General features: G+C 39.2%; 47 protein-coding genes, 1 tRNA gene and 1 riboswitch (1 of these 49 running past the window's edge). Of the genes, 30 read left to right on the top strand and 18 right to left on the bottom strand.

Annotation, left to right across the window (positions count from 1 at the left end; all coding sequences use genetic code 11):
- The 7 genes from FTV32_RS09165 to recJ all read left to right on the top strand — a co-directional run.
- On the top strand, positions 1-1,266 hold the 3' portion of the coding sequence (locus tag FTV32_RS09165; protein ID WP_092766511.1) for a 2-oxo acid dehydrogenase subunit E2. Its footprint begins 717 nt before the window's first position; the window shows 1,266 of its 1,983 coding nt (coding positions 718-1,983); the start codon falls outside the window, past its left edge; it ends in the stop codon at positions 1,264-1,266.
- Between the two features lie 88 nt (positions 1,267-1,354).
- Positions 1,355-1,496, top strand: a riboswitch (yybP-ykoY riboswitch).
- A 76-nt stretch (positions 1,497-1,572) separates the two neighbouring features.
- Positions 1,573-2,148 carry a TMEM165/GDT1 family protein gene (locus tag FTV32_RS09160; protein WP_180028489.1) on the top strand — a complete coding sequence of 192 codons (576 nt, stop codon included), beginning with the start codon at positions 1,573-1,575 and terminating at the stop codon, positions 2,146-2,148.
- A gap of 215 nt (positions 2,149-2,363) precedes the next feature.
- A complete protein-coding gene (locus FTV32_RS09155; RefSeq protein ID WP_179999146.1) occupies positions 2,364-2,729 on the top strand; it encodes a YkgJ family cysteine cluster protein in 366 nt (121 codons plus the stop codon).
- A 177-nt stretch (positions 2,730-2,906) separates the two neighbouring features.
- Positions 2,907-4,373, top strand: a complete 1,467-nt coding sequence (guaB, locus tag FTV32_RS09150) for an IMP dehydrogenase (protein ID WP_035265814.1) — start codon at positions 2,907-2,909, stop codon at positions 4,371-4,373.
- 125 nt (positions 4,374-4,498) lie between these two features.
- Positions 4,499-5,833 (top strand): phosphoglucosamine mutase, encoded by a 1,335-nt coding sequence (gene glmM, locus FTV32_RS09145; RefSeq protein ID WP_035265813.1) that lies wholly within the window; start codon positions 4,499-4,501, stop codon positions 5,831-5,833.
- A 14-nt stretch (positions 5,834-5,847) separates the two neighbouring features.
- Positions 5,848-6,504 (top strand): pyridoxamine 5'-phosphate oxidase, encoded by a 657-nt coding sequence (gene pdxH / locus FTV32_RS09140; protein ID WP_092766509.1) that lies wholly within the window; start codon positions 5,848-5,850, stop codon positions 6,502-6,504.
- A complete protein-coding gene (gene recJ / locus FTV32_RS09135) occupies positions 6,505-8,208 on the top strand; it encodes a single-stranded-DNA-specific exonuclease RecJ (protein WP_180028488.1) in 1,704 nt (567 codons plus the stop codon).
- Between the two features lie 37 nt (positions 8,209-8,245).
- On the opposite strand, the gene FTV32_RS09130 is transcribed toward recJ, so the two are convergent.
- The 3 genes from FTV32_RS09130 to FTV32_RS09120 all read right to left on the bottom strand — a co-directional run bounded on the left by FTV32_RS09130 (position 8,246) and on the right by FTV32_RS09120 (position 11,104).
- Complete coding sequence (locus FTV32_RS09130; RefSeq protein ID WP_180028487.1) at positions 8,246-9,007, bottom strand: putative porin; 762 nt, start codon at positions 9,005-9,007, stop codon at positions 8,246-8,248.
- 173 nt (positions 9,008-9,180) lie between these two features.
- Complete coding sequence (locus FTV32_RS09125) at positions 9,181-9,963, bottom strand: putative porin (RefSeq protein WP_035265806.1); 783 nt, start codon at positions 9,961-9,963, stop codon at positions 9,181-9,183.
- Between the two features lie 289 nt (positions 9,964-10,252).
- Positions 10,253-11,104 carry a putative porin gene (locus FTV32_RS09120; RefSeq protein ID WP_051586529.1) on the bottom strand — a complete coding sequence of 284 codons (852 nt, stop codon included), beginning with the start codon at positions 11,102-11,104 and terminating at the stop codon, positions 10,253-10,255.
- A gap of 177 nt (positions 11,105-11,281) precedes the next feature.
- On the opposite strand from FTV32_RS09120, the gene prfB reads away from it, so the two are divergent.
- The 5 genes from prfB to FTV32_RS09095 all read left to right on the top strand — a co-directional run bounded on the left by prfB (position 11,282) and on the right by FTV32_RS09095 (position 16,090).
- Positions 11,282-12,377 (top strand): peptide chain release factor 2 gene (gene prfB, locus FTV32_RS09115; RefSeq protein ID WP_143047395.1). Its coding sequence is split into 2 segments (ribosomal slippage): positions 11,282-11,353 and positions 11,355-12,377, totalling 1,095 coding nucleotides; the frame shifts between segments, so codons are not numbered across the junction.
- 216 nt (positions 12,378-12,593) lie between these two features.
- On the top strand, positions 12,594-12,896 hold the full coding sequence (locus FTV32_RS09110; protein WP_035265803.1) for a helix-turn-helix transcriptional regulator: 303 nt from the start codon (positions 12,594-12,596) through the stop codon (positions 12,894-12,896).
- Positions 12,897-12,922: 26 nt separating this feature from the next.
- The gene (locus FTV32_RS09105) at positions 12,923-13,987 is read left to right on the top strand and encodes an alkene reductase (RefSeq protein ID WP_035265802.1); all 1,065 of its coding nucleotides are present in this window, start codon (positions 12,923-12,925) and stop codon (positions 13,985-13,987) included.
- Between the two features lie 97 nt (positions 13,988-14,084).
- Positions 14,085-15,365, top strand: coding sequence for a 3-deoxy-D-manno-octulosonic acid transferase (locus tag FTV32_RS09100; protein ID WP_180028486.1), 1,281 nt, complete (start codon positions 14,085-14,087; stop codon positions 15,363-15,365).
- Between the two features lie 11 nt (positions 15,366-15,376).
- The gene (locus tag FTV32_RS09095; protein WP_180028485.1) at positions 15,377-16,090 is read left to right on the top strand and encodes a 16S rRNA (uracil(1498)-N(3))-methyltransferase; all 714 of its coding nucleotides are present in this window, start codon (positions 15,377-15,379) and stop codon (positions 16,088-16,090) included.
- Here the strand turns inward: FTV32_RS09095 and FTV32_RS09090 are convergent.
- On the bottom strand, positions 16,064-17,047 hold the full coding sequence (locus tag FTV32_RS09090; RefSeq protein WP_180028484.1) for a mechanosensitive ion channel family protein: 984 nt from the start codon (positions 17,045-17,047) through the stop codon (positions 16,064-16,066). The genes FTV32_RS09095 and FTV32_RS09090 overlap by 27 nt on opposite strands.
- A 453-nt stretch (positions 17,048-17,500) precedes the next feature.
- Here FTV32_RS09090 and acs point away from each other — a divergent pair, with 453 nt between their 5' ends.
- Positions 17,501-19,444, top strand: a complete 1,944-nt coding sequence (gene acs, locus FTV32_RS09085; protein ID WP_092766504.1) for an acetate--CoA ligase — start codon at positions 17,501-17,503, stop codon at positions 19,442-19,444.
- Positions 19,445-19,593: 149 nt separating this feature from the next.
- Positions 19,594-20,775 (top strand): acyl-CoA dehydrogenase family protein, encoded by a 1,182-nt coding sequence (locus tag FTV32_RS09080; protein ID WP_180028483.1) that lies wholly within the window; start codon positions 19,594-19,596, stop codon positions 20,773-20,775.
- A 44-nt stretch (positions 20,776-20,819) separates the two neighbouring features.
- Here the strand turns inward: FTV32_RS09080 and FTV32_RS09075 are convergent, their stop codons facing one another.
- The 4 genes from FTV32_RS09075 to msuE form a co-directional block, all read right to left on the bottom strand.
- Entirely contained in the window at positions 20,820-21,434 is a 615-nt protein-coding gene (locus tag FTV32_RS09075; protein ID WP_180028482.1) for a riboflavin synthase subunit alpha, read from the bottom strand.
- 78 nt (positions 21,435-21,512) lie between these two features.
- A complete protein-coding gene (locus tag FTV32_RS09070; RefSeq protein ID WP_306669939.1) occupies positions 21,513-22,661 on the bottom strand; it encodes an MFS transporter in 1,149 nt (382 codons plus the stop codon).
- Positions 22,662-22,969: 308 nt separating this feature from the next.
- Positions 22,970-24,079 carry a dimethylsulfone monooxygenase SfnG gene (sfnG, locus tag FTV32_RS09065; protein ID WP_180028480.1) on the bottom strand — a complete coding sequence of 370 codons (1,110 nt, stop codon included), beginning with the start codon at positions 24,077-24,079 and terminating at the stop codon, positions 22,970-22,972.
- A gap of 29 nt (positions 24,080-24,108) precedes the next feature.
- Positions 24,109-24,846 (bottom strand): FMN reductase, encoded by a 738-nt coding sequence (msuE, locus tag FTV32_RS09060; protein WP_035265789.1) that lies wholly within the window; start codon positions 24,844-24,846, stop codon positions 24,109-24,111.
- A 376-nt stretch (positions 24,847-25,222) separates the two neighbouring features.
- Between msuE and FTV32_RS09055 the strand changes: the two genes are divergently transcribed.
- Positions 25,223-25,873: a response regulator transcription factor gene (locus tag FTV32_RS09055; protein WP_035265788.1), complete on the top strand. Its 651-nt coding sequence runs from the start codon at positions 25,223-25,225 to the stop codon at positions 25,871-25,873.
- A 61-nt stretch (positions 25,874-25,934) separates the two neighbouring features.
- Here FTV32_RS09055 and FTV32_RS09050 read toward each other — a convergent pair whose 3' ends face one another.
- Entirely contained in the window at positions 25,935-26,702 is a 768-nt protein-coding gene (locus FTV32_RS09050; RefSeq protein ID WP_035265786.1) for a hypothetical protein, read from the bottom strand.
- Positions 26,703-27,126: 424 nt separating this feature from the next.
- Positions 27,127-30,618, bottom strand: coding sequence for a PAS domain-containing hybrid sensor histidine kinase/response regulator (locus FTV32_RS09045; protein WP_180028479.1), 3,492 nt, complete (start codon positions 30,616-30,618; stop codon positions 27,127-27,129).
- A gap of 183 nt (positions 30,619-30,801) precedes the next feature.
- On the opposite strand from FTV32_RS09045, the gene FTV32_RS09040 reads away from it, so the two are divergent.
- From FTV32_RS09040 to betT, 4 genes are all read left to right on the top strand, one after another.
- Positions 30,802-31,134, top strand: coding sequence for a DUF485 domain-containing protein (locus FTV32_RS09040; protein ID WP_035265779.1), 333 nt, complete (start codon positions 30,802-30,804; stop codon positions 31,132-31,134).
- A 1-nt stretch (position 31,135) separates the two neighbouring features.
- Positions 31,136-32,842, top strand: coding sequence for a cation acetate symporter (locus FTV32_RS09035; RefSeq protein WP_180028478.1), 1,707 nt, complete (start codon positions 31,136-31,138; stop codon positions 32,840-32,842).
- A 137-nt stretch (positions 32,843-32,979) separates the two neighbouring features.
- Entirely contained in the window at positions 32,980-33,669 is a 690-nt protein-coding gene (locus tag FTV32_RS09030) for an ion channel (RefSeq protein WP_180028477.1), read from the top strand.
- 226 nt (positions 33,670-33,895) lie between these two features.
- Entirely contained in the window at positions 33,896-35,866 is a 1,971-nt protein-coding gene (gene betT, locus FTV32_RS09025) for a choline BCCT transporter BetT (RefSeq protein ID WP_180028476.1), read from the top strand.
- Between the two features lie 63 nt (positions 35,867-35,929).
- Here the strand turns inward: betT and omp33-36 are convergent, their stop codons facing one another.
- On the bottom strand, positions 35,930-36,865 hold the full coding sequence (gene omp33-36 / locus FTV32_RS09020; RefSeq protein WP_180028475.1) for a porin Omp33-36: 936 nt from the start codon (positions 36,863-36,865) through the stop codon (positions 35,930-35,932).
- Between the two features lie 820 nt (positions 36,866-37,685).
- On the opposite strand from omp33-36, the gene blaOXA reads away from it, so the two are divergent.
- The 4 genes from blaOXA (at position 37,686) to FTV32_RS09000 (ending at position 42,570) form a co-directional block, all read left to right on the top strand.
- A complete protein-coding gene (gene blaOXA / locus FTV32_RS09015; protein ID WP_092766492.1) occupies positions 37,686-38,579 on the top strand; it encodes a class D beta-lactamase in 894 nt (297 codons plus the stop codon).
- Between the two features lie 488 nt (positions 38,580-39,067).
- Positions 39,068-40,774 carry a GGDEF domain-containing protein gene (locus FTV32_RS09010; protein ID WP_180028474.1) on the top strand — a complete coding sequence of 569 codons (1,707 nt, stop codon included), beginning with the start codon at positions 39,068-39,070 and terminating at the stop codon, positions 40,772-40,774.
- A 58-nt stretch (positions 40,775-40,832) separates the two neighbouring features.
- Positions 40,833-42,029, top strand: a complete 1,197-nt coding sequence (locus FTV32_RS09005; protein ID WP_180028473.1) for a hypothetical protein — start codon at positions 40,833-40,835, stop codon at positions 42,027-42,029.
- Positions 41,974-42,570: a hypothetical protein gene (locus FTV32_RS09000; RefSeq protein WP_180028472.1), complete on the top strand. Its 597-nt coding sequence runs from the start codon at positions 41,974-41,976 to the stop codon at positions 42,568-42,570. Before FTV32_RS09005 ends, FTV32_RS09000 begins: the two co-directional genes overlap by 56 nt.
- Positions 42,571-42,597: 27 nt before the next feature.
- On the opposite strand, the gene uvrA is transcribed toward FTV32_RS09000, so the two are convergent.
- From uvrA to tenA, 3 genes are all read right to left on the bottom strand, one after another.
- The gene (uvrA, locus tag FTV32_RS08995; protein ID WP_180028471.1) at positions 42,598-45,429 is read right to left on the bottom strand and encodes an excinuclease ABC subunit UvrA; all 2,832 of its coding nucleotides are present in this window, start codon (positions 45,427-45,429) and stop codon (positions 42,598-42,600) included.
- A gap of 255 nt (positions 45,430-45,684) precedes the next feature.
- The gene (locus FTV32_RS08990; protein ID WP_180028470.1) at positions 45,685-46,056 is read right to left on the bottom strand and encodes a hypothetical protein; all 372 of its coding nucleotides are present in this window, start codon (positions 46,054-46,056) and stop codon (positions 45,685-45,687) included.
- Between the two features lie 172 nt (positions 46,057-46,228).
- Complete coding sequence (tenA, locus tag FTV32_RS08985; RefSeq protein ID WP_035265765.1) at positions 46,229-46,903, bottom strand: thiaminase II; 675 nt, start codon at positions 46,901-46,903, stop codon at positions 46,229-46,231.
- A gap of 316 nt (positions 46,904-47,219) precedes the next feature.
- Here tenA and FTV32_RS08980 point away from each other — a divergent pair, with 316 nt between their 5' ends.
- The 4 genes from FTV32_RS08980 (at position 47,220) to FTV32_RS08965 (ending at position 51,028) form a co-directional block, all read left to right on the top strand.
- A complete protein-coding gene (locus FTV32_RS08980; RefSeq protein ID WP_179999088.1) occupies positions 47,220-48,305 on the top strand; it encodes a DUF475 domain-containing protein in 1,086 nt (361 codons plus the stop codon).
- A 173-nt stretch (positions 48,306-48,478) separates the two neighbouring features.
- Positions 48,479-49,843, top strand: a complete 1,365-nt coding sequence (locus FTV32_RS08975) for an MFS transporter (RefSeq protein WP_180028469.1) — start codon at positions 48,479-48,481, stop codon at positions 49,841-49,843.
- A 51-nt stretch (positions 49,844-49,894) separates the two neighbouring features.
- A complete protein-coding gene (gene ssb, locus FTV32_RS08970; protein ID WP_092766486.1) occupies positions 49,895-50,470 on the top strand; it encodes a single-stranded DNA-binding protein in 576 nt (191 codons plus the stop codon).
- 153 nt (positions 50,471-50,623) lie between these two features.
- On the top strand, positions 50,624-51,028 hold the full coding sequence (locus tag FTV32_RS08965) for a hypothetical protein (RefSeq protein ID WP_180028468.1): 405 nt from the start codon (positions 50,624-50,626) through the stop codon (positions 51,026-51,028).
- A 122-nt stretch (positions 51,029-51,150) separates the two neighbouring features.
- Here the strand turns inward: FTV32_RS08965 and FTV32_RS08960 are convergent, their stop codons facing one another.
- From FTV32_RS08960 to kynU, 4 genes are all read right to left on the bottom strand, one after another.
- Positions 51,151-52,311, bottom strand: a complete 1,161-nt coding sequence (locus FTV32_RS08960; protein WP_092766484.1) for a porin — start codon at positions 52,309-52,311, stop codon at positions 51,151-51,153.
- Positions 52,312-52,376: 65 nt separating this feature from the next.
- On the bottom strand, positions 52,377-53,129 hold the full coding sequence (locus FTV32_RS08955; RefSeq protein WP_180028498.1) for an alpha/beta hydrolase: 753 nt from the start codon (positions 53,127-53,129) through the stop codon (positions 52,377-52,379).
- A 14-nt stretch (positions 53,130-53,143) separates the two neighbouring features.
- Positions 53,144-54,544 (bottom strand): amino acid permease, encoded by a 1,401-nt coding sequence (locus FTV32_RS08950; RefSeq protein ID WP_180028467.1) that lies wholly within the window; start codon positions 54,542-54,544, stop codon positions 53,144-53,146.
- A gap of 40 nt (positions 54,545-54,584) precedes the next feature.
- The gene (kynU, locus tag FTV32_RS08945; protein ID WP_180028466.1) at positions 54,585-55,838 is read right to left on the bottom strand and encodes a kynureninase; all 1,254 of its coding nucleotides are present in this window, start codon (positions 55,836-55,838) and stop codon (positions 54,585-54,587) included.
- Between the two features lie 141 nt (positions 55,839-55,979).
- Here kynU and gigD point away from each other — a divergent pair, with 141 nt between their 5' ends.
- The 3 genes from gigD to FTV32_RS08930 all read left to right on the top strand — a co-directional run bounded on the left by gigD (position 55,980) and on the right by FTV32_RS08930 (position 57,469).
- Complete coding sequence (gene gigD / locus FTV32_RS08940) at positions 55,980-56,432, top strand: Lrp/AsnC family transcriptional regulator GigD (protein ID WP_092766480.1); 453 nt, start codon at positions 55,980-55,982, stop codon at positions 56,430-56,432.
- A 514-nt stretch (positions 56,433-56,946) separates the two neighbouring features.
- A tRNA-Met gene (locus tag FTV32_RS08935) sits at positions 56,947-57,023 on the top strand.
- Positions 57,024-57,256: 233 nt separating this feature from the next.
- Positions 57,257-57,469: a cold-shock protein gene (locus FTV32_RS08930; protein ID WP_180028465.1), complete on the top strand. Its 213-nt coding sequence runs from the start codon at positions 57,257-57,259 to the stop codon at positions 57,467-57,469.
- Positions 57,470-57,671: the final 202 nt, after the last annotated feature.

Below are 57,671 nucleotides of genomic sequence, written 5' to 3'. Positions count from 1 at the left end.
GGTGTAGACAAAGCTGCCGTAGCTGAAATTTTAGTGGCTGTTGGTGATAAGGTTGAAAAAGACCAAAGCATCATTGTGGTTGAATCAGATAAAGCGACCGTTGAAGTACCAAGTACCACCACAGGTGTGATTACCGCAATTCATATTGAATTGGGTCAAAATGTGTCTGAAGGTGTGGCTTTAGTCACGATTGAAGCTGAAGGTCAAGCAACCCCAGTTACAGAAGCCCCTGTATCAGCACCAGTGAGTACAAAAGCGGAAGCACCAAAAGCTGCCCCTGCGCAAGCAGCGGTTGCTCCTGTACAAACAGCAGCCCCTTCAGCAGATAAACTGACCAAAGAGCAAAATGCAGCAAATGCCAAAGTATATGCTGGTCCTGCGGTACGTAAGTTGGCGCGTGAGCTTGGTGTTGTGTTGGCAGAAGTCAAAGCTTCTGGTCCACATGCACGCTTAATGAAAGAAGACATCTTTGCGTATGTGAAAACACGTTTAACTGCACCAGCACCTGTAACTGCTGCACCGACAGTTGCTGCACCAGCAGGATTGCCTAAATTACCAAGTTTTGATGCCTTTGGTGGTGTAGAAGAAAAAGCGTTAACACGTTTACAGCAAGTGTCTATTCCACAGTTGTCATTGAACAATTATATCCCGCAAGTGACCCAATTCGATGCGGCAGATATTACGGAGCTTGAAGCATGGCGTAATGAGCTTAAAGGCAACTTTAAGAAAGAAGGCATTAGCCTGACCATTATGGCATTCATCATCAAGGCTGTAGCGCATTTGCTAAAAGAAGAACGTGAGTTTGCAGGTCACTTGTCTGATGATGGCAAAACCGTATTACTGCGTAAAGAAATCCATATGGGCATTGCTGTTGCTACACCAGATGGTTTAACAGTGCCTGTGCTACGTAATCCAGATCAAAAATCAATTAAGCAAATCGCAGTTGAACTCGGTGAGTTGGGTCAAAAAGCACGTGATAAGAAATTGTCACCGAAAGATCTGCAAGGTGCCAACTTCACGATTTCAAGCCTAGGCGCAATTGGTGGTACGGCATTCACTCCGCTTGTCAACTGGCCGCAAGTGGCAATCTTGGGTATTTCACCTGCAACGATGCAACCTGTGTGGAATGGACAAGGTTTTGATCCACGTTTAATGCTTCCATTGTCATTGTCTTATGACCATCGTGTCATTAATGGTGCTGATGCTGCTCGCTTTACCAATAAACTGACGAAGCTGCTTAAAGATATTCGTACATTGCTCATCTAAATATTTTTAACGTATTTTGTCTGCAGAATCAAAACCTCACTTCGGTGGGGTTTTTATTTGTAAAAACAAAAAGCCAGGCTTATAATGGATAAACTTCATTGGGGAGTAGCCGCTGTTCTGCAATAGAACAGGTGATGGTCAACATATTTGCTCTAAAACGAGCATGGTCATCATAGCAAAGAACCAAATGAGCTCTATTTGAGCTTTCTTTTGTTGGCAAGACCTTTGATTTACCATTCTGCAGATTTTTGGCTAGCAGGGATGGTGGGTCATTGGTATTTGTTATGCTAGCCAGAGAAAGACATCATGTATGAATTCCTTCTGTCTACAGGTATCGTCGCACTAGCTGAAATGGGTGATAAAACCCAATTGTTAGCTTTACTTCTTGCTGTACGCTTTCGTAAACCCGTTCCAATCTTAATTGCTATTTTGTTAGCGACAATTGTCAATCATGGAGTTTCCGCTGCTCTAGGACAATGGGTTACAACAATTTTAAGTCCCGAGATCCTCATGTGGATTCTAGCAATAGGATTTATTGCTATGGCTGCTTGGATGCTGGTCCCTGATGAACTAGAGGATGAGTCAGGAAGTATTCAAAAATGGCAAAAATTTGGCGTTTTTGGAGCGACATTTATTTTATTCTTCTTGGCTGAAATTGGCGACAAAACGCAGATTGCGACAGTGGCACTTGCTGCACGTTTTGACAGTATCTGGTGGGTGATGGCTGGAACGACATTAGGTATGATGATCGCTAATGCGCCGGCAGTATTTATTGGTGATAAATTGGCGAATCGATTACCTATTTCCTTGATTCACAAAATTGGCGCAATAATTTTCCTTGTCATTGGTGTGGGCACTTTAGTGCAACATTATTGTTTATAAATGGTTGTATACGCATAAAGATCTGAATCTTCAAAAGATTTATTTTATTTATAAATAGTATTGAAATAATGCACCATGAAAGTGATTCATAATGGTGCATTTTTTTAATGGAAGTTATTGATTAGTAAATAAATATAATAAAAATAAATCTTGTTTTTGAAATTAAGTTTTTTTAGGATTTCGTCACTAAAAAATTATTTTTAAGAGATTTAAAAATGCTCTCTCAGATTTCTGCACAGGATGCGTGTTTAAGTTGTGGTGCTTGTTGTGCCTATTTCCGTGTTTCATTTTATGGTGCGGAAGCGATGAACATCCCTACCGAGATGGTTGAGGATATTAACCCTGTATATGCTTGTATGGTGGGGACGAATCAAACTAACCCGCGATGCGTTGCTCTAGAAGGAGAAATAGGGAAGCAGGTCTCTTGCTCGATCTATACGGTTCGCAGTTCATCGTGTAGAGAGGTCCAAGCCGGAGATGCGCAATGTGCCAAAGCTCGACAAGCCCATCATCTGATCCCATTAATTGATATTGAAATTGTTCCATCGTCGAATGATGACGATTACGATCAGGTCAGTTAATTTGAATGATTTAAAATATGCTTCTGTTTTATATGCTCTTATTATGATTTTTTCGGATAGTAAATTGCATAAAAATAGGGGTGGTGGGTAAATTTCATAAAATTGTCGATAATAAGAAATGAAATTTACCTTAAAATTTGTATATAATGGCGCACGGAAATTACCAGTGAGACTGTTATGTTGACCATCGTTCAAGACGCGTTAACTTTTGATGATGTCCTATTACTCCCTGCCTACTCTACTGTTCTCCCAAAAGATGTCTCTCTAAAGACACGTTTAACTCGCGGCATTAATTTGAATATCCCTCTTGTGTCTGCAGCAATGGATACGGTGACTGAATCCCGTATGGCAATTGCAATGGCACAAAATGGCGGTATTGGTATCCTTCATAAAAATATGGATATTGCAGCGCAAGCTGCTGAAGTACGCCGTGTGAAAAAATTTGAAGCAGGCATGGTGAAAGATCCAATTACAGTAACCCCTGAAACGACTGTGCGTGAGTTAATCGCAATTACGCAAGCGAACAATATCAGCGGTGTGCCAGTGGTGAAAGATGGCAAAGTAGTTGGTATTGTGACAGGTCGTGATACACGCTTTGAAACTAATCTTGAACAGCCAGTAAGCAACATCATGACTGGTCAAGATCGTTTGGTCACTGTTCGCGAAGGTGAATCGAAAGAAAACATTCAGGCACTTCTTCAAAAAAATCGCATTGAGAAAGTGATTGTTGTTGGCGAAAACAACGAACTAAAAGGTTTAATCACTGTAACAGATTTTAATAAAGCTGAGCTTTATCCAAATAGCTGTAAAGATGACTTAGGTCGTTTACGTGTGGGTGCTGCAGTTGGTACAGGTGTAGAAACTCCAAGCCGTGTTGAAGCATTGGTTGATGCGGGTGTTGACGTGATTGTAGTCGATACTGCACATGGTCACTCTGCTGGTGTTATCGAGCGCGTACGTTGGGTTAAAGCCAACTACCCACAAGTTCAAGTCATTGGCGGTAACATTGCGACTGGCGATGCTGCATTGGCTTTACTTGATGCAGGCGCAGATGCTGTGAAAGTAGGTATCGGTCCTGGTTCAATCTGTACGACTCGTATTGTTGCAGGTATTGGTATGCCACAAATTTCGGCGATCGATTCTGTTGCTAACGCACTGAAAGATCAAATTCCATTGATCGCAGACGGTGGTATCCGCTTCTCAGGTGATATGGCAAAAGCGATCGGTGCAGGTGCAAGTACGATTATGGTGGGTTCTTTACTTGCTGGTACTGAAGAAGCACCAGGCGAAGTTGAATTCTTCCAAGGTCGTTATTACAAAGCTTACCGAGGAATGGGTTCATTGGGTGCAATGGCGGGTGCAACAGGTTCTGCGGATCGTTATTTCCAAGACTCTAAAGCAGGTGCTGAGAAGTTGGTTCCAGAAGGTATTGAAGGCCGCGTACCTTACAAAGGGCCAATGGGCAACATCGTGCATCAAATGATGGGTGGTTTACGTTCATCTATGGGTTATACAGGCTCTGCAGTGATTGAAGATCTTCGTCAAAATGCGAAATTCGTGAAAATCACGTCTGCGGGTATGTCTGAATCACACGTTCACGATGTGACCATTACTAAAGAAGCACCGAATTACCGTGTTGGTTAATTGCCTGTTATAAAACAATTTTTAAAAAAAACCGTCATGTAAATGACGGTTTTTTTATTTTGGTGTAAAGTGGTGCGCATTGAAAAAGGATGATGTTAATCACCCGCTATGAAGTGAGAGAATGAATGAGTTATTTTGGTACTGATGGTATTCGTGGGAAATTCGGTGTATTTCCAATCACACCTGAGTTTGCACTCAAATTAGGGTTTGCTGCGGGTAAAGTACTTAAGCGTAGAACAAAAAGAAATAAACCGATTGTGGTGATGGGCAAAGATCCTCGTTTATCAGGTTATATTTTAGAAGCGGCTTTACAATCGGGTTTAAACGCAGCTGGTGTTTATGTGCATTTATTGGGTCCATTACCTACGCCTGCCATTGCTCATTTAACTCGTGCTTTGCATGCCAGTTTAGGGATTGTCATCTCAGCTTCACATAACCCTTATCATGATAATGGTATTAAGTTTTTTTCTTCAGAAGGAAAAAAATTACCAGACGAGTTTCAAGATGAGATTAATGCTGAACTCGAGAAAGATATTGTCATTGATGATATTGCGAGTCTAGGAAAAAGTGTGCGTGTTGATGATGCTCCAGGTCGTTATATTGAATTTTGTAAATCAACGTTCCCATACCATTATGATTTAAACAATTTAAAGATTGTCGTCGACTGTGCCAATGGAGCAGCATATAACGTGGGTCCTGCGGTATTCCGTGAGCTCGGTGCCAAAGTGATTGCGATTCATAATGAACCGAATGGTTTGAATATTAACCAAGGCTGTGGCTCAACTCATCCTGAGAGTTTGCAAGCTGCTGTTGTTGAGCATCAAGCAGATTTGGGTATTGCATTTGATGGCGATGCAGATCGTGTCATTCTAGTGGATCAGAATGGAAAGCTGATTGATGGCGATCATATTTTATATATCTTGGCGACACAAAGTGCCAATAAACCAGCCGGTATTGTCGGTACGCTCATGAGCAATATGGCACTTGAATTAGCACTTGAAAAAGCAGAAGTTCCACTGCTACGTGCCAAAGTTGGTGACCGTTATGTACTGCAAGGTTTAGAGGAAAACGGTTGGGTTATTGGTGGTGAACCTTCAGGTCACATTTTAACTCTAGACAAGAGCACCACAGGTGATGCGATTATTGCAGCCCTACAAGTCTTAACTGTCATGGTTGAACAGAAGAAAGCATTGCATGAGTTGGTTGCTGACTTTAAATTACTGCCAAACGTGCTTGTAAATGTCCGTTTAGATGCAATGTTTGATCCCTACTCAGTACCTGCATTGGCTGCAGAATTTGCCAAAGCCGAAGCGCAACTTAAAGGTCGTGGTCGATTACTGATTCGTAAGTCAGGGACTGAACCTGTAATTCGTGTGATGGTTGAAGGTGATAATCTTCAAGAAGTGACTGCACTGGCACATGCTTTGGCAGATGCTGTACGTGCTAATGCAGCAGCTTAATCGGGGATTGACTCATGAGTGATTTGATTAAAGATCTCAGTGAACTGCGCCTAAATTATCAAAAAGGCGAATTACATGAGGATCAAGTGAATGCTGATCCACATGAACAGTTTCTATTGTGGTTTAACCATGCGTTAGAAGCTCAGCTTCACGAACCGTATGCCATGTCATTGGCTACGGCAAATGCCGATGGTCGACCGCACGTACGTACCGTATTACTTCGAGGTGCGGATGAAAATGGTTATGCGTTCTATACCAATTATGACAGCCAAAAAGGACTCGACTTAGTAGCCAATCCTTATGCGCAAATTCTGTTTTATTGGGCAGAACAAGAACGCCAAATTCGCATTTCAGGTCGAGTGGTAAAAATTTCGGAACAAGAATCCGCTGATTATTACCATAAGCGTCCGCGTGATAGTCAAATTGCAGCGCATATTAGTACCCCACAAAGTGGTGTGATTGCGAGCCGTGACGAGCTACAGCAACGCTTTAATGATTTGCATGAGCGTGTGGCAGATCAACAAACTTTAGATAAGCCTGGCTTCTGGGGTGGTTACCGTATAGAGCCAGATTATTATGAGTTCTGGCAAGGTCGCCCAAACCGTTTGCACGACCGTTTGTGTTATGAAAAAATCGACGGTGCGTGGAAATTACAACGATTGATGCCATAAATGCCAAAATTTGAAATCAAGCAACGTCCATTTTTAACACGCCCTGAAAATTTTCAGGGCGTGCCTTCATTTATTGCCGAAATTTTGGCACGTCGTGGCGTTGAATCTGAACAAGAATTAGAACTGAAATTAAAACATTTATTGGCGCCAACCATGAAAGGTTTGGATGCTGCAATTCAGTTGATTGACCAAGCCATCAATCAACACAAAAAAATTGTGATTGTCGGTGACTACGATGCTGACGGTGCAACCAGTACAGCACTGATGATGCTTGCATTGCGTGACATGGGGGCAGATGTTGATTACTTAGTCCCTGATCGCTTTAAGTATGGCTATGGTTTGACACCTGCTATAGCAGATCTTGCGTTTGCCAACTTTACGCCTGATTTGTTGATTACGGTCGACAATGGTATTTCAAGTCATGATGGAGTTAAGCAAGCCCAAGATCATGGCATGCAAGTAATTATTACTGATCATCATCTCACAACCAAGCCAACGCCTATGGCTGAGGCAGTGGTGAATCCGAATCAACTCGGTTGTGAGTTTCCAAGTAAAGCTTTGGCAGGAGTAGGAGTTGCCTTTTATGTGTTGGCGAATTTATCTAGTCATCGTAAAAAAATGGGCAAGTCTTTTTCACAAATGATTAACTATTTGGATTTGGTAGCGCTTGGGACCTATGCCGATGTTGCCAGTTTGGACTATAACAACCGAATCTTAATCGACAGTGGTCTAAAGCGGATTCAACAAGGATTATGTCGCCCCGGGATTTCAGTCTTATTAGATATTGCAAAACGTGATCCTGCAGGACTGAAAGCGCAAGACTTAGGTTTTGTGATTGGACCGCGAATTAATGCGGCAGGGCGTATGGAAACCATGGACATTGGCATCGAATGTCTCTTGGCATCCGACTTGGCTACAGCATATCCTTTGGCTGAACAGCTGAATCAACTCAATGTTGAGCGTCGTCAGGTTGAAGGCAAGATTAAACAAGAAGCATTAAGTGCATTAGATCAAATTCAGCTAGATAAGGATGCAATACCTGCAGCGTTAATTATGTTTGAGCCACATTGGCATCAAGGCGTGATTGGAATTGTGGCAGGACGCTTAAAAGAGCAGTTCCATCGTCCGAGTATCGTTTTTGCCCGTGATGAAGATGGCATTCATATCAAAGGTTCAGCGCGTTCGATTGAGGGAATTCATATTCGGGATGCGATTGAGCGTGTGGCTGAGCAATATCCACATATTGTCAGTCACTTTGGTGGGCATGCTGCAGCTGCAGGTCTAACCATTAAAAAAGAACATTTTGCTGAGTTTAAGCAGGTATTTGAGCAGTTGATCGCCAGTCAAGATGAAAGTCTGTTTACTGCAACTTTATGGACGGATGGGGAGTTGCCAGCATCAGCTTTCCAAATTGAAACGGTGGACGTATTACAAAATTTAAGTCCTTGGGGGCAAAAGTTTCCTGCGCCTGTATTCGAGGGAGTTTTTAAAATTTTGGATTATCGCTGGCTTAAGGATGTGCACTTGAAACTGCGTGTAGCTTTAGAAAATGGTCAAGTGGTGGAGGCAATCGCCTTTAACGCAGCAGATAAATATCAGTTTGATCCGATGCTCAATGAAATTCGCTTGGTCTATGAGCTGGATAAAAATACCTTTAATGGCAATACCAGTTTACAAATGCGCATTTTACATATGCATCAATAAAAAACCGCTCATTAGAGCGGTTTTTAGCACTCAAAGATTAGAAGCGGTATGCACCACGTACAGCAAAGGTATTACCGTCATCTGCAAAACCAATTCGACCTTCGACACTTACTTGCTGATTGAAGAATTTTTTAGCATTTACACCAAATTCATCAAAAGATCCGCCGTTGAAATCTTGATTGAAATAGTCGACACCCACGCTGAGTGTTTTATCAATGTAATAATCGCCTCTTAAAGAGAACTCATCTAAATCACCAAATGCAGCACCAGCCTCTAAATTCACATCGTTTGCGCCAATTTGAGTGACATATTTTGCTCGAAGAGTAGGGTCAATACCATCATCGTTGTCATCATCCCAACCACGTAAACCAGCTGCGACCAATAAAGATGGTGCTAAGAAATAACCAGCTTCAATTTTATAGTTTGTGACATCATTATCAGGGGTGTTAGGTATTTTTTGAGTTTCCTGAGAAAGATTGGCATTTAGATAGAAATCAGTATTTGGAACAAAGTATTCAATTCCAACACCATAATTCCAGTATTCGACTACATCAAAGTCGTCATAAGATACTTTTGCATTCACGTTGCTCGAACGATTTAAAAATGCAGCTTCGTTCAATGGAGAGTTCTTGATTTGAACAGGATTAAAATAATATGTGCCATCAAGCGCAAAACCTGCAGAATTGCTACCATTATCAGGATCGATCAATTTGGCTGTAGCCCCAACTTCAGCTTGATACGCATGTGCAGTTCCTAAGCTTGCAATAAGTGCAGTCGCAAGTGTAATTTTTTTAAACATATATTGACTCTCTTTGTTATAGAAATATGACTGTTTTGTGACAGCTAGTTTCTATTGTAAGAACAAAAGGGGATGAGTCAATGTACATAAAATGACATTCCATCAGGTTTTTGCACAAAAAAAGCCCATCATTAAGATGGGCTTTTAAGAAACATTAAATCTTAATCAAGATATTAGAAGCGATATTTAGCAGCTAAACCGAATTTGTTGTAATCATTATTCGCAAGTTCACCAAAACCTACACGACCTTCTAAGCTGACTTGAGGTGTGAAGAATTTACGTGCGCTTACACCAAACTCGTTTGTATCTGCAGGACCAGTATCTTTACTATAGTAATCTACACCAACACTTAAAGTTTTATCGATGAAGTAATCAGCAGCTAGATTATATTCATCAAGGTCACCAAATGCAGCGCCAGCTTCTAAGTTGATATCTTTACCGTTAGACAATGTAGTTACATATTTAGCACGTAATGTTGGGTCAACACCATCATCATAGTCGTTATCGTAACCCTTAAGACCTGCTGCAATTAATAAGCCAGGTGCAGGCAAATAACCTACTTCAGCACCATAAACTGTCTCATCAAAATCAGGTCCAATATCAAATTTACGATCATCACGACCAACATTACCGCTTACATAAAAATCAGAATTAGGTACGAAGTATTCAACACCTACGCCGTATTGATGTCTTTCATCATCACCAACTTCGCTGTATTGGTATTTCGCATTTACATTACTTGCACGATCAAGGAATGCAGCTTCAGCTAATGGAGCATTACGTGTTTGAACTGGTTGGAAATAATAAGTACCATCAACACCAAATGAACCACTTGTACTACCATTATCAGGATCGATAAGACCTGCAGAAGCACCTACTTCAGCTTGATATGCATTTGCAGTTCCAGTTACAGCTAAAGCAGAAAGAAGCGCAGACGCGATTGCTAATTTTTTCATGGATACTTCCCCTCAATAGAGTTAGTTGTTAATACATTTTTTGTTACAAGTTCAGTGTAGGGGAAAATCATGAAGGATCAATCAAGCAAAAGTAACAGTAATGTATCTTGTGTAATTTTTATGTAAAAATAAAACTTTAAATTATTGATTTTAAAAAATAAAAAATCATGTTAATTCATGTGAAAGATAAGGTGTTTTAGTCATTTTATGTTGCTTTTCAATATGAATTGTATGCAATTTGAACGAAAGTAGCAGTTTTGGCACTGCTACTTCCCCATGTTGAATGGAATTAGAATCGATATGTTCCGTTTATATTAAACTTATCTTCATCATCACTGAATCTTAAAATACTCCCAAGAGAGAGGTTATTATTGATAAAGTATTTGCCACGTAATTGGTATTCGTCTTTATGAATTTTACTAGTGCTATTCGTATCTCGCGTATAAGCACTACCTAGGCTTAAGCGTTGAGTTAAATAATAATCCCCACCAAATGTAATCGAATCAATATCATGTCCAAAGCTACCATCCAATTCTAAATTGAGATATTGACCATTTTGGTCTAATGGGGTGACATATTTGGCTTTTAAAGCAAAAGCATTTTCATCAAAGCCTTCACCTTTATAAGCATTAATACCTGCTGCTATCAGTAAATTTTGAATAGGAGTATAACCAACGAGAGCTCTATAGGTGGTTAGATCGAAACGCTGCTTAGCATGAGATGAACCGTTTAGTGAGCTTGAGCGTGACTCCACTTTATAATGTTGACGACCGACCTCACCTGTGAAGTACAGTTGATCAATATAATATTCTCCCCCTATTGAATAGCCGTGCAGCTCTTGTTTGCTTTGCGCAACTGTTTCATTTATATACAATTTATCGTCTTTAATATGCTGAAAACTATATTTCGCTGAAACGCGATTATGGTGGCCAAGAAATGCAGCCTCATTAAGTGGTTTATTTTCAGTATCAACTGCTTTGAAGTAATAAGTACCTTCTGTTTCAAATACACCGTGATAATCAACCTTGAGACTATCATGGTCAAAATAGGTATATCCAGCATCAATTTGAGCTTGGTAGGCCATGGCTGAAGTTGTCAAAGGGAGGATGGCCAAAGCCAAATAGGTTTTGTTCATTTTCATAAGTCTCTGCTTATTGTTGTAAAAATAAAGTAAGTATTTTTTAATAATTAAATGTATTGTTAATAATAACTAAACAATGGTCAAGAGAATATTGAATAAAAAAGCAAACTCTCAAGTTTTACTTGGCTGTGTTAAAATATTGGCAATTTTGATATAGACATATTTAGGATCTACACCGTGGAAATTAATCCTTATCTTCTCCAGCTAAAAGACTTGAGCGAACGTGGTCAAACACTACGGGGGTATCTTTGACTACGATCTAAAGAAAGAGCGTTTAGAGGAGGTTCTCCGCGAACTTGAAGATCCAGCAATTTGGAATGATCAAAATCGTGCCCAAGCGATGGCGAAAGAAAAAGGTGAGCTCGAAAACGTTTTAAATGTTTTAGATGGTTTAGCAACACAACTTGATGATGCACAAGCGATGCTTGATCTTGCTGTAGAAGCGGATGAAGAAGAAATGCTTGCAGATGTTCAAGCAGAACTTGATTCAGCTGAGGCTGAACTGGCTAAACTTGAATTCAGACGTATGTTTAGTAATCCAATGGATCCAAATCCTTGCTATGTCGAAATTCAAGCGGGGTCAGGTGGTACTGAAGCTCAAGATTGGGCATCTATGCTATTACGTATGTACTTACGTTGGATTGAGCGTCATGGCTTTAAAGCTGAGTTAATGGAAGAATCTGACGGTGATGTGGCTGGGATTAAATCGGCAACAATTCGTGTAGAAGGCGAATATGCTTATGGTTGGTTACGTACTGAATCAGGTGTACATCGCTTAGTTCGTAAATCACCTTTTGACTCAGGCAACCGTCGTCACACTTCATTCTCAGCGGTTTTTGTGTCTCCAGAAATTGATGACAACATTGAAATTGAGATCAATCCAGCAGATGTCCGTACGGATACATACCGCGCTTCAGGTGCAGGTGGTCAGCACATTAACAAAACAGATTCTGCCGTGCGTTTAACCCATGCACCAACTGGAATTGTGGTGGCTTGTCAGAACCAGCGTTCACAACACGCTAACCGTGATCATGCTTGGAAACAGCTTCGTGCTAAATTGTACGAATTGGAAATGAATAAGCGTAATGAAGCAGCTCAAGCACTAGAAGATTCTAAATCGGATATTGGGTGGGGGAGCCAAATTCGATCTTATGTGTTGGATGATTCACGTATTAAGGACTTACGTACTGGCGTTGAAAATTCAAATACGGGTGCCGTGTTAGATGGTGATCTTGATAAATTTATTGAAGCTAGTTTGAAACAAGGGCTTTAATATTTTTTTAAAAAAAGGCAGGGCAAAAGCCCTGCCTTTTTCGTTCTAGCACGAAGCTTGCTAGATTAAATCAGTTCAATGTTAGAATCAGAATTATTCGGCACAGTCATTCATAAACTCGATTTGTTAAATATCGTAATAATTCGATATTAATATCTATATAAATCGATATAATGAGTTCAGCACAGTGCAGATCATTAACTTGAGTGAAATGAGATGGATACTGAAGCAATTTTCAAAGCCTTATCGAACCCGATACGCCGCCAAATTTTACAATGTTTAAAAGATCCAGAGCGCTTTATTCCACAAGATGAGTGCGTGCAAGATTTTAGTCGTGGCGTATGTGCAGGACAGATTGAAAAAATTGCAGATGTATCTCAGTCAACCATGTCTAATCATTTATCTGTTTTACAACAAGCAGGTTTGGTTCATGTTACTAAGCATGGTCAATGGTCTTATTTTTCTCGTAATGAAGCACTGATAAAAAGTTTTGCAGAACACCTTCAACAATCACTCTAACGATAATGAGTGAAGAGGATAGATGAATGACTGATTTTAGTAGCCCAGTAGTCTTTGGTGAATTAAAGCTCAAAAATCGCGTGGTTATGGCACCTTTAACGCGTAGTCGTGCGACAGATGATCGTGTACCAACAGAAATGATGGCTGAGTATTATGCGCAACGTGCAAGTAGTGGATTAATTATCTCAGAAGCGACCGTAATTTCTGAGGAGGCGAATGGCTATTTAAATACGCCAGGATTATTCACTGATGCTCAAGTGGAAGGGTGGAAGAAAGTAACCCAAGCTGTTCATGACAAAGATGGCTTAATTGTCGCTCAGCTTTGGCATGTTGGACGTGTGTCACATCCAGATTTACTGAAGGGTGATATACCCGTTTCGGCGAGTGCTGTTCAACAAGCCGGACATGTCAGTTTGTTGCGTCCGAAACGTCCTTATGTCTTGCCACGTCCATTAGAAATTTCTGAAATTCACGCGATTACAGCGCAATATAAACAAGCAGCAATTCGTGCTAAAGAGGCAGGATTTGATGGTGTGGAATTGCATGCGGCGAATGGTTATTTAATTGATCAATTCTTGCAATCGAAAACCAATCAGCGTGAAGATGAATATGGCGGCTCGGTGGAAAATCGTGCGCGTTTCTTGTTAGAAGTCGTGGATGAGCTAATTGAAGTTTGGGGTGCTGGTCGAGTAGGTGTACATTTAGCTCCTCGTGGTGATGAACACGATATGGGTGATGATGATCCACGTGAAACTTTTGGTTATGTGTTAGAACAACTCGGTCAAAGACACATTGCATTTTTCTTTACACGTGAATATTTGGCAGAAGACAGTATTAGTCAAGAATTAAAAGCGCGTGGACAAGGTATTCCTTTTATTGCCAATATGCGTTTAAGTCGAGAGGATGCTTTACAACTTCTCACTTCAGGTCAAGCTGATGCAGTGTCTTTTGGTAAAGATTATATCGCCAATCCTGATTTATATGAGCGTTTGGTACAGAATGCTCCTTTGAATGAATTAAAGTTAGAAAATATGATCGGGACGAATGTGGCTGAAGGCTATATCGATTATCCTTTTTTACAAGGAAATTGAAATTTAAGATAAGTATTTGAACCGAAAAAATTCGCAGGGTATGATCTCAACTTCGTGGTCATGCCCTATTTTTTAAGAAAGCTCGAGGTCTTACGTTTTGACAACTCCATTTTGGTATAACGCAGCATTGGCTTTATTAAAGCCAATTTATAAATGGCGTATAAAAAAGCGAGCAGACAATATTGAGCAATTTCATCAAGAGTGCTTAGAGCGCTTCGGTCCGTTTCAATCTCCAAAAAATCTTAATGCGATATGGTTTCATGTGGTTTCAGTTGGAGAAACCAATGCTGCACAACCTCTGATAGAACATTATTTAAAGCTTGGGTATGCTGTGTTGGTTACGAATACCACCAAAACAGGTCAGGCACGAGCTAAATCCTTATTTGCAAAAGTACCATATGTAGATCTTTTTCAAGCAGTATATTTACCTGCAGATCAAAAAAAATTAGTCAGTGCTTTTTTAAAAAAATATCAACCTAAAATGTTGGTTTTGGTTGAAACGGAACTATGGCCCAATTTAATTGATCAGGCGAAAATTAGTAAAATACCCACTTTTTTGGTGAACGCACGTTTATCTAAAAAGTCAGCAAAAGGATACGCCAAAGTACCAAGTATTACTCAGCCTATGCTCAGCGGTCTGACTCAACTTTTGGCTCAAGATGAAGCTTCACTGAATCGATTTAGGGCTTTAGGTGCTGCTACAGCGCATAGTCAAACAGTGGGTAGTATTAAGTTTGATATTCATGCGCCCGAAGAAATGCTATTGAAAGCGCAACAAATTCATCAAGATTGGGATTTGCAAGCACGCCAAATTATTACGATTGCAAGCACACATCATCCTGAAGAGAAAAATCTGTTATCTAAGTTTAAAGATTATTTAAATGATCATCCTGCCGTCTTGCTGATTATTGTACCGCGTCATCCAGAACGTTTTTATGAAGTTGCACAAGCCATTCAAAGTCATGAGTTAAAAATGCATCGACGTAGTTTAGGTGAAATCATTGAGGCTGATACACAAGTTTATCTTGCTGATAGTATGGGTGAAATGTGGATTTGGTATGCATTGAGCCAAGCAAGTTTTGTGGGTGGATCATTAAATGAACCTGGCGGTGGGCATAATATCTTAGAGCCAATATCACTCAATGTCCCGACTGTGATTGGACCGAACTACTTTAACTTTCAAACCATTGTCGATGAATTTGTGGAAGAAAAAGGGATTCTAATCGGTCAAACTACGGAAGAGGTGGTGAATCATCTTATTCAGTGCTTATCTCAGGATGAAACGATTTTAGCAGTACAAAATCAGGCTCAAAAGATCATGCAACGGAATACAGGGTCATTGCAAAAACATATTCATGTCCTGAATCAATACCTTTAGTTTTTAAGTATATGAATATTGTATTGCTTGATCCTGCATCAGCACAGGATGACCTCTGGACGATTCAATCTGCACGCCAAATTGAGCATCTGAAGCATCAACTTGATATTAAAATTGGAGATACTTTAAAGGTTGGTATTAGAGGTGCTGGTCGATATACAGCTGAGGTCATAGAAATTTCTGAAAGGAAAATCTTAATTCAGCCACTTTATGAAGAGCCTGTACCGAAGAAATTACCTGTAACGTTAATCGTTGCTATGCCTAGACCGAAAGTATTGAGACGATTGATTCAAGATGCTGTAACTTTAGGCGTAGAAAAAATCATTTTGCTGCACAGCTATCGGGTCGATAAAAGCTATTGGCAAACACCATTTTTACAGCAAATTGATCACTATGTTCAACTGGGCTTAGAACAAGCGGGTGATACATTTCCACCTGAAATCGGAATATATAAACGCTTTAAACCTTTTGTGGAAGATGTTCTTCCTCAAATGATTTCCGTTGAACGACCAGCTTATGTAGCACATCCTTATGCAACCCACAGTATGCCTCATGCGATTGAGCACCCGTGCACGATATTGATTGGGCCTGAAGGTGGTTATATTCCTTATGAGATTGATTTACTCAAAAAAAACGGCTGCCAAGCTGTCAGCTTAGGCAACCGAATTATCCGTACTGAGACGGTGATTCCTTATGTGTTAGGTCGTCTGTTTAGCACGTGGTGATTCATCTTCTTGTGAAGAATCTCCGCGATAGACTTTAACTTCTTGAACTGGATATGGAATCGAAATTTCATGTTCAGCAAAAGCTTGAATTACTTTTTCTTGCACTAAACTGATAGATGTAGATGTCGCAGTTTCACCCGTATTCACCCACCAACGTACAGTGAGGTTGATTGAGAAATCAGCTAAGGCAGAGACATTCACGCTAAATCCGGGTTGACTGAGAATCTGTTGATCGCGGTCTAAAATACTTAAAATAATATCTTTCGCTTTTTGAACATTATCTTCATAACCAATACCAACCACGAATTCACAACGACGACGTGGATATGCCGTATTGACGGTCACTGCATTGGTATAGACCGTTGCGTTTGGAATGACGATACGGCGACCATCAGGTGAACGTAAGTAGGTTGCACGAATTTGAATATCTTCAACGGTCCCTTCTAAACCATTCACAATGATATCGTCGCCAATTTTGAAGGGTTCACCGAGTAGAATTAAAATACCAGAGAGCAGGTTTTGAAAAATATCTTTAAATGCAAAACCAATTGCGACAGAGCCGATCCCCAGTGCACTCATCAGCTGTCCAGGTGTAAACCCTGGAATTGCAATAACCATCGCAATTAAGAAGCCAAAGAAAATAATAAAAGAGCTACCGACGCGGTTGAGGACGAGCACTAAATTTTGTTTGGTATATGAACGCTCTGAAAGTGCTTTTCTGACAAATAATTTGAACAGCTTAGACAACAACCAAAATAAGGTAAATACAATCAAAGCAATACAGATATAAGGGATTCGTTCCCAAAAGCCATCCATGATTTTATCAATGGTGGTATATGCATCATTGTATTTCGCAGTATGTGCAATGACGGTTTGAGCCGTTTTCTCACTTGCATCTTGTAGAAGTTGAGTCGTACCTTGAGCCACCTGACTCAAAGAATTTTGTTGTTCAGCCACGAGTGTTCCAAATGTATTGAATGTTTACATTTTGCCTGAAAATACAGTGAATAAAAATCACGTTCGCAGGTTTTATCGTCATTTTTATTCATTGAATAAACTGAAAATAACAAAAAAATTGCATGTTTTTATAAACATTCAGCACCTTGTCCAACAAAAAAATCGAAATGGTATTTATTGATAAAAAAATGGAGTTTTTTGAAAACGACAGATTTTACTTGCTTAGGAATGATGATCAGCAATGATTCGGATCATTGATTGTTAGATATTTTAGGTTGTTCAATTGGCAAGAAGATACGGATAACTTTTGAAATAAATGAATGCTCAGTCTACGACCAAAGCATGATTGTTTGAAATTTTAAAGTATAGTCATACTCAAGATATAAGACAAAAAATGATCAGTATGATCAAGACAACTCTCGAGATGAGAAACATAAATCAAGGATGCGAATTATGAATGAAATATATCCAGTACCCGAAGTTTTTAAAAAAACTGCACGAACCAATGAAGAGCAATATTTCGAGCGGTATAAAGCATCTATTGAAAACCCCGAAGCATTTTGGACCGAAGCAGCCAAGAAACTAGACTGGATTAAGCCTTTTACACAAGTCAAAAATACCAACTTTGATAAAGAGAATTACAAAGTTGAATGGTTTGCAGATGGCCAATTAAATGTCAGTGAAAACTGTCTCGATCGACATTTAAAAGAACACCCACATAAACCTGCGATTATTTGGGAAGGTGATCATCCATCACGCCATAAAATTATTTCATTTGAAGAATTACACGATGAAGTTTGTCGTTTTGCCAATGTTCTCAAGAAGCATGGCGTGACCAAAGGCGACCGTGTTGTTCTGTATATGCCAATGGTCCCTGAAGCAGCCATTGCGATGTTGGCATGTACGCGTATTGGTGCGGTACATTGCGTGGTGTTTGGAGGTTTTTCACCAGATTCTTTAGCAAGTCGTATTGATGATAGCCAAGCAAAAGTCATCATTACAGCAGACTCGGGCATGCGGGGTGGTAAGCCAATTCCACTGAAAGAAAACGTTGATGCAGCGATGGAGCTTGAAGGGACGAGCTCTGTACAAAATGTCATTGTGGTACATCGTACTGGTAACCCAATCACGATGCATGAAGGTCGTGACCTGTGGTATCACATGGAAATCATGACAGTCACAGATATCTGTCCACCTGAACCGATGAATTCAGAAGATCCGCTGTTTATTTTATATACTTCAGGCTCAACGGGTAAACCTAAAGGTGTGCTACATACTACAGGCGGTTATCTGACTTACGCGAACTTTACCTTTAGGGAAGTATTTGATTTAAAGCAAGACGATATTTTCTGGTGTACCGCTGACGTCGGTTGGATTACTGGTCACTCTTATGTGTTGTATGGTCCACTTTCAAATGGGACGACAACATTGATGTTTGAGGGTGTTCCACAATACCCAACTTGGGCACGCACTGGACATATTGTAGATAAGCACAACGTCACAATTTTATATACGGCACCAACGGCGATCCGAGCGATGATGCGTGAAGGTGATGCATTTATCCGTGAAAGTGACCGTAGTAGTTTACGCTTGTTGGGCTCCGTCGGTGAGCCAATTAATCCTGAAGCTTGGAACTGGTACTACACCGTAGTTGGTGAAAGTCGTTGTCCAATTGTAGATACATGGTGGCAAACTGAAACAGGTGGCTTTATGATTTCGCCTTTACCGGGCGCAACTGCACTTAAACCTGGTTCTGCAACACGTCCATTCTTTGGTGTACAACCTGCTTTGGTTGATGCTGATGGTAAAGAGCTAGAAGGAGAGGCTGAAGGTAATTTGGTGATCAAAGATTCTTGGCCAGGACAAATGCGTACCATTTGGGGTGATCCAGATCGTTTTATCGAGGCATATTTCTCAACTTATCCAGGGAATTATTTCACGGGAGATGGTGCACGCCGTGATAAAGATGGTTATTACTGGATTACGGGGCGAGTGGATGATGTTCTGAACGTTTCGGGACACCGCTTGGGGACTGCAGAAATTGAAAGTGCATTGGTTGCACATGAACATGTTGCAGAAGCAGCCGTTGTGGGTATGCCACATGACGTCAAAGGTCAAGGGATTGCAGCCTATGTAACTTTACAGGCAGATACGCCAGAGTCAGAAGAGCTCAGGAAAGAGCTAGTAGGTTGGGTAAGAAAAGTTTTAGGACCTGTGGCTACACCAGATGCAATTTATTGGGCGCCAGCATTACCCAAAACACGTTCAGGCAAGATTATGCGCCGAATTTTGAGAAAAATTGCCGCTAATGAGCTAGATAGTTTGGGCGATACCTCAACTTTGGCAGATCCACAGGTCGTGGATCAATTAATTGCTGAAGTGAAATCACAGCAGTAATCCCGATTAAACAGACGAAGTCATGTTTTAAATACCGTTAGTTCAACTAGCGGTATTTTTAGTTCAGTGATAAGAAAAGCAGGCATTGTGATAAGTCAAATCATGTTGATCTGCTAAGCTTATCAGCAGATGCGATACGGAATATAACAATGAATTCTCCCCTAAATTTTAACCCTGAAACGCCACTTGAGACTGCGCAAATACTTGCATCTGAGTTTGCGAAGACCGCAGCAGAACGTGACAAACAGGGTGGAAATCCAAAGGCTCAGCGAGATCTAATTCGACAAAGTGGTTTGTTGTCTTTATCTATTCCAAAAGAATTTGGTGGGCAAGGTGCAACTTGGAGCACGATTTTTAAAACCATTCAAACCATTGCTCAAGTCGATAGTTCGCTTGCGCATGTATATGGCTTTCATCATTTGCTTATAGCGACGGTACAACTTTTTGCACAGCCAGCTCAATATGGAGATTGGTTTATACAAACAGCCAAACATAGCTTATTTTGGGGTAATACGTTAAATCCATTAGATCGTAGAACAACCGCGAAACAAGTTTCTGATGAAGAATTTATCTTCCATGGTGATAAAAGTTTTTGTTCTGGATCAATTGATTCAGATATCTTGCTCTGTTCGGGATTTAATGAAGATGGAAAGTTACTGATTGGCGTGATTCCAACAGCACGAGAGGGCGTGAGCTTTCTTGGAGATTGGAATAATATGGGGCAACGTCAAACGGATAGTGGTACCAGTCATTTTGAACAGGTCAAAATTCGCAAGGATGAATTACTCCTCAATCCCGGTCCTTTAAGTACACCTTATTCAAGTTTGAGACCGCTAATTGCTCAACTGATTTTCGTGCATTTATTTTTAGGTGTTGCTGAGGGAGCGTTCAATGTTGCGAAAGAGACAGTTCAAACACAAAAAGCTTGGTCGAAATCACTGGTTGAACAAGCGGTGAATGATCCATTTACCCAAAAGCATTTCGCCGAATTTTATGTGCAACTTGAAGGTGTGCGCTTGCTCGCGGAAAAAGCGATCAATACATTACAAAAGGCGTGGGATGAAGGGGAAACATTAACTGCGGAGCAACGTGGTGAAGCCTCAATTGCAATCGCCACCGCCAAAATCGCAGCGACTCATACTTCACTTTATGTGACACAAAATATTTTTCAAGTGATGGGTGCACGCTCGACTACTGCAAAACTGAATTTAGATCGATTCTGGCGTAATGTACGAACCCAAACCCTGCATGATCCAATTGATTATAAATATCAGGAAGTCGGAGAGTGGGCATTAACTGGAAAAGTTCCAGATCCGAGTTTCTACTCTTAGATGGAATTGATTATGAAAAGAGCCTCTGTCGTAGAGGCTTTTATTTATTTTTGATGAATATTTTCTAAAGTATCGACAAGCGTACGTGTCATCTGATCAATTTCGTAATTGACTTGATCGCCGACTTGAACATATTTCCATGTGGTTAAGCGTAAAGTTTCTGGAATAAGATCGATTGAGATTTGATTGTTTGCACGATCAACCCGATTGATTGTCAAACTGCAGCCATTTAAACCGATAAAGCCCTTTAAGAAGAAATATTTGATATTGCCATTTGGAATTTCAAGGTCGATATGAAACGTTTCACCATTTTTGCTTAAATGCTTTACGGTTGCAGTGCCTTCAATATGACCATATAAATTATGCCCACCATTCTCAGCACCTACTTTAGCGGAACGTTCAATGTTGACCTCATCACCGACGTTGAGTTGACCTAAAGTGGTTAATTCAAGTGTCAGATTTGAAACATCAAAATGCACTTGACCAGCGATCAGATCAATTTGTGTAGCGGTTAAGCAAACACCATTAATCGCAACACTGGCGCCGATAAATACATCATGAAAAAGATTGAGCGCATTAGAAATAACAAAAGTCCGATATCCCTCTTTATGCTGTATATCTAATACTTTTTCTAACCCTTGCACGATACCTGTATACATAATAAACCTTTGCCTAAAAATAAATCTTAATTGCTTTTAATCCTAACTGAGATCGTAGAGATGATCATCTTACGCAGATCAATTGGTTCTAGGTAAAAAGAAGGTCAATACACCCAGTAGTGGTAAGTATGAGCTAAAGTGAAATACCCAACGAATACCTTGATGATCTGCTACATAGCCCAAAGCTGCTGCCGCGATACCGCTGATCCCAAACATCAAACCAAACATCAAACCAGAGACCATGCCGACACGACCTGGCATCGCTTCTTGTGCATATACAACCATTGCTGAAAATGCGGAAGACATAATCAATCCAGCAAGAATCGCAAAGATACACGTCCACATCAAATTCACATGTGGCATGAGTAATGCAAAGGGTGCCATGCCAATAAAGGAAATCCAAATGACAGCTTTACGACCTATTTTGTCACCGATAGGGCCGCCAGCAAAAGTACCGATTGCTACTGCGGCTAAAAAAGCAAATAAATAAAGCTGAGCTTGTTGAATACTGACCTGAAACTTTTCGATCAAATAGAAGGTATAGTAATTTCCAATACTTGCAATGTACGTGAATTTTGCAAACATTAACGCACAGATAATCACAATTCCCTGTACAAGTTTAGAACCTTTCAACGGTGTTGATTGCTTGGCTTTTACTGCTGAAGCAGCTTGAACACCATATTGAATGGTCCATCGACTGATTCTGTAAAGCAGATAAATAGCGAAAATGGCAAATATCATGAGCCAAGCAACTGAGGCTTGGCCGTTCGGTACAATGATTGCTGCGGCCAACAGTGGCCCAACGGCAGAGCCGCTATTACCACCCACTTGAAAAGCGGATTGAGCAGTTCCGAAGCGACCACCTGATGCTGTTCTCGCTACTCGTGAGGCTTCTGGGTGAAAGGCAGATGAGCCCACACCGATGAGTGCTGCTGAAATCAGTAAGATTGGAAAAGTCCATGCAAATGCCAGCAGAACGATACCTAGCAGTGTAACGCACATACCCAAAGGGAGGAGGTAGGGCTTAGGATGCTTATCAGTGTAGAGTCCAACCCAAGGTTGCAGAATAGATGCAGTCATTTGATAGACCAAAGAAATAATCCCGATTTGGGTAAAGCTCAAGTCAAAATTGAGTTTCAGCATGGGATAAATGGCAGGTAAGCAAGACTGGATCAGATCATGTAATCCATGCGCTAATGCAATAGCGAAAATAATATGAACCGCCATTTTATTCGCTGAAGCACCAGAGGAATTGTTTGAATGTTCTATTGATTGAATTGAACCCATAAGGCTGTGCTGTCTTCATTTTTGAGGTGATTATAACCGTGCAACAGCGGAACAATGTACGATTTATTCAATTTTCGATGTACTGTTGCTGATCAGATTATATGAACTATCCAATAAAAAGCCCCCAAGCCGAGCCTTGGGGGTTAAGTTGCTACTGCATGACGCTATTATTATAGTTATCAGGGTCAAAACAAGACTGAACAAAGCGCTGATTTCATTCAGATCGTTGTTAATTAATCGAAGACCAATTAAGCTGATTTAGCGGTGATGTGTTGTTGCTGTTCAGCTTCGAGTTTTCGAACTAAAGGCAGTACTTTTTCACCAAAATATTCAACTTCCTCTATAAAATGTAAGAAGCCAGATAAGATCAGATCCACACCAACTGATTTTAATTCAACGATACGTTCAGCAATTTGTTGCGGTGTACCGATGAGATTTGTTCTGAACCCGTCGTTGTATTGGACAAGATCTTCAAATGTTGATTTTGCCCAGTTACCTTCACCTTCTTGAGTTGCGGCACCAGCTTCACGAGTTGCATCACCAAAGGCATTGACTGCTTCTACATTTGCATTTTCAATGATTTCTTGAAGTACAGCTTTTGCTTCCTCTTCAGTATCACGAGCAATGATAAAGGCATTCACCCCAATTTTGACTTGATGTTGATTCAGCTTGGCTTTTTCACGGATGTCATCAATCTGCTTTTTAATTTCAGCAGGCGTGTTTCCATTGGTGAAATACCAATCAGAAACACGAGATGCCATATCACGTGCGGCACGCGAGCTACCCCCTTGGAAAATTTCAATATGTGGGCTTTGAACAGGTTTTGGCTTCAAGGTGTAGTCTTTAAATTGATAATATTTTCCATCAAAACTAAAGTTATCCTGCGTCCAAATGCCTTTTAAGCTACGAATAAACTCCTCTGAACGTGCATATCGTTGATCGTGTTCAGGCCATTCTTCACCGATGGCATCAAATTCACCACGGAACCATCCGCTCACAACATTAATAGCGATACGACCATTGGTTAAATGATCAATTGTCGCGAGCTGTTTAGCCGCCAGCGCGGGTTTCCAAGGGCCTGGTAAAATTGCTGCGATTACACGTAACTTTTCAGTTTTTGCCAATAAGCCATGACTAAAGCTTACAGATTCATGCTGATTCTCAGCACCGTATCCTGCCGTGAATCGAATCTGTGTCAAAGCATATTCAAATCCACTTTTTTCAGCAGCTTGCGCGAGTCGAACATTGTAGTCGTAGCTCCAGTCTGTTCGTTGTTCAACATTACTGACGACAAGACCACCACTGACATTTGGAACCCAATAGGCAAATTTAATCGCTTGTTTTTCTGCATTAGACATGGCTTATACCCTCATTGATTCAATTATATTTATGCCACTTCAATTTTTGGGGCAGCATTATTCTTGTGATGCAAGCGTGACTCTGCTGCATCTAAACTTGGTACTGCTGCTGAAGGCAATACTTCTTCTTGTTCGATTTGTTTGTTAATGCCCAAGTTTTGATTGGCTTGTTGGGTTTTATCTTTCACAACCTCAGCACGTTTACCTTTGGCTGGTGCCCACTCTAAAATTGGTAAAGCACGAGCAATGGCTAAGGTAATGCGCGCACGTAATAGTTCACTGTGAATGGTGTATTCAGGCGTAAAATCACGATCAGTTGCATAAACGCCAATTGGCAAAGTCTGTGCTTGGAAGAAGCTAAATAAAGGACGCAATTGATGCTCAAGTACTAAGGCATGGCGATCACTGCCCCCTGATGCAGCTAGTAATACAGGCACATCAACCAGCGCAGTTTGTTCTACAAAGTCAAAGAAATGTTTAAATAAACCTGTGAAAGATGCGCGATATACGGGCGTTCCCACAATCAACGCATCCGCGGCTTCAACAGCAGCAAGATCATCTTGAACACGTTGCGGCAGCTGATTGCGATAAATGGCACCACCTAATAAATGACCGATTTCGCTAAATTTAATAAAATGCACATTAATAGGTGTTGCTTCACCTAACTCATCCAAAATCGCTTGAACAAGCGCTTCAGTTTTTGAAGGATTATTTAGACCGCCAGAGACAGCAACGATATTTAATGGTTTTTGTTGAGCAGTAGACATAGTACAAACCTAAAAATTTAAAATTAATCTCGGATGCACTATTTATGTGGATTTATGCTTATTCTGTAAAATAAGCAAAATAAGAATAAATATCATTTTTGCGTATATGGCGATAATTTAATCTTTTTGAGATACAAATAAGTGATAAATAACTGAATAAACTTATATTTATGATTATGAATAAGCTATTTCAGTATTTGAATAAATTTTATATTTAAAAGTGATGTGCTTATCGAATTTTCAAAATTACATAAAAAAATCGCGTTTGTAAGATTTAGCCCGACATTTTCTGCAAAAATTCGTTAATATTTATATATCCTTAACAGCTATAGCACAGTTAGTATATTGATTGTGTTTGAGATCTCTCGCCTCGCTTATGAATATTTTAATCGTTGATGATCATCCACTGTTTCGTCATGCTTTAATTCAAGCAGTTCGTTACAGCTTACCGCAAGCCCAAATCCATGAAACAGCTGCTGTTAATGAATTTTATGAACGTTTAGAAAAAGGTCCTGAACCAGATTTAGTACTTTTAGATTTGAATCTTCCAGGTGCATCAGGCTTCTCAGCGTTGGTGCATGTGCGTGCACAGTATCCATCGTTACCAATTATTGTCGTATCGGCGCATGAAGAAGTTTCAATTATTCAACGCTCGATTGCACATGGTGCAATGGGCTATATTCCAAAATCAGCGCATCCAAGTCACATTGGTGAAGCGATTCGTCAGGTATTAGAAGGGGATATGTGGTTACCGCCAAATCTGCCTGCGAATTTAAACTTTGATCCACGTGCTGCAGATGAAACAGCTTTAGCAGAACGTATTCAATCTCTAACACCACAACAATTCCGAGTGTTAATGATGGTTGCGGAAGGTTTGTTGAATAAACAGATCGCATACGAACTTGATGTTTCTGAAGCAACGATTAAAGCGCATGTGACCGCGATTTTCCGTAAATTAGGCGTTCAAAATCGTACTCAGGCTGTATTAGCGATTAATGCATTAAACATCGAAGAAAAACGTGTTTAATTGATTCTTAGATTTGAAAAAAAGACCTAATCAAAGGTCTTTTTTTCGATGTGTATCTACTTTAGGCTAAACAGTCCTGTTTAGGTGTCAACTCATTACAATATAGAGGATTGAGTGCACATTGAAGTTCATCAATTTGATCTTGTGTTACATAGCCCTTGCGTTTTAAATATTCTGCAACGCGATCATCTCTAAGACTTAAAAAAGCGGCATCATAAACTTTCAGATCAACAAAGAGTGCAGCCGTTTCAAGTCCATTAAAACGATCTAAAAACACCTCATTGCCATACATGAGAAAAATATGATCGAAATCTGCATATGCATCGATGCCTAATTGTTCTGCGAGTGCAAGCGGCGGTGTTTTGATAAAGAGTAAATCTGAAATTTCATCAAACTGCGTGGTATCAAGCGTATTTTCACCAGTTTTCACTTTACCAAGCCAAGCTTTAAAGACCAAAACGGCACCACCACGCAACAACATACTCCACACTTGATGACGCGTATGTTCATCTAAATCTCGGCATTCTGATGCTAAACGTTGAATAAGTTGATTTTCTTGTTGTGCCAATTTATCAAATAAACCTAAGCCTTGAGGGTGATAAGCTGCTGGTGTAAATACATCAAATTTTAATTGTTCAAAAACCTGTAAAGCCAAAGGTACTGCAGTTTGGTAAATCTGTTCCAAGGCACGTACATGTACATTTTTTAAGGATGTAGATGGAAAAATTTCTTGCCACTTGATTTCAGGCAAAATTGCATTGGCACCATATTGGCGATGAAATTCGTGATTACGATCTAAACCATGTGGCATAGCTTCTGAAATGTTCATTGCAAGACTCCATTTGATACTTTTATTCTCGAGAAAATTTGAGGCACTTTGATTTCTTTAATCGAAAGAAGATGTGCTGATGGCTAGATTTAGAATTATGTTGATTGCAATAAGAATAAGACTAAAGTATTAATTTTTAATTGATGAGTAAATTTGTCATCTAAAAACATGATGTTAGTAAACTTGTAACTATTTGTTTTAAATGATCTTTCAACTTTTGATGTGTTTTGCCATAGAAAATCGGACTTTGATTTTTTTGGTCAATTGCCAACGCTCTCTTTAGCTTTATTTTGTTCTCTTTTGCCACCTCTAAAGCTAAGGTCTGCCAATCATTGTAAAGTATGGTGTGAATATGTATAAAAATCACCCAGCTCTTCTTGGAAAAACTGGGTGATGAATGTATCAAAATATAACTATTCAAATCTTATTTTGAAATTTTTAAACCTGATAACCATGAACGTAGTGAGGCAGGTTTGAGAGGTTTTTTCAGTAGGACAATATTCAGCTCTTTGAGTCGTTGAGGAAGCTCAGGATCTGAATCAGCTGTAATCAATGCCACAGGTACATTTTCTTGACGATGGTCTACAATAAAATCTAATCCTATTTTATTTGAATTCAGGTGTTGATCGACCAACCAAACTTGAATGTTCTCTTGTTGAATAATCTCAAGCGCTTGTTCAGGTTCTGTGGCTTTAAACACTTGATAACCCCATTTAGTAAGCAAAGTTGCCATGCCTTCTAAAATAGTTTCATCATTGTCTAAACATAAAATTTTATACGCTGCAGATTTTAATGGTGTGGCTTGAACTGGTGCGGTCACAACCTTTGGTGCATCGATGAGTGGGACTTCAATCATAAAACATGAACCCTTACCCAACTCGGAATACACATGCACAGGATAACCCAACATGCTGGTCATTCTCTGAACGATGGCGAGTCCAAGACCTAAACCTTGTTCACCCCATGGCGAGGTATGTCCACAACGTTCAAACTCTTGGAAGAGTTTAATACGTTGTTGTTCAGCAATCCCTGGACCAGTATCCCAAACACCAATACGAATATGGTTTGCTCTTTCTGCTGAACGTAACACCCCAACAATTACACGACCTTTTGCTGTGTATCTTAGGGCATTACTGACAAAGTTTTGAATAATACGGCGAATCCATTGAGGATCTGTATCAATCCAGAACTTCACGTCATGCACTCGGAAGGAGATCGCTCGTTGTGCTGCAATTGATTTAAATTGTAGTTCTAAGTCACTCAATAGGTCATGTAATGGATAGGCTTGTCGTTTAGGTTGTATTGTTCCACCTTCTAAACGTGCAATGTCTAATAATGCAGAAAGCATACTCTCTGCACCATGTAAGGCACGATCGAGTTGCTGTAGCGTTTTAGCATCTTCTTCATTTTGAATGCTTTGTTCTAATGCCGTACTGAATAACCGTGCAGCGTGCATAGGTTGAAGTAAATCATGACTTGCTGCAGCAATGAATCGACTTTTTGACATATTGGCTTTGTCAGCTTGTTCACGTGCCAATTGTTGTTCTGCCAAGGCATTGGCAAGTTGTTGAGTACGATCTTGAACGCGTCCTTCAAGTAATGCTTCAGTTTCTCGGAATGCCGTAATATCAGCAAATGTCGTCACGAAGCCACCGCCTTCGATTGGATTTCCTCGCATTTGGATAACACGACCATCTTTACGAATACGTTCAAACTCATGAGCGCTACCTACTTTCATCCAATGAATACGTTTACGTACGTGCTCTTCAACGGAACCAGGTCCACATTCACCGCGCTCTGCGTTGTATCGGATCAAGTCTGCAATCGGGCAGCCCACATATACCAAATCTTTTGGATAATCGAATAAAACGAGATATTGATTATTCCATGCGACTAAACACATGTTTTCATCGACAACACTTACCCCTTGGGTCATGTGGTCGATCATGGTCATAATTAGATTTTGGTTAAAGCGTTGCCATTGTGATGCTTGGTCTAGAATATTAGCGACCTGTCCAAGTGCTAATCCATTGTTAACCATGGCTGTAGTGAGTAGGGTACGTGCCGATGCAGCTCCAATTGTGCCAGCAAGATATTGTTCAGTGAAACGCCACCACATCCCATTGGCACTGCTGTTTTCGTTTAATATCACATTATTGGATAAGCAGAATTGATTAAACGCATGCATGGTCGGACCTTCACCCGTAATCCGTTTGGCAAGCGTGATCAGGTCACCCACTTTTAATCGTGCGACATCATGATGTAAATAATTAACTTCATTTGAGGTTTGTTGCGTTTGTAGGGGTTTTGTTTCGTAATAGAAGAAACTTTCTGCCTGTATTTGCTCAGCAATACTTGGACGATAAATTCGTGAGATCCAGATGTAGAGCACGATATTTAAGCCAAGTGACCAAATTACACCATGTGTTAATGGCGCAAATGATTCAAAACCAAGTAATGCTTCAGGCTTTAATAAGTCAAATCCCAGAGGGCCAAACATCAGAAACGAATAAGTAAATTGATAATATTCATCTGGTAAACTTCTTAAAATTGTTGGTAAGAGCAGTGTGTAACTCCACATCACAAAACCAACGATGAGACCTGCATAGACCCCTTGCTTACTTCCACCACGCCAGTACAACCCCCCAATAAGTGCAGGTGCAAACTGTGCAACAGCACTAAATGCCAAAAGACCAAATACTGACAGCTGATCAATGTCATTAAAGAAATGGAAGAACAAGAATCCAAGTAGCATGACCGCCAAAATACATACGCGACGTGTGAATTTCAGCATTCGAGGTAAACGCTTGTCATGACGAGAAATCCAACCCAAGCGCCATAGCGCAGGCATAATCAAGTCGTTACTGAGCATGATTGAGAGTGCGACTGAAGAGACTAAAAGCATACCAGTTGAAGCCGAAAATCCTCCAAGGAATGCTAAGAGCGTCAGCCATTCTTGGTTATAGCTCAAAGGCAGTGACAGCACGGCAACATCAGGGACTGCCATGTATTCTGGTGCAGCATGAAGTGCCCAACTTGCAATCGGAATAATCGCGACAACGGTTAAAATGATGTAAGCGGCAAACCATCTGCGCGCACCACGAATATGTTTTTCATCACGTAATTCAACTACAGCAACATGAAACTGGCGTGGCAAACATATAATCGCTAATGCTGCTAAAAGTGTTTGAATCCAAAAGGTATCTGGCACGCCCATCAGTTGAATTTCATGGAAGGTTCTGGATACGTCTGCGGAAACTTGAATGAGGTTTTCGGGGCGTTCAAATAAAAAGAAAAAAGCGACACAGAGGAGTGCAAATAATTTAACAAAGGATTCAAAAGCGACTGCCAGCATTAAACCGCCATGCTGTTCGGTGTTGGCAATCTGACGTGTACCAAACATCATAGCCAAAATTGCGAGAACCCCTGTAAGTGCAAGAACACCATTGGTGGTCAGATTCATCACTTCTGAATCTTGTTGCAACATCACGGATGCACTGAGTGCAATGGCTCTCAGTTGTAAGGCAAGATAAGGAATGATGGCGATCACGGCTAAAATGGTGACGAGTGAGGCGAGAGGTCCGCTTTTGCCATAACGTGCTGCCACAAAGTCAGCAATTGAGGAAATAGCATGGTGCTGACGTACTCGACCTAAGCGACGCCAAATATCATAACCAAACCAGACAAACAGAAGTGGGCCTAAGTAGATTGGAAGGAAAATGATCCCTTCACGAACAGCAGCACCCGTTGCGCCGTAGAATGTCCAAGACGAACAGTACACGCCTAAGGTCAAACTAAACAATAACATGCGTCCACGTGGGCTGAGCCGACTGGCATGTTTTTCACCAAAAAAGGCGCAAATAAAAAGGATGAGGATGTAGAGGGCGAGTACCCCAATAATCAACCAACTGTTCATAGGACTTACACTTGAGAATCTCGTGTAATGATAACGCATCCATGAACTGTCACGTTCAAATTGATCAAAATTTAGCGACCAAAGTCTAAATTACAACCAATGCAAAATCTTGCTAATTTAAAAATCGGAATAATTTAAATAAAAAAAATGACCTACGGTTGGGTCTCATATGGAGTCTTGTTTATGGATGAGAGACAAGTAGAGCAAATTCTACAGAATCCCAAATTCAAAGAAATGGTCAAAAAGAAAAGCACACTGAGCTGGACATTGACAGGCATTATGCTGTTTGTCTACGTTGGTTTTATGCTTTTAGTTGGCTATAACAAAGAATTTTTATTGTCATCGCTTTCAGGTGGTGTAACCACTTGGGGTATCCCTCTAGGATTAGGCATCATCGTGCTGTCTTTCTTGTTATGTGGTGTGTATTCGTACATTGCCAACAATAAGCTCGATCAATTAAACGAAGAAGCTATGCGCGAAGTTGAAGCCATCACTCACGAGAAGGGACTACACTAAGATGAAATGGAATTCTTTACTCACATTTGCAGGGACTGCAATGTTATCTGGATTGGCATTCGCAGGTCCTGATTTAGGTGCAGCAGAACAACAAGCAACAAATTGGCCTGCGATTATCATGTTCTTGATTTTCGTCGGTGCAACGCTGGGGATTACCAAATGGGCAGCTAAACAAACCACAAACACCAAAGATTTCTATACCGCAGGCGGTGGAATTTCTGGTTTCCAAAATGGTTTAGCCATTGCTGGTGACTATATGTCCGCAGCATCGTTCCTTGGTATTTCTGCGATGGTTTTCCTGTCAGGTTTCGATGGCTTACTCTATTCACTTGGTTTCATGGTAGGTTGGCCTATCGTACTTTTCTTGATAGCAGAGCGTTTGCGTAACTTGGGTAAATACAATTTATCTGACGTTGTATCATTCCGTTTACAAGAAAAACCTGTACGCACACTGGCAGCGTTAAGCTCTCTTGTTGTTGTTGCATTCTACTTGATTGCCCAAATGGTCGGCGCTGGTCAGTTGATCAAGCTTCTGTTTGGCTTGAACTATAACATTGCTGTCGTCATCGTCGGTCTGCTTATGATGGCATACGTTATGTTTGGCGGTATGTTAGCGACAACATGGGTGCAAATCATTAAGGCAGTGATGTTGTTGTCAGGTGCTACCTTCATGGCATTTATGGTGATGAAAGGCGTTGGCTTTAGCTTCACCAATATGTTCGAGCAATCGATTCAAGTCTTCTCTAAAGTACATGATTTAACCTTAGATGATGCAACCAAAATCATGGGACCAGGTAGTCTGGCATCAAACCCAATTGATGCGATTTCTCTTGGTTTAGCATTGATGTTTGGTACAGCTGGTTTACCACATATCCTCATGCGTTTCTTCACAGTAAAAGATGCGAAAGAAGCACGTAAATCAGTTGTTGTTGCAACAGGCTTTATCGGTTACTTCTATCTTTTAACTTTCATCATTGGTTTCGGTGCGATTCTCTATGTATCGAACAACCCACAATTCCTTGATATTGCGAAAATGGCAGTAACTGGCAAGCTAGAGCTTGTTGGTGGTAATAACATGGCTGCGGTTCACTTGTCTGATGCTTTAGGCGGTGACTTGTTCATGGGCTTCATTTCAGCGGTTGCATTTGCCACGATTCTCGCAGTTGTTGCAGGTTTAACGTTGTCAGGTGCTTCAGCAATTTCACATGACTTATATGCGAACGTATTGAAAAAAGGACAAACTACACCTGAATCTGAACTTCGTATGTCTAAAATCGCGACTTTAGGTCTTGCGATCTTTGCGATGATCTTGGGTATCTTGTTCGAGAAACAAAACGTTGCCTTCATGGTAGGTTTAGCATTCTCTGTTGCTGCATGTGCAAACTTCCCAGTGCTTGTACTTTCAATGTTCTGGAAAGGTTTAACAACGCGTGGTGCAGTTGCCGGTGGTGTTGTTGGATTAGTTTTAGCGGTTGTACTCATCGTACTTTCTAAAGCAGTTTGGGTAGATACGCTTGGTATTTCTGATACACCAATTAATCCATATAACGGTCCTGCATTATTTGCGATGCCTTTAGCATTCTTCTTCTGCTGGTTGTTCTCTGTGACAGACAATTCTGCACAAGCGCAAGCAGAACGTAAAGCATTTGATGCACAGTTTGTACGTTCACAAACAGGTATTGGTATTTCTGGTGCGTCAGACCACTAAACCATACTGATCATGATAAAAAGCCCCTTTAAGGGGCTTTTTTTCTTTACCAAATTTCTATTTTAAATGACATACAAGTCATCAACTGTCCGCTATGCTTTCATTCAAACAAAACAATAAAAATAGTTGGAGTTGAGATGAGTTTAATATGCCGCGCGATACGTGATCTCGTACGTTTACCATCCACGTGTCTACTGATTTTACAGCTGCTGATTTTATTCCTCGCAGTGATATCAAGTCATGATTTGGCTTATCGCTCCATGACTTGGATTCTCGGCGCTTTAGTCCTTCTTATTATTGCTAAAGTCATCAAAATGACCCCAATTTTTAGTGCTGTAGGTTTATTTGGGGTATTAGGAGCTCTCATTTTTTCTTTCTTGATTCTGATTGGATATCATCAAGCCTATATTCAAATTACAGCGCATGTATTTGAAGTTATCGCGTATACGACAGCGGCTTATGGTTTGGTTCGATATATGTTCGAAGACCGCTATTTGACCAAAGATGAATTATTTGCGGCAGCGGCTGTTTTTACTTTAATTGCATGGAGCTTCGCATTTTTGTATAGCATCTGCCAGCTACATGACCCACTGAGTTTTAGCATAACGCCTGAACAATCTGTTCAACATAGTTGGTTAGATTTGTTGTTTCTCCGTTTTAGTATTCAGTCGGCAACAGGTCTTTCAGATATTATGCCCTTGAGTCCGCTGGCGAGACTGATTGCCATGATTCAAATGTTTAGTGGAGTCATGTATCTGGCTTTGATTGTTTCGCTCTTAATTGCACTGCAATACATTGCTCATTTGCCAAAGCATCAGGATGATTAAAACAGAACGTTACATCTTGCTAACGGCATTCATCTGCAAAATCATGAATAATAAGTAATTAGATCAAAAAACAGTCTCCGATGCTCTATATTGAGTCGATTTTTCTATTCCGTCTTTGATGAAACTAACTCGGCTTTGTATGAGGTTGAGGATAAATGATCTCATTTCATATAGCGTTTTATCCAGTTTGAAGCGTTTCACCGAAAAATAAATATATAGGGGAATTATGTCTTCTCAGCATCCTTCATGGTATTCAAATGTGAATCCACGTGTTTTTATCAGCACGGTACTCATCATTTTTGTATTTTTAGCCACTGTGGTGTTATCTCCTCATGGTTTTGAATTAATTACTCAGCAACTGAACCAATGGATTACGGATTCTTTTAGTTGGTTCTATGTTTTAGCAGTTGCCATATTTCTGATCGTGCTGGCTTATATCGCAATTTCTGAATACGGCAAAATCAGGCTCGGCCCAGATCATAGCCAACCGAGTTACAGTAATGGCTCTTGGTTTGCAATGCTCTTTACCGCAGGTATGGGTATCGGCTTGATGTTTTTTGGGGTAGCAGAACCTGTAATGCATTATGTCTCTCCGCCAGTCGGTGATGGAGAAACGGTTTTGGCAGCGCAGCAAGCGATGCGAGTGACTTTCTTCCACTGGGGACTTCATGCATGGGGAATCTATGCATTGATTGGATTGTCTTTGGCGTATTTTGCTTATCGACATCAATTGCCTTTAAAAGTACGTTCCGCGCTTTATCCGATCATTGGAAAAAAAATTCATGGTCCCATGGGGGATGCCGTAGACACATTTGCCACGATTGGAACAGTATTTGGTGTGGCGACAACATTGGGTTTTGGTGTAACGCAAATTAACTCAGGCTTGAATTATTTATTTGATGTTCCTCAATCAGCAAGTACACAAGTGATACTGATTATTATCGTCAGTACATTGGCATCACTGTCCGTTTTTCTAGGTTTAGAAAAAGGAATTAAACGGTTGTCTGAGTTGAATTTGGTATTGGCAATAAGTTTATTGCTCTTTGTATTCTTCGCGAGTTCTACCATTTATCTTTTGCAAACCACAATTCAGAACATGGGTCAGTATGTTTCTAATCTCTTTACCATGACATTTAATTTATATGCTTATCAACCCAATGGTTGGATTGGTGGTTGGACGATTATGTATTGGGCATGGTGGATCTCATGGTCACCATTTGTCGGGATGTTTATCGCACGTGTGTCACATGGAAGAACCATTCGAGAGTTTATTGTTGGGGTTATGTTGATTCCTACTGGATTCACACTCATTTGGATGGGCTTTATGGGGAATGCTGCGCTCTCCAGTATTATGCAAGAAGGCAATGAAGCACTGATGCTAGCAGTACAGAAGGATTCTTCTGTTGCATTATTCGAATTTTTAAATAGCTTACCACTCGCTTCAATCATGAGTGTAGTAGCAACATCGCTGGTTATTTTATTCTTTGTCACTTCAGCGGATTCAGGTGCATTAGTTACAGACTATTTGACGGCTAAAGGTGAAGGTTCACCGACATGGCAACGACTCTTTTGGACTGTGCTTATGGCGGTAATGGCAATTGTATTATTATTGGTCGGTGGGCTTGGTGCTTTACAATCTGCGACCATCATGAGTGCGTTGCCATTCTCCGTCATTATGCTTTTTATTTGTTGGGGATTACTCAAAGCCTTAAAAGTAGATTTAATTAAAATGAATGCTCTGCAGGAGGCGAGAATTACACCTCGAGCAATTCATCAACCACGGAGTTGGCAAAAACGCTTAGGATTGATTATGCACTATCCTCATTCTAAGGAAGAGGTTGATGTATTTATTGAATCCCAAGTATATCAAGCATTAGAGCAAGTGCAGAAAGAGTTCAAGAGAAGACAGTTTAAGGTTAGTGTAAATCGATTGGGTGAAGGGGTAGAGTTGAGGGTAGATCATCATGACGAGTTGAATTTTGTATATCAAGTGATGTCACAAAGAACAACGCCACCAAGCTTTATGCCAGACACAATGGTGACTGAGCAGGACTATTATCAAGCAGAAGTCTTTTTAAGAGAGGGTGGACAGGCCTATGATGTGATGGACTGGACACAAGAAGACTTAATTCAAGATGTCATTGATCAATATGAAAGACATTTACATTTCTTAAGTGTAATTCGTAGCCCTGAGTAACTAGTGACTGATAAAAAAAGGACGCATTATGCGTCCTTTTTTGATTCTGTATCTAATAATTTATTAGAAACGGAATTTAGCATTTAAGCCAACAGTTTCAGTATCACGGCTAGAACCATTTTCAGCGTTAGCATTTACATAACTTGCACCAACAGCTACAGCTGGAGTGATGAAGTAGTTTACGTTAGCACCGATAGCTGAGCTTGGAGTGTCATTAAAGCTTGATTCAGTATAAGAAACGCCTGCGCTTAACTGTGGATTGAAGTAAAGGTCAGATTTTAATTGGTAAAGTGTATCTTCACCGTATACTAAACCAGCTTCAAAGCCAACAGACATATTTGTATCAGTGATGCCGCCTACATATTTAGTACGAGCTGTGATCGCATCTTGATCTTCAGCAATAGTACCTGTTTCAAGTGCTGAGAATACGCTGCCGTTGTTGATTGCTTTAAAGACATCAAAAGAGTATTGATCAGCAACGCTTGTATAACCTACAGCAACTAAGAAGTTTGGAAGTAACATTGCACCAAGTTCTAAAGCATAACGATCGCCGTTACCATCTGCTAATTTAGCAACTTGTGGGTGGTTTAATGGGTTGTTTGCAGTGAAGTCATTTTTAGCATCAGTTTTTGAGTGGCTATATGACGCGCTTGCATATAAAGGAATAAGTTTAGTTGGGATATAAGCTTCAGCTTTTGCACCATAGTTATGTTGCTGAGCTTCAACTTTCTGATTAGCAGCTTTAATATCAGCAGAATATTCACCGAAGTTATAAGCAACAGAAACATTAGATGCTTGATTTAAGAAAGCCGCTTCAGCTAAAGGACCTTTAGTTGAGTCTACATTCTTGAAGTAGTAAGTACCTTGAACAGAACCAGTATAGTTATCATTGTTCAATGAGTCATCAAAGTATTCAGCAGCGCCTTGTACTTCAACTTGATATGCGTGTGCCCCAGTCATTGCTACTAATAAAGCAGTGGCTAAACTAATTTTTTTCATAATAGTTACCAAATAAATGTCGAATGAATATGCAGTAAATATTGTATTGTAACAATGTATTAAGTCAATGATCTTTAAGGTAATAGCCTGCTGGTCTAAATTTATTTTGTGTGTTATGTCTTTATACAAGAAGATTAAGAACATGAATTTTTGAACATTTTATTCAAAAATAACAATGTGATAAGGAGATTTTCAAGGTCGATTAAGCTAAAAAAATTGCATCGAAATTATACAAAAAAAAGATTATTAGAATCGGATAAAACGTATAAAGAAAATGTTAATTTACATGAAATTTAAGATTTTTGTTTAATTTTAACTCATTTGAAAATAAATAATGTGACTTTTTTCACCTACTTGGCTGTAAAGTGTTAGGTAGATTCCGAATTTCAAAGGGTTACGATCTTTGCAATTTAAGTTAATTTTCACATAATTACATGCTCGTTAACTAAGTTTTTTTTTATATTTAAATAAATTGAGTTTTACCTTTTAGATTTACTAAATATTATAGTGGTTATTTCTCTTATATACCCAGCTTTCTCCAAGGCTGGATTTTTTTAACTTATATTTATTTGCACCATTATGGTGCATAATTGGGTGTATTCTTTATCAATACTGAGCAAAAAAAAACCTAGTTTTCTATGAAAACTAGGTTTTTTTGCCAAAACTTGAGGGAAATACAGAAATTCTGCTGAGGTATATTTCTATCTCGCCCTAATGTGGGGCATTATGCACCAGCATATTGCACATGTAAATATTATTTTTAAAAAAAGTGTTAAAAATAGACAAAAAAATTGGAAATAATCTGTCAAAATTGAATTAAATGCATTGGTCAAATTGGAACATTGAATTGAAAGGAATCTACGTTGTTGCACTTGTTTTAACGTCTGTTTTTTTATCTGCCTGCCAGGCCTTAGATCATATTAATCCGAGAACAAAAGCATACGATTTAAAAGACGATTCAATGCTGAATAGCAGTGAATCAAAGAATCAGCATCATATTGAGACCCTATTTAATCAGCAAAATATTCAAGGTGTATTTCTCACCTATGATGGCAAACACGTTAAAACTTACGGTTCTGATCGAACAAGAGCAAAAGAAAATTTTATCCCTGCATCCACTTTTAAAATAGTCAATGCTTTGATTGGATTAGAACATCATAAATCAACTCGGTATGAAGTGTTTAAATGGGATGGAAATAAGCGTTCATTTGATAGTTGGCAACGTGATTTTACGCTTGGTGAGGCCTTACAAGCATCTGTTGTCCCTGTGTATCAAGCCTTAGCACACCGTATTGGACCAACATTGATGCAGCAGGAATTAAGTCGAATTCAGTATGGAAATGCAAAAGTCGGGGATGAGATAGATCAATTTTGGTTAAAAGGTCCTCTAGAGATTACACCTGATCAACAAGTTAAATTTGTTTATAGATTGGCACAGTTGTCATTGCCGTTTCGTAGAGATGTACAACAAGATGTAAGAGACATGATGTATGTCGAATCACGTGGTGCGAATAAGTTATATGCCAAAAGTGGTTGGGGAATGGATATTGAGCCTCAGGTGGGCTGGTATGTGGGTTTTGTAGAACAAGCCAGCGGTCAAGTCACTGCCTTTGCATTAAATTTAGAAATGAAAAATGGTGATAAAATTCAGCAACGGAAGGAAATCACTTTAGATATTTTAGATCGACTCGGTTTATTTCATTATTTACGTTAAAAGTCATATAAAAGATAAAAAAAACCCAGCCGATTGGGATGGCTGGGCTGAAAAAGGATGTTCTATATGTGGGAGAAACATCCGAGGGTAGAGCAAAATTCATTAAGCAAATCTGATATGAATCAGTGTCTTTGCGATGTAAGTATTATGATTTAAAGGATGAAGTTTGTATAATGATTAAATATTATGCGCGTGATCTATTTTTTCGATGCTGATTAAGTGATCAAAATAATCATCTGATTTTAATTCAAAAAAAGTAAATACTGCGAAATATATCACTTGTATATTGGTGGAAAAATAATTTAAATATTGAACAAAAAAAATTTACGGCATTACAATAGTGTGATATTTATCACATTGTTTCTTAAATAAAAACTTGTGCTTTAAGTGCTTTTTAAGCATGGTTATATTGTAAAATATAACTAAGTTCAAAGAAATTTTATAAATCTCACCGCTTTATACGGTCTTTTATTTTAGAGGTAGTTTGGATGTTAAAATCACATTCCGAGCAAATTGGTCGCCGCCTATTTGTGTTCGTGATAATTATCGTCTTATCTATCCTCTGTATTTCAATCCCATTGGTCATTAGCCATTATCGCGAATATCAGAAATCACAAACAGCATTGATTGAAATAGAAAATCTTCGTGCCGTTGCTGCTCTAGCGAATCGTATTTCACGCGAGCGTGGCCCTGCGAACATGGCAATGTCGAGTTCACAAGAAGAGTTTGAAAAAAATAAACAAGCGCTTATTGAGTATCGCGCGGGAGTAGATGAACAAATTAAGGTCTCGATTCATCGATTAGATCAGTCTGGATATGATGGGTTAGAAGAGTACGTCGTTCAATACCTAAATCCAAAATTAGCGGAAGGTCGCAAACAAGTCGATCACTATATTTCGTTGCCATTTGCAGAGCGTACGCCTGAAGCTTTAGATCAAGCTATTCTTACAATGTTTAATGCGTGGGATAGCAGCCATGATTTACTGAAAAAACTGGTAATGCAGTCTAAAAGTAAAGACAGTTCGATGGGGCATTATTACACCATGATTTTGGTGTTGGCAGATTTGCGTGATCAGGCTGGACGTGTTGCTTCAAACGTAACTGCACATGTGACATTTCAGCAGCCGTTACCAAGTGACAATATTGCACGCGCATTACAAACGCAAAAACAAGTTCGCTATTTGTGGGATTTAGTGAATACCATCCAACCAGAACGCCATCGTACAGCTGAATTCGCTCGTTTACACCAAGAAGTGAAAACTCAGTTTATTGATCAAGGTTTACCTATCATCATGCGATTAATTGATGAAAGCCGAAAGGGACAACCTTATTTTTTATCAGGGACTGAATTAAGTGTAGCTGTATCTGGTAAATTCTTAACAGTTATCGATTTGCAAGACTATTTGCTCAATAAGAGCGTTGAAATCGCAAAGTCAGAAAAAGACGCGAATCAACTCAACTTTATACTCACATTGATTGTCTCTTTAATTTCACTATTGGCTGCTTTATTTACGATGATTTATGTTCAACGTAAAGTTATTTCGCCGCTTATTATGGTGAGAGATAAATTAGTTGAATTATCGTATGCCAATGCTTTGGTCGATAGTCATTTTATTGAAGATCAGCAGAAGCAAGTACATTCATTACACGAAGCGATGCAAAAACTTCAGAAAATGTTGCATCAACGTGATGAGTTTGAATTTGAATTAAAGAATATTGCCAATACTGATAAATTAACAGGTGTTTCAAATCGTTTTGCTTTAGAAGCCTATACCAAACTTATGGAAGCTCAGCCCAATAAGTTTACCCAAACGTGTTTGATGATTGTAGATATTGATTATTTTAAACAGGTTAATGATCAATATGGTCATGTGGCAGGGGATCAGGTCATTCAGCAGGTGGCGAATTGTTTAAGTCATAATGTTCGATCAACTGATTTAGTCGTTCGCTTTGGTGGGGATGAGTTTTTGGTGTTGATTGAAAATTTAGACCTTGAACATGGTTTACGTGCTGCAGAAAAGATGCGTAAGAGTATTGGTGATTTACAATTTACAGATGAGCAAGGTCAGTCGTTTACTGTATCGATCAGTGTGGGTGTCGCTGTCGGTGCTGATTCTTGGAAAGCCTTATTTGCTAAGGCAGACCAAGCCTTATTTAAAGCCAAAGCAGCAGGGCGTAATACAGTGTCAAGCTGATTGTTTTTCATTTCTTTTTTATTTATAAGTATATAAAAAGCATGAATTATTTTAGGCAATGAATATTCAACAAGAACAAAGTTTAGAAACTATTTTTAAAGAGAATCAAAATAAAGGAATCGCAATTGCGATTACGGGATGTTGGGGAGTAGGAAAGACTTTTAGTTGGTATAAATTTATCAAAAGAAGAGCTGAACAAGAAGAAAATGAAATAAAGCAAAAGCCAAGTTATGAAAGAAAGAATAAAGACAAAATATTTAGTAAAAAATACGCGTATGTATCTTTATTTGGAATAGAGAGTATCTCTGATCTCAAAACTGCTATTTCAACAAATATGAGCAGTAATTATTTCAATATAGAGTCCTCTCAGAATTTTGAGATTCCTACTTTTGTAAAGAAAGGATTATCAGCACTTCGTGATGTAAAAATGAGTGGAAGTACTGAAGGATTTAGTATTAACTCATCAGCTAAAATTTTTGAAGCAGTTTTGTATTCTCAAGTCAGAGATGCAATCATCTGCTTTGATGACTTTGAACGAATGTCTAAAAAGTTAGATATAAAAGATGTAATGGGTCTAGCAAATCAGCTTAAATTAGAGCGAAATTGCCAAGTTATATTGATTTTAGATGAAACGAAAAATGAAGATGACAATCAAAAAAAATATGCTGAATACAAAGAAAAATTGATTGATGAAACAATCAAAATTACTTCTGTTGAACCTTTACTTCGTGAAAATACAAAAGATATAGATGAGTCATTAGTAGGTTTAATGGTGCAGTTTGCTGATGAAATGGAAATTCATAATTTTCGATTTTTTCAAAAAGTGATAAAGCTGAATAAACAATTTAGAGAGCAATTATCGCAAGACGTTGCTGATTCAACAAAAAAGATTATTCTTATAAGAGTTCTTCAAGGATATTTCATTGAAGATTTTGGAAAAAAATATGAGTTTAATTGGGAAGATATAAAGTCAAGGCTTGAGAAAAATCAGACTGATTGGGCTGAGAGAAAACGTAAAACCTATGAATCATTGAAGTCACTAGATTACAAATTTATTTATTCTGATGAATGGTTTATGGAGTTTAAAAAATGGTTTGATCAAAAAGGAGAGCCAAATTGGACTTTATTACATGACCTAGCAAACTCCACGATGATTTCTGAAGAAAATAATAAAATTAAAGATGATTTTCATAAGTTGTGTGAAGATTTTTGGGGGGCTTCGAGTAGGCAAGAATTTTCCAAAGATTTTCCATAAAGCAACGAAAGCTGTAGTTGGCTTAGAAAATATTCATAATTTAAATTTTGCTTTAAAAATTTTAGAAATTTTTAATGAGGATGTTACATCATTGGAGCAAAATATTTGTGAATGGATTAAAGAACAAAAGAATAAAGAGCGTCAAAGTTTTTATAATATTCAAGATGATGATGAAATAAGACCTGTTTTTAAGGAGTTGATTTTAAATCATCAACCTTCTAAAGAAGAATTACCAAAGCTGATTGATGCAATTTTTCAAGTTTATATAAATGAAGTTTGGAATGATCGAGATGAATTAGCAATTGAATACGCTAGTAAAGGACAGTGGGAAAAACTTCTTTTTGAAGAAATAAATAATGATGCGAGATTCACATCTCTCAATAGTAGCTATGTTGTTAAGAAAATATTAGATAATCAAGAGGATCAAGAGACAAGCCAAAGAATTCGCCAGTTGATTACTGAAATATATAAAGAAAAAGCAGAGAAAGAGCCTTTCTATACGGAGTATATGAATTATCTGATTTCAAGATTAGACAATTAAAAAGGGCTCTTATGAGCCCTTTCAAAATCACTTTAACATCGGCTTTAAGAATCTCGCCGTATGCGAAACCTTATTTTTCGCTACTTCTTCAGGCGTACCTTCGGCAATAATCATACCGCCACCAGCACCACCTTCAGGACCTAAGTCCACAATCCAGTCGGCAGTTTTAATCACATCTAAGTTATGCTCAATCACCACAATGGTATTACCTTTATTGCGTAGCTCATGAAGAATATCCAAAAGTTTCGCAATATCGTGGAAATGTAAACCTGTGGTTGGCTCATCAAGCACATACAGTGTTTTACCTGTATCACGCTTCGCCAACTCACGTGCAAGTTTCACACGCTGTGCTTCACCACCTGAAAGCGTGGTTGCCGACTGACCCAAACGGATATAACCTAAACCAACTTGATGTAAAGTTTCTAAACGACGGTGAATCACAGGAATCGCATCAAAGAAATGCATTGCATCTTCAACGGTCATCTCTAACACGTCAGAAATGTTTTTACCTTTATAGCCGACTTCCAAAGTTTCACGGTTATAACGCTTGCCGTGGCAGGCATCGCATGGCACATACATATCCGGTAAGAAATGCATCGCCACTTTAATCATACCGTCGCCTTCACAAGCCTCACAGCGACCACCTTTCACGTTAAACGAGAAACGACCTGCGGCATACCCACGTGCTTTGGCTTCTGGGGTTTGAGCAAAGAGTTCACGAATTGGCGTAAACAAACCTGTATAGGTTGCAGGGTTTGAGCGCGGTGTACGTCCAATTGGGCTTTGGTCAATATCCACGACTTTATCGAGGAATTGTAAGCCATCAATCGAATCAAATTTTTCTGCCGTTAACGTCGTTGCACCATTCAATTGTGTTGCAGCAAGTGGCAATAAAGTACGGTTAATTAAAGTCGATTTACCTGAACCCGATACACCCGTCACACAGGTCATCACACCTAAAGGAATGGTGAGATCAACATTCTTTAAGTTGTGACCACATGCACCCATCAGCTTAATTTGCTCATCAGGTTTAGGTGGTTGTACACGCGTTTTCGGCACCTCAATTTTTAACTTACCTGAAAGGTATTTGCCTGTCAGAGAATCCTCATTGGCTGCCAATTCATCATAAGTCCCCTCGGCAATGACATGACCACCATGCACACCTGCACCAGGACCAATATCAATAATATGATCCGCTGCACGAATGGCATCTTCATCATGCTCAACCACTAAAACGGTATTGCCGAGATCACGTAAACGAACCAAAGTCTCAAGCAAACGGTCATTATCACGTTGATGCAAACCAATTGATGGTTCATCCAGCACATACATCACACCCATTAAGCCAGCACCAATTTGCGAAGCTAAACGAATACGCTGTGCTTCACCGCCTGATAAGGTTTCGGCAGAACGTGAAAGGCTTAAATAATTCAAGCCTACAGAAACGAGGAAGTGCAAACGCTCACGAATTTCTTTAAAAATCTTATCGGCAATTTCACCTTTGGCACCTTCAAGATTAAGGTCTTGATAATAGCTTTCAGCATCGCCAATCGACATTTTGGTAATTTCGGCAATGGTTTTGTCTTTGACACGCACATGACGTGAAATTTCATTGAGACGTGAACCGCCACAAGCGTCACATGCCGCATTCGATAAATACTGAGCTAAATCATCACGTACATAGTTTGATTCAGTTTCACGGTAACGACGTTCTAAATGTGGTAAAACCCCTTCGAAAGCCATCACACGGTTATGACGGCGACCACGTTCATCGATATAGCTTAAGTCAATTTTTTCTTTGCCTGTACCGTAAAGGAATTTCTTTTTGGTATCCGCATCAAGTTCATTCCACGGCGTATCAAGTGAGAAGTCGAAGTGTGCAGCGACTTTTTCAATCATGCTGTAATAGTATGGACGCTGACGATCCCAACCACGAATTGCCCCTTGGCTAATGCTGACTTCAGGGTTTGGAATGAGTTTGTCAGAACTAAAATGGCTGCGTGTCCCTAAACCATCACAGACCGGGCAAGCACCAAATGGGTTATTAAAAGAAAACAGACGAGGTTCTAATTCGGCAACGGCACGGTCACATTCAGGACATGAGTGTTTTGCTGAAAACACACGATCAGATTGTTCGCCTTTCATCCATGACAAAATGGCAATATCGCCACCTAAACGTAGCGCGGTTTCAAAACTTTCTGCAATACGGTTGCCTAGGTCATCGCGGACTTTAAAACGGTCGACCACGACTTCAATGGTATGTTTTTTCTTCTTATCCAGTTCAGGCGGTGGATCAATTTCCATAATTTCACCGTCTACACGTGCACGGACGAAACCTTGGCTTTGTAATTGCTCAAATAAATTGGTGTATTCACCTTTGCGCTCACGTACAACAGGAGCAAGTAACAATAAAGCAGTACCTTCTTCAAGTGCTTTAACCGCATCAACCATTTCCGACACGGTTTGTGCCACCATCGGCAAGTCATGCTCAGGGCAGTAGGGTGTACCCACTCGAGCATACAACAAACGTAAATAGTCATAAATTTCAGTAATCGTACCGACCGTTGAACGTGGGTTATGACTGGTTGATTTCTGCTCGATGGCAATAGCTGGGCTTAAACCTTCAATCGAATCGACTTCAGGTTTTTCCATTTGTGACAGGAATTGGCGTGCATAGGCAGATAAAGATTCCACATAGCGACGTTGACCTTCTGCATATAAGGTGTCGAAAGCCAGTGAAGATTTACCTGAACCTGAAAGTCCCGTAATCACCACGAACTTATCGCGTGGAATATCAAGGTTCACATTTTTTAAGTTATGGGTGCGTGCGCCTCGAATACGGATATGACTTTGGCTCATAAAACATCTCGAAAATATGCTGAGTGAAGGTGATATATGATAGCGATTTAATTTTGTTCAAGCACAAATGAAAAATAAAACACGACAAATTATGTCGGTAAAATTTCATTGAACAGCAAAAGTCCAATGTAAAGTGCTTTGAGAGCTCCTGTAATCTGATTTTAAATAGATGAACAAGACATAATCAATTCGCAAATTTGATGTCATGATGAGCCATAGGATGTTAAATATAAGTGAATTTCGGGTGAATATTGATTAGCAAGCACGTGAATAGTGACGTTCGAAAATAGAGTCCACCTGTTCAAAACATATATGTCTTTCAATAGCATGATGTTGACGTGCGTAAAAATTTACTTCTTTTTCTAAGTGTTGAAGAAAATCGTTATATTCGGCTTCGAAATGTTGTAAATCTAGAAAATCAAAACGTATAGAGCTTGAACAAGAGTATTGTGCAATGAAGTCGAGCATTAAATTTTGAATATGATGATTGGTAAAATAAATGAGATATGTGGCAGCAGATCCACAGTGTGTACATCCTTTTTCTAAATAAACTTCTTCATTATTTAACCAACAGCATTGTAAAGTGAAATATGCACGGATTGCTTCTGTTCCCAGTGAATGTTGCATAGAAAACCTCAAGTAAATTTTATTTATGATAATGAGAATTATTATCAATAATAATTGTGCTTGAAGTTTGCTTTAAAATCCAGTCTTAAATCCATTTAAATCGAAATGAGCCTGAAAGTCGGCAATGCAGTTTAGATCACCGACCTTTAATTTGGTTATGCAGGTAATAGCATCATGAGTGATCTAGGCTTAACCATTGACGTTGATGATAGGCACTATCCCAGAATAAATATTCGAGTTCAGCTCCCCGTGTGTAAGCTTGATGCATTTTTTCAATGGTATGTTGATCGCTTTCTGCCGCAACACGGTCAATAATTTCAATGACTTTTCGTACTTCTTCGTTGAAATGCTCGCCAGCATAAGTGTCAATCCACGCTTGATAAGGATTATTTGCAATATTACGTTTAAGAATGTCTTTGCCCACTTCCGCATAAATCCAATAGCACGGCAGTAATGAAGCTAAAACGACAGGATAACTCTCTGACCATGCAGTAGCTGTCAGAAATGAGGTGTAATGATGGCAAGCAGCAGTCAAAGGTGTATTTTCAAAATCAGCTTTAGTGATGCCAAATTCGTGCATAAAACCATTGTGCAGTTCACGCTCAACCACAATTGCTTCATTAGCACCTTGCGTAAATTGAATAATGGCATCGGAGTCATATGCTTTAGCACCACAAATAGCCAATGCTCGACCATAGGCAACCAAATAATGCGCATCCTGAATGACGTAATGGCAAAAAGCTTCTTGATTCAGTGTTCCAAGCGCCAGTTCTTGGTTAAAAGGGAGTGCTAATGTTTTTTGATATAAATCGTAGTTTCGTTGCCAAACGGCTTCTGAAAAACGCATAAATCCATCCTGAATAAAATCATCTCTAGGTATCATCTAAGATCATATCAATTTGTCGTTACAAAACTAGCTTGAGCGATACATCATCTTCAACAAAAAAATCATACGAAGAACTTTGGATAAATTTTGAAAACTCGTCATAATTAGCACAGTTTAATTGAGTGTCTTTTAGCGCTAGAAATCAGACATTCAATTTTTAGAATTTTTACAAATCACTAAGCACAGACTTCGTTTAATAATCGTCATATAAAAACTCTAAGTTTATGTTTTGTAAAATTTTTATTGATTCACATCATTTTTATAAGGTCGCTAGATTATGTGGAAACATTTTGGTTTCTCAATCGTATTCACGATCGTGTGTCTTGCGCTGTCTGCCTATTGGGGTTATACCCATGGTCCAGAAGCTGGCCTCAAGACCATGTTCACCGTACTGACCATCACTGCAATTTTAGCTGTGATGGAGGTTTCACTTTCTTTTGATAATGCTGTTGTCAATGCTTCAGTGCTTCGTCATTGGGATCACTTTTGGAAAATGCTTTTCCTGACTGTGGGTATTCTCATTGCAGTATTTGGTATGCGTTTAATCTTCCCAATTGTGATCGTCGCGGTCACAGCAGATATGGGCATGATGGAAGTTGTCAATTTGGCATTAAATGACCCTAAAGAATATTCGGCACGACTGATGAATCATCACCCTGAAATTGCAGCATTCGGTGGTGCATTCTTATTGATGGTATTCCTTAACTTTTTCTTGGATGATGGCAAAGACACGCATTGGTTCAAATGGATTGAGCGTCGTTTAGCGAAACTGGCATCTGTACCTGCACTATCTGTATTTGTAGCTTTAGTGGCTTTACTGATCATGGCAGCTAATGTTGATGAAGCTAAACGCTTAGTCGTGACTATGGCGGGTATCTGGGGCATCGTCATTTATATTGGGGTACAAGTACTGAGCCATTTGCTGGGTGGTGAGCCTGAAATTGATGAAAATGGTAATGCAATTGGTCACGATAGTAATGGTGTGCCAACAGGCGTAGTCAAAGCGGGTATCGGTGGATTCTTGTATTTAGAAGTATTGGATGCATCATTTAGTTTTGATGGTGTGATTGGTGCTTTTGCCATTACTTCAGATGTTGTGGTGATTATGTTAGGTCTCGCGATTGGTGCCATCTTTGTTCGTTCGATTACCATCTATCTCGTTGAGAAAGGTACTTTAGATGCTTACATCTATTTAGAACATGGTGCGCACTATGCAATTGGTGCATTGGCTTTCATTATGATTGCGAGTGGTACGGGCGTGCATGTTCCTGAAGTGGTAACAGGTCTGATTGGTGTAGCATTTATTGTTTGGGCAGTGATTGCATCTATTCAATATAAGAAGCGTCAAGCGCTACAAGGCTAGATGAACACATCAAAAAAAGCACAGCACAAGCTGTGCTTTTTTTGGCTTAAGGCTTTTGCTCTAGGGAAAACAGATGGTGTTGATCTTTATTTCAAATAAAATTCATGCCTGTTCATCAGCCGAATATTCTATAATCAAAGTAGACATAGAAATCACGCGATAACCTAAATTTTATGATGAATGCCTTAGAACGCCGTTCCACATTTGCATTGAGCAGCATTTTTGCATTGCGAATGTTAGGTCTGTTTATGATTGTCCCGGTCTTTTCTGTTGCGGGACAGGCTTATGAATATGCAACACCTGCTTTGATTGGTTTGGCCGTAGGTGTGTATGGTTTGACTCAGGCAATACTACAAATTCCTTTTAGTTTGATTGCAGACCGCTATAGCCGAAAGCCGTTGATCGTATTGGGTTTATTCTTATTTGCCTTGGGTGGAGCAATCGCGGCAATGTCAGACACAATCTATGGTGTGATTATAGGGCGTGCAATAGCTGGGGGTGGGGCTGTCTCTGCTGTCGTCATGGCGTTATTGGCTGATGTTACGCGTGAAGAAAATCGTATGAAGGCGATGGCAATGATGGGGATGAGTATTGGTCTCTCCTTCGTTATTGCATTTAGTTTAGGACCATGGTTGACCAGTGTGGTGGGTATTTCAGGCTTATTCTGGGTGACTACGCTCATGGGATTACTTGCCATTGCAATGCTATTTCTTGTTCCCAAAACAACACGGCATCATAAAAATTTTCAGCAAGGTTATCTCACTCAGCTAAAACAAGTTTTGAAAATGGGCGATTTAAATCGCTTACATGTTTCTGTGTTTGCTTTGCATTTATTGCTGACGGCGATGTTCATCTATGTGCCTTCTCAATTGATTGACTTTGCAGATATTCCTTTAGCTCAGCATGGTTTGATCTATCTTCCCTTATTGGTAATCAGTTTATTTTTTGCTTTTCCTAGTATCATTCTTGCTGAAAAATATCGAAAAATGCGAGGTATTTTTCTGACTGCGATTGCTGGGATCATCGCCGGTTTGATCGTGATGATTTTTGGATTTGAATCGAAATACATTTTGTTGCTTGGTTTAGGTCTTTTCTTTATTGCCTTTAATGTGATGGAAGCACTACTGCCATCTTGGTTATCGAAGGCAGCACCTATCCAATCCAAAGCGACAGCAATGGGTGTGAATGCCAGTGGTCAATTCTTAGGTGCTTTTTTTGGCGGTATACTGGGTGGGCAATTGCTGATGTTAAATAACACTGCTCTAGGCTGGGGGGTACTGACAGGAATTGCCATTCTTTGGCTGTTGATTAGTTTTGGATTAAAGCAGCCACGTTATTTATCATCACTGATTTTGAGTTTGCCCAAAGTCCAAGAAACAGATGAATGGACTTCTCAGTTACTGGCAATTCGTGGTATTGAAGAGGTCGTGGTGATGACTGATCAACAAGTGGTCTATGTCAAAGTTGATAAGCAGCAGTTAGATGACACTGCGCGACAACATTTAACGCACTTGTTGGGTAAAGAGGTAGCCATTTAATCATAACTCTTATAAAGTAAAACATAGAATCGAATAGGAAGATTAGAGCACATGCGCGGCGTGAATAAAGTTATTTTAGTTGGTACTTTAGGTAAAGATCCTGAGACAAAAACATTTCCCAATGGTGGTTCATTAACGCAGTTTTCAATTGCGACAAGTGAATCTTGGACAGATAAAAACTCAGGTGAACGCAAAGAACAAACAGAATGGCACCGTATCGTCTTACATAATCGTTTAGGTGAAATTGCACAGCAATATTTACGTAAAGGTTCAAAAGTTTATATTGAGGGCTCTTTACGTACCCGTCAGTGGACAGACCAAAATGGTCAAGAACGTTACACGACTGAAATTCGTGGCGAACAAATGCAGATGTTAGATTCTAATAATCGTCAGCAAAGTGAAAATGGTGGTGAAGGTTATAATCAACCACGTTTTAATAACAACCAAGGCGGTGGTTATGGCAACCAAGGTGGTTATAACAATAATAATCAAGGTAGCGGTTATGGTAACCAAGCTGGTTATGGTAATAACAACGTTAACCAAGGCTTCCAAAAGCCACAAAATCAACCAGCGCCGAAGCCAATGGCGACAGCACCATCTGATTTAGATGATGATTTACCGTTCTGAGACACACTAGAGATATACTTTTGTTAAATTTTAATGTTTTTTATTATTTAACAATGAATTAAATAGTTAAAAACCCTTTGTATAACAAAGGGTTTTTTGTTTTTATGGTGATATAGTAAAACGTTTGTTCATAGTTGAATTAGGGACAGTTGAATGAAAGACGGGATTATATTTTTAACTTGTGTGCTGTGTAGCAGCATCAGCTTAGCACAATCACCACAATGGACCATGTTTGATCGGGATGATGGGGGCTGGTCATATATTGATAAAACGACTATTAAATCACTCGATCAAGCCTCGCATATTTTTGAAATTGACTATAAATATGTGTATGAACATGGCGTACCCTCATTAAACATCAAACCCAAGGGCTACATACAAGCCGTTCATCAAATTGATTGTCAAAATAAAGCCAGAGCCTATGTCAAAAGCCAGCGTTTTACGCCGCAAGGTAAAGCCGTAGATGATAATAATTCATTCGATACGATTTATTTTGAACCCATGTCAATGCAACTTTCTAAAAATATTAAGTTAATTGAAATGTTATGCATTAAATAAAATTTATTAAAGACTTTGTATAACGCTACAACTTATTGAGATTTGATGCGAATCCATGAGTGATCCTTCAAAGCCTTTTTAAATAACAAGGCTTTGAAGGATAGTTAACCTAAAATTAGAATTTACCATTCATAACGTAAACGGAATAAATGCATATCTGGGGTTTGGAACGTATCATGTGTATATAAACGTTCATAATCAAATCCAAAACCATGGTTAAATCTAGCTGCTATACCAACACCGAGATCACGGCGTTTAAACTCTGAGCCACTGGTATATTCAAGTTGATTTCCCATGATATAGGGCTGAATGAATTTGATACCGTATTCTTCAATCTTGAAGTGCTGTCCCGCATAAAATTCAACGCCATAAGCCTCAGTATTCAGCAATGATTGAAGTTGAAAATCGCTCGATTCACTGTAAGCATCAAAATTTGGAACTAGATTTTTATACCAACCAGCGCCAAAGCTAAGCATCCATTTTCCATCAAAATAAAATAATGAACTTGCCCAAATTTCTTGCTTTAAATCATGTTTATCTTGTTGATTGTTCAGACTAGCATCGTTGTACTTCCATGAGGTCGCCCAACTTAAATTTTTATTTAAATGCACATCAACTGCCAATTCGGCACCATTTTTACGTTGATATTGCACATCCGTATCTGCGACCGTCGTACTATCCTTGAACAAATAGCTGGCATATAAGTTTGCTTTATCCGTTTTGAGCTCATAACGTAAAGTTTTATGAGCTGCTTGCGTACCATCTGTATAAGCGACAGGGCTCCACGTTTGGGGCTGAGCCAAGGTTGAGTAATTCCATAGGTCAGTTTTGGCACCTACAATGTCGTAATAAATACTATAGATTTTTCCAAATTTAACGGTACCGTATGCTGAATCACGCAGACCAATATACGCCTGTTCGGTGGTGATGTTTTCATCAGAGGAACGGTAATGACCGTCCCAATCCAGCATCTTGGGAAGATTGATATAGTTTTGATAGCCTGCAATTAAATGCAAACGTTCATTCCATGCATAATCAGCATTGGCATACATACGGCTATTTGAGCTATAACCATCTCTGCGATATTTCTGATTTTCGTTAGATTGATCGTAATGATCGAAATTTAAGGCTTGTAGACGAATACTACCAGACGTGGTGAGTTTTAAACGATCGGATTCACTCACAATTTGCTGTTCATCAATGAGTGTTATCTCGGCAAATGTAAGATTTGACAAAATAAAGGTGCAGGAAAGCAATAACTTGTAAAAGCATGGTTTTGACATAGTAACATCCGTGTGACTAGATATGAATTAAGCTGGTGATTCAGCTGATTAAAGCTGAGTAGAAATTAGGTGGTCATTATCGATTTAAAATATCGTTCCAAAATGGAATAGTGGTTGGTGTCTGCAAAACTCAAGAGATGCGTGAATTCAGGCTCTAGTTGCTGCCGAAATTGATAATATTTTTGGCTTTGCCATCTCAGTTCTGGTAACTCATCGAGTCCATACACAATCGTACAGGGCTTAGCAAAGTGCGTAGAATGTTCAACTGGACTTAAGTTTTTAATGTCTAGCTCAGATAAATTTAAAGCCTTGTTTAAATGCGTTTCTTGAATCGGTTTTAGGTCATAGATCCCACTGAGTAATACCGCTGAACAAATCAAGGGATGATCTAAATTTAAAGCAGCCAAATGGGCACCAGCAGAATGTCCAACCACAATGACATTGGGGCTGATCCAAGTTTGTTTGTGGATATAATCGAGCGCTTTGCGAATTTGTAGATTAATCAGATTTAAACTACTTTGAGGCGCTAAATCATATTCAACCAACACACATTGAGCATTTTGCTTTAAAACAAATTCAGCAACAAAGGCAAAATCCCTTTTTTCACACCATTGCCAATAACCACCATGTATAAAAATAACAGTAGTATTGGTGGCAACAGGTGTGGGGAAAAAATCCAGTGTAGATCTTCGCTGAAAGTCGTACTGTAAATCGGCAATATGATGGTGTTGCTTATAAGTCGCTTGGCTCATTTTTTGAAAATCAGATAAGATCTGATTTTCATCCGTCACAGTTTGCGAGTTGTCATAGAGCATGATTTACAGCTCCTTTACTAGGCTTGTTCATTTTCAGTTAATTGATGCTTTAAGGATGATTTCTTCATTTGATAGAAAATGATTAACATCACGATAAAAGGCACGCCAAACTGGAGAGTTGATTTAAATTCTTGCGTAAACCATGTGGTAAGCGTGATTGCAAGAATGGCAAACAAACCAATAAAGGAAATATAACGACTACCAGGAATGCTGTATTTGAGGTGGATATTATTTTTTGCTAAGTTCTTTCTAAAGAAGTAGTGTGTGGCAAAGATCGCCCCCCAAGTAAATAAAGCTCCAAACATGGACAGTGCAATCATGATTGGAAATGCTGATTCGGGATTAATGCTATATACAATACTCGCCACGGCAATACCTGTTGCCGAAAGTAGCAAGGCATTGATGGGCACCCCATTTTTACGAATTTTACCAAACAGTTTCGGTGCATCTCCTGAACGTGACAAACTGAATAACATACGCGTTGAGATATATAACATGCTGTTCATTGCGGACAGTGCTGCCACAATCACAATGAAGTTTAAAATATGATCAGCAAAAGGAATGCCGACAATTTGCATAACAGACACGAAAGGACTGGTTGCACCTGGTGCTATCAATTGAGTCCATGGAACGAGAGTGACAATTAAACTCAGCGATAGTAAATAAAATAGAAATAAGCGAATCGCAGTGCTTTTGAAAGCGTATTTAACTGCTTTTTCAGGATCATTGGCTTCACCTGCAGCAACCGCGATCATTTCGATACTGAGATAACTAAAAATAGAAATAATGACACCAATCCAAACACCTTTAAATCCATTTGGCATAAAGCCATCATGTGCAGTGAGATTGTGAGTTAGCGCTTGATGAGGATTTGGATCTTGCGTCAAAATACCTATTGCCAACAGAATAAACACAATGATGGCAAACACTTTGATCGTCGAAAACCAATATTCAACTAAGCCAAATGCTTTGACACTATAAGCATTTACTGCGAGAAGTACGGTTGAAAAAAACACGATCCAAATACCTGAACCGACATGAGGAAACCAAAGTTTCATATAGTCAGCCACGGCGGTAATTTCAGTGCCTACAGCCAACACGATACATGCCCAGTAGCTATAACGAACTAAGAAACCAGAAAGTGGGTTGATATAATGTTCAGCGTAAGCACCAAACGAGCCTGAAGTGGGGTGTTGTACAGTCATTTCTGCCAAGCAAGCCATTAGTGCAAAAGCAATTAATCCGCCGATCGCATAGCTTAGAATGACAGCAGGTCCTGCAAAACTAATGGCAAATTTACTGCCCATGAATAGACCGGTGCCAATGGCACCGCCTATTGCAATCATGCCCATTTGTTTAGCGGTTAATTTTTTATGTAATCCTGCTTCGCGTGTTTGAATTTTATCGAAGTTACTCATAAGCCCTCCTGGCCATGGTGATGTAAAGTGAGTAACTGAATTAAGTTACTTGACCTCGCACCGAATATTTTTCATTTTTCCATTCTTCATTCAGCATCACTTGTTTAAGATGTTGAACAGCATGCCAAATGTCTTCATGGCTTAGGTACAAAGGTGTGACCCCAAATCTGAGCACGGCTGGCTCTCGGTAATCTCCAATCACACCACGTGCAACAAGCGCTTGGACAATGGCATAACCGTGTTCATGGCAATAACTCACATGACTACCACGCTGTAAATGATCGATTGGTGTAATTAACTCAAAACCAAATTCAGCACATTCCTGTTCAACCAATTGAATAAAGAGATCTGTTAAATTTAGAGATTTTTCTCGGATCTTTTGCATGTCAGTTTTTAAGAACACATCTAAACCACATTCGATCAAACTCATGGACAAAATACTTTGTGTGCCACATAAAAAACGACGAATGCCTTGAGCTGGCTCGTAGTGATCAGCCATATCGAAAGGACGTTGATGACCCCACCATCCTGAAAGAGGTTGCCAAAATTTATTTTGGTGTTTTGCATTTACCCAGATGAGGGCAGGAGAACCTGGTCCACCATTAAGGTATTTATATGTGCAACTTACGGCAAAATCACTTTGGGTCTTGTTTAAATCGATTGGAACAGCGCCTGCAGAGTGGCATAGATCCCAGATGACCAAAGCGTTATATTGATGAATCGTTTGGTTGACTTGTTCCATGTCATAGAAATAGCCTGAGCGGTAATTGATATGTGACAACACCACAACTGCCGTTTGATGGGCTTTCAGAGTGGTTTCTAATTCATCAGGATGTTCGATTAAAACCAGTTGGTAGCCTTTTTGAACAAGGTCAATATAACCTTCAATAATATAGAGGTCAGTCGGGAAGACGTCCTTTTCCGCAATAATCACTTTACGTTCAGGAGCGATTTCAGCTTGGATTTTGACAGCAGCAGAGAGTGCTTTAAATAAGTTGAGTGTGGTTGAATCAGAGATCACCGTTTCGCCTGGATTTGCCCCAATGAGCTGAGCCACCTTATCACCTAACCGAGTCGATAATCCCCACCAATCCGCTTTGTTCCAGCTATTGATGAGATCTTCCCCCCACTCTTGGCTCACCACTTCTTGAGCACGTGTTAAAGCAGATGTAGGGCGTGCACCAAGGGAATTTCCATCTAGATAGATAGTATTCTCAGGTATAGCAAATTCATTTTTTAAATGTTTCAGTTCGTCTTCAGCATCCCATGCTTTGCATTGATCTAAGGTAATCATTTTTATCCTGACTCGGTCCGTGTTATTTCATTCGATTTTATCACGGTAATTTTTAGTATTTATCCGATAATTATGCTTGAAATTGCATGAAAACTGGATAGTATTCGAATTAAATATAAAAAATCAGGATGATATTTAGGAATGAATTTAGACCTCATTGATCATAAAATTTTAAGACTATTACAACAAAATGCACGACTAAGTCATCAGGAATTGGCAGATTTAGTGAATCTTTCTGCTTCAGCATGCCATCGACGTGTCAAAATTTTAGAAAACAATGGAGTCATCGAAAAATACCAAGCAAAAATTAATTATGAAAAATTGGGTATTCAGGTTGAGGCGATTGTCGAAATTAAACTCAATCAGCTGACCGAATCAGATCATCAGCATTTTCTGAGCCAGATTCGTAATTTTGATGAAGTGATCAATGCTTTTATCATTACAGGGGATTCGAATTACGTTCTCTTTGTGGCCACCAAAGATTTAAATGGGTTTTCCCAGTTTATTATTAATAAGTTAAACAAAATTAAAGGTATAGCCAACATTAATTCTAAAATTATTCTTGAAAAAGTGATCGAGAAGACCTTCATGTGATCATTAATTTTTTTATGAAAAGTGAATCCGTATTTTAAAATCAACCTCGAATTGATTTTACAAGCGATGTTTTTTTATTAGTTAAAACACATAAAACTGCTATTATGGTCCATCTTTTTTTTAAAATAATTCTATGAACGAACATTACAAATATATATACACTAAATTTAGTTTTTTTGGTTCATTACCTACATATAAGGTGTTTCTGAATGAACAAAATAAGATCGTAAAATGGGTCTTTGCTGATAACTCTTTTATCTATGGGTATATATCTGATTGGGCATTGAATCATTCTGGTTTAGATGTGGGAAAGGCTACTTGGGCTGAAGAGTCGACATTATTACTAAATAATGAAAAATTTAAACTCAATTTGTATAGGTCTTTACATCAAAAATTTAAAACAGAATTATCTGAATAATTTATCTAGTAACGATAATGATTTTATAGTTTTTGATAAAAATAAATTATTTAGATTGCTATATATCTCAAATTAGCGTACAAATGCACTTGTTGATGCGGGATGGAGCAGTCTGGTAGCTCGTCGGGCTCATAACCCGAAGGTCGTTGGTTCAAATCCAGCTCCCGCTACCAATTAAAAACTAATTTAAAAGTTTACAACCTAATTGCGGTCGATCTGTAGTTAGGTTTTTTTATTAAAGAAAATTAAATCAATTAAATATGTGTTATATTCGTTTTCTAGAATTATAATTTTATTGTTTACTAATTTTATTTTGATCTGATATTAATTACATCTTTCATTCTATTAAAAGTCTATCTTCAAAATTATTTTCTAATTATTCATTACATAATATAGGAAATAAATGATGTCTAATTTAACAACTGGTACTGTTAAGTGGTTCAACGAAACTAAGGGTTTCGGATTTATCGCTGTAGATAATGGTCAAGATGTATTTGCTCATTTTAGTGAAATTCGAGCAAATGGTTTCAAGAATCTACTCGAAGGACAGCGAGTTCAATTTGTTGTGCAACAAGGTCAGCGTGGCTTACAAGCAAGTGATATTGTAGCTATTTCATGAACACCTCATTAATTGAGGTGAAAGATCAGTTTGAAGTTAAATATGCAGTGATAGGTACATTTAATACTTCGCAGCGGCTTTGTTGCACAAACCTAGCATCAAAAGCTTATTCAGCAATATAATTTCAAAATGAATAAGCCTGCCTCTAAAATCTACCGTACAACCAATTGGTCATCCTATAACCGCGCCTTAATTAACCGAG

It is taken from the genome of Acinetobacter sp. YH16032 (assembly GCF_013417345.1).
Lineage (GTDB): Bacteria > Pseudomonadota > Gammaproteobacteria > Pseudomonadales > Moraxellaceae > Acinetobacter.
The sequence above is the reverse complement of the archived record's forward strand: the minus strand, read 5'-3'. Positions and strand labels throughout refer to the sequence as shown.

Bases quoted from the DNA above. Each gene is read 5' to 3' on its own strand.
- FTV32_RS09160 (WP_180028489.1), top strand. From the start codon at position 1,573: ATGTATGAATTCCTTCTGTCTACAGGTATCGTCGCACTAGCTGAAATG.
- FTV32_RS09155 (WP_179999146.1), top strand. From the start codon at position 2,364: ATGCTCTCTCAGATTTCTGCACAGGATGCGTGTTTAAGTTGTGGTGCT.
- guaB (WP_035265814.1), top strand. From the start codon at position 2,907: ATGTTGACCATCGTTCAAGACGCGTTAACTTTTGATGATGTCCTATTA.
- glmM (WP_035265813.1), top strand. From the start codon at position 4,499: ATGAGTTATTTTGGTACTGATGGTATTCGTGGGAAATTCGGTGTATTT.
- pdxH (WP_092766509.1), top strand. From the start codon at position 5,848: ATGAGTGATTTGATTAAAGATCTCAGTGAACTGCGCCTAAATTATCAA.
- recJ (WP_180028488.1), top strand. From the start codon at position 6,505: ATGCCAAAATTTGAAATCAAGCAACGTCCATTTTTAACACGCCCTGAA.
- FTV32_RS09130 (WP_180028487.1), bottom strand. From the start codon at position 9,007: ATGTTTAAAAAAATTACACTTGCGACTGCACTTATTGCAAGCTTAGGA.
- FTV32_RS09125 (WP_035265806.1), bottom strand. From the start codon at position 9,963: ATGAAAAAATTAGCAATCGCGTCTGCGCTTCTTTCTGCTTTAGCTGTA.
- FTV32_RS09120 (WP_051586529.1), bottom strand. From the start codon at position 11,104: ATGAAAATGAACAAAACCTATTTGGCTTTGGCCATCCTCCCTTTGACA.
- FTV32_RS09110 (WP_035265803.1), top strand. From the start codon at position 12,594: ATGGATACTGAAGCAATTTTCAAAGCCTTATCGAACCCGATACGCCGC.
- FTV32_RS09105 (WP_035265802.1), top strand. From the start codon at position 12,923: ATGACTGATTTTAGTAGCCCAGTAGTCTTTGGTGAATTAAAGCTCAAA.
- FTV32_RS09095 (WP_180028485.1), top strand. From the start codon at position 15,377: ATGAATATTGTATTGCTTGATCCTGCATCAGCACAGGATGACCTCTGG.
- acs (WP_092766504.1), top strand. From the start codon at position 17,501: ATGAATGAAATATATCCAGTACCCGAAGTTTTTAAAAAAACTGCACGA.
- FTV32_RS09080 (WP_180028483.1), top strand. From the start codon at position 19,594: ATGAATTCTCCCCTAAATTTTAACCCTGAAACGCCACTTGAGACTGCG.
- FTV32_RS09075 (WP_180028482.1), bottom strand. From the start codon at position 21,434: ATGTATACAGGTATCGTGCAAGGGTTAGAAAAAGTATTAGATATACAG.
- FTV32_RS09070 (WP_306669939.1), bottom strand. From the start codon at position 22,661: ATGGCGGTTCATATTATTTTCGCTATTGCATTAGCGCATGGATTACAT.
- sfnG (WP_180028480.1), bottom strand. From the start codon at position 24,079: ATGTCTAATGCAGAAAAACAAGCGATTAAATTTGCCTATTGGGTTCCA.
- msuE (WP_035265789.1), bottom strand. From the start codon at position 24,846: ATGTCTACTGCTCAACAAAAACCATTAAATATCGTTGCTGTCTCTGGC.
- FTV32_RS09055 (WP_035265788.1), top strand. From the start codon at position 25,223: ATGAATATTTTAATCGTTGATGATCATCCACTGTTTCGTCATGCTTTA.
- FTV32_RS09050 (WP_035265786.1), bottom strand. From the start codon at position 26,702: ATGAACATTTCAGAAGCTATGCCACATGGTTTAGATCGTAATCACGAA.
- FTV32_RS09045 (WP_180028479.1), bottom strand. From the start codon at position 30,618: ATGAACAGTTGGTTGATTATTGGGGTACTCGCCCTCTACATCCTCATC.
- FTV32_RS09040 (WP_035265779.1), top strand. From the start codon at position 30,802: ATGGATGAGAGACAAGTAGAGCAAATTCTACAGAATCCCAAATTCAAA.
- FTV32_RS09035 (WP_180028478.1), top strand. From the start codon at position 31,136: ATGAAATGGAATTCTTTACTCACATTTGCAGGGACTGCAATGTTATCT.
- FTV32_RS09030 (WP_180028477.1), top strand. From the start codon at position 32,980: ATGAGTTTAATATGCCGCGCGATACGTGATCTCGTACGTTTACCATCC.
- betT (WP_180028476.1), top strand. From the start codon at position 33,896: ATGTCTTCTCAGCATCCTTCATGGTATTCAAATGTGAATCCACGTGTT.
- omp33-36 (WP_180028475.1), bottom strand. From the start codon at position 36,865: ATGAAAAAAATTAGTTTAGCCACTGCTTTATTAGTAGCAATGACTGGG.
- blaOXA (WP_092766492.1), top strand. From the start codon at position 37,686: ATGCATTGGTCAAATTGGAACATTGAATTGAAAGGAATCTACGTTGTT.
- FTV32_RS09010 (WP_180028474.1), top strand. From the start codon at position 39,068: ATGTTAAAATCACATTCCGAGCAAATTGGTCGCCGCCTATTTGTGTTC.
- FTV32_RS09005 (WP_180028473.1), top strand. From the start codon at position 40,833: ATGAATATTCAACAAGAACAAAGTTTAGAAACTATTTTTAAAGAGAAT.
- uvrA (WP_180028471.1), bottom strand. From the start codon at position 45,429: ATGAGCCAAAGTCATATCCGTATTCGAGGCGCACGCACCCATAACTTA.
- FTV32_RS08990 (WP_180028470.1), bottom strand. From the start codon at position 46,056: ATGCAACATTCACTGGGAACAGAAGCAATCCGTGCATATTTCACTTTA.
- tenA (WP_035265765.1), bottom strand. From the start codon at position 46,903: ATGCGTTTTTCAGAAGCCGTTTGGCAACGAAACTACGATTTATATCAA.
- FTV32_RS08980 (WP_179999088.1), top strand. From the start codon at position 47,220: ATGTGGAAACATTTTGGTTTCTCAATCGTATTCACGATCGTGTGTCTT.
- FTV32_RS08975 (WP_180028469.1), top strand. From the start codon at position 48,479: ATGATGAATGCCTTAGAACGCCGTTCCACATTTGCATTGAGCAGCATT.
- ssb (WP_092766486.1), top strand. From the start codon at position 49,895: ATGCGCGGCGTGAATAAAGTTATTTTAGTTGGTACTTTAGGTAAAGAT.
- FTV32_RS08965 (WP_180028468.1), top strand. From the start codon at position 50,624: ATGAAAGACGGGATTATATTTTTAACTTGTGTGCTGTGTAGCAGCATC.
- FTV32_RS08960 (WP_092766484.1), bottom strand. From the start codon at position 52,311: ATGTCAAAACCATGCTTTTACAAGTTATTGCTTTCCTGCACCTTTATT.
- FTV32_RS08950 (WP_180028467.1), bottom strand. From the start codon at position 54,544: ATGAGTAACTTCGATAAAATTCAAACACGCGAAGCAGGATTACATAAA.
- kynU (WP_180028466.1), bottom strand. From the start codon at position 55,838: ATGATTACCTTAGATCAATGCAAAGCATGGGATGCTGAAGACGAACTG.
- gigD (WP_092766480.1), top strand. From the start codon at position 55,980: ATGAATTTAGACCTCATTGATCATAAAATTTTAAGACTATTACAACAA.
- FTV32_RS08930 (WP_180028465.1), top strand. From the start codon at position 57,257: ATGTCTAATTTAACAACTGGTACTGTTAAGTGGTTCAACGAAACTAAG.